The 57,671-nt window shown below is 52.6% G+C and carries 45 protein-coding genes (2 of these 45 cut by a window edge); 22 read left to right on the forward strand and 23 right to left on the reverse strand.

Going from position 1 to position 57,671, the window contains the following annotated elements; all coding sequences use genetic code 11:
- The 5 genes from rpsA to RDY34_RS01095 all read right to left on the reverse strand — a co-directional run.
- Window positions 1-1,454 carry the 5' portion of a 30S ribosomal protein S1 gene (rpsA, locus tag RDY34_RS01075; protein ID WP_003752638.1) on the reverse strand. 232 nt of this gene lie to the left of the window's left edge, so only the first 1,454 of its 1,686 coding nucleotides appear in the window; its start codon is at window positions 1,452-1,454; its stop codon lies off the left edge, out of view.
- Window positions 1,455-1,609: 155 nt separating this feature from the next.
- Complete coding sequence (gene cmk, locus RDY34_RS01080; protein WP_003752639.1) at window positions 1,610-2,266, reverse strand: (d)CMP kinase; 657 nt, start codon at window positions 2,264-2,266, stop codon at window positions 1,610-1,612.
- A 261-nt stretch (window positions 2,267-2,527) separates the two neighbouring features.
- Entirely contained in the window at window positions 2,528-3,898 is a 1,371-nt protein-coding gene (locus RDY34_RS01085) for a sodium-dependent transporter (protein ID WP_308074683.1), read from the reverse strand.
- A 540-nt stretch (window positions 3,899-4,438) separates the two neighbouring features.
- Window positions 4,439-5,131, reverse strand: a complete 693-nt coding sequence (locus RDY34_RS01090; protein ID WP_118780352.1) for a 16S rRNA pseudouridine(516) synthase — start codon at window positions 5,129-5,131, stop codon at window positions 4,439-4,441.
- 67 nt (window positions 5,132-5,198) lie between these two features.
- A complete protein-coding gene (locus tag RDY34_RS01095; protein ID WP_308074684.1) occupies window positions 5,199-7,160 on the reverse strand; it encodes a lytic transglycosylase in 1,962 nt (653 codons plus the stop codon).
- Between the two features lie 176 nt (window positions 7,161-7,336).
- Here RDY34_RS01095 and RDY34_RS01100 point away from each other — a divergent pair, with 176 nt between their 5' ends.
- The 3 genes from RDY34_RS01100 to RDY34_RS01110 all read left to right on the forward strand — a co-directional run bounded on the left by RDY34_RS01100 (window position 7,337) and on the right by RDY34_RS01110 (window position 9,735).
- Window positions 7,337-8,002: a methyltransferase domain-containing protein gene (locus RDY34_RS01100; RefSeq protein WP_308074685.1), complete on the forward strand. Its 666-nt coding sequence runs from the start codon at window positions 7,337-7,339 to the stop codon at window positions 8,000-8,002.
- A gap of 50 nt (window positions 8,003-8,052) precedes the next feature.
- The gene (gene mutM, locus RDY34_RS01105) at window positions 8,053-8,880 is read left to right on the forward strand and encodes a DNA-formamidopyrimidine glycosylase (protein ID WP_118815279.1); all 828 of its coding nucleotides are present in this window, start codon (window positions 8,053-8,055) and stop codon (window positions 8,878-8,880) included.
- Between the two features lie 87 nt (window positions 8,881-8,967).
- A complete protein-coding gene (locus tag RDY34_RS01110; protein ID WP_003713119.1) occupies window positions 8,968-9,735 on the forward strand; it encodes a 1-acyl-sn-glycerol-3-phosphate acyltransferase in 768 nt (255 codons plus the stop codon).
- A 157-nt stretch (window positions 9,736-9,892) separates the two neighbouring features.
- Here the strand turns inward: RDY34_RS01110 and RDY34_RS01115 are convergent, their stop codons facing one another.
- Window positions 9,893-10,204: a stress response protein gene (locus RDY34_RS01115; RefSeq protein ID WP_192869174.1), complete on the reverse strand. Its 312-nt coding sequence runs from the start codon at window positions 10,202-10,204 to the stop codon at window positions 9,893-9,895.
- A 529-nt stretch (window positions 10,205-10,733) separates the two neighbouring features.
- On the opposite strand from RDY34_RS01115, the gene nrdA reads away from it, so the two are divergent.
- The 3 genes from nrdA to yfaE all read left to right on the forward strand — a co-directional run bounded on the left by nrdA (window position 10,734) and on the right by yfaE (window position 14,872).
- A complete protein-coding gene (gene nrdA / locus RDY34_RS01120) occupies window positions 10,734-13,013 on the forward strand; it encodes a class 1a ribonucleoside-diphosphate reductase subunit alpha (RefSeq protein ID WP_308074686.1) in 2,280 nt (759 codons plus the stop codon).
- A gap of 312 nt (window positions 13,014-13,325) precedes the next feature.
- Window positions 13,326-14,459: a class Ia ribonucleoside-diphosphate reductase subunit beta gene (gene nrdB / locus RDY34_RS01125; protein WP_003752662.1), complete on the forward strand. Its 1,134-nt coding sequence runs from the start codon at window positions 13,326-13,328 to the stop codon at window positions 14,457-14,459.
- 122 nt (window positions 14,460-14,581) lie between these two features.
- Window positions 14,582-14,872, forward strand: a complete 291-nt coding sequence (gene yfaE, locus RDY34_RS01130; RefSeq protein WP_003752664.1) for a class I ribonucleotide reductase maintenance protein YfaE — start codon at window positions 14,582-14,584, stop codon at window positions 14,870-14,872.
- A 40-nt stretch (window positions 14,873-14,912) separates the two neighbouring features.
- On the opposite strand, the gene ftsB is transcribed toward yfaE, so the two are convergent.
- From ftsB to mfd, 7 genes are all read right to left on the reverse strand, one after another.
- Window positions 14,913-15,191, reverse strand: a complete 279-nt coding sequence (ftsB, locus tag RDY34_RS01135; protein WP_003752666.1) for a cell division protein FtsB — start codon at window positions 15,189-15,191, stop codon at window positions 14,913-14,915.
- Window positions 15,192-15,205: 14 nt separating this feature from the next.
- Window positions 15,206-16,492 (reverse strand): phosphopyruvate hydratase, encoded by a 1,287-nt coding sequence (eno, locus tag RDY34_RS01140; RefSeq protein WP_003752667.1) that lies wholly within the window; start codon window positions 16,490-16,492, stop codon window positions 15,206-15,208.
- 46 nt (window positions 16,493-16,538) lie between these two features.
- Window positions 16,539-16,979 carry a DUF4149 domain-containing protein gene (locus RDY34_RS01145; RefSeq protein ID WP_003752671.1) on the reverse strand — a complete coding sequence of 147 codons (441 nt, stop codon included), beginning with the start codon at window positions 16,977-16,979 and terminating at the stop codon, window positions 16,539-16,541.
- Window positions 16,980-16,993: 14 nt separating this feature from the next.
- Complete coding sequence (gene kdsA, locus RDY34_RS01150; protein WP_308074687.1) at window positions 16,994-17,836, reverse strand: 3-deoxy-8-phosphooctulonate synthase; 843 nt, start codon at window positions 17,834-17,836, stop codon at window positions 16,994-16,996.
- Window positions 17,837-17,857: 21 nt separating this feature from the next.
- Window positions 17,858-18,241: an aspartate 1-decarboxylase gene (panD, locus tag RDY34_RS01155; protein ID WP_002234942.1), complete on the reverse strand. Its 384-nt coding sequence runs from the start codon at window positions 18,239-18,241 to the stop codon at window positions 17,858-17,860.
- 161 nt (window positions 18,242-18,402) lie between these two features.
- Window positions 18,403-18,858, reverse strand: coding sequence for a DUF2004 domain-containing protein (locus RDY34_RS01160; RefSeq protein WP_042508409.1), 456 nt, complete (start codon window positions 18,856-18,858; stop codon window positions 18,403-18,405).
- 72 nt (window positions 18,859-18,930) lie between these two features.
- Window positions 18,931-22,425, reverse strand: coding sequence for a transcription-repair coupling factor (gene mfd, locus RDY34_RS01165; protein WP_308074688.1), 3,495 nt, complete (start codon window positions 22,423-22,425; stop codon window positions 18,931-18,933).
- A 208-nt stretch (window positions 22,426-22,633) separates the two neighbouring features.
- Here mfd and RDY34_RS01170 point away from each other — a divergent pair, with 208 nt between their 5' ends.
- The 3 genes from RDY34_RS01170 to mltB are packed head-to-tail and all read left to right on the forward strand — an operon-like array spanning window position 22,634 to window position 25,353.
- Window positions 22,634-24,061 carry an acyl-CoA dehydrogenase family protein gene (locus RDY34_RS01170; protein WP_308074703.1) on the forward strand — a complete coding sequence of 476 codons (1,428 nt, stop codon included), beginning with the start codon at window positions 22,634-22,636 and terminating at the stop codon, window positions 24,059-24,061.
- A gap of 22 nt (window positions 24,062-24,083) precedes the next feature.
- Window positions 24,084-24,353, forward strand: coding sequence for a hypothetical protein (locus RDY34_RS01175; protein WP_234403189.1), 270 nt, complete (start codon window positions 24,084-24,086; stop codon window positions 24,351-24,353).
- A complete protein-coding gene (gene mltB, locus RDY34_RS01180) occupies window positions 24,262-25,353 on the forward strand; it encodes a lytic murein transglycosylase B (protein WP_025456778.1) in 1,092 nt (363 codons plus the stop codon). Before RDY34_RS01175 ends, mltB begins: the two co-directional genes overlap by 92 nt.
- A gap of 122 nt (window positions 25,354-25,475) precedes the next feature.
- On the opposite strand, the gene RDY34_RS01185 is transcribed toward mltB, so the two are convergent.
- Window positions 25,476-27,473 (reverse strand): site-specific recombinase, encoded by a 1,998-nt coding sequence (locus tag RDY34_RS01185; protein ID WP_504928539.1) that lies wholly within the window; start codon window positions 27,471-27,473, stop codon window positions 25,476-25,478.
- Window positions 27,474-27,770: 297 nt separating this feature from the next.
- On the opposite strand from RDY34_RS01185, the gene RDY34_RS01190 reads away from it, so the two are divergent.
- Window positions 27,771-29,798, forward strand: coding sequence for a BCCT family transporter (locus tag RDY34_RS01190; RefSeq protein WP_308184444.1), 2,028 nt, complete (start codon window positions 27,771-27,773; stop codon window positions 29,796-29,798).
- A 92-nt stretch (window positions 29,799-29,890) separates the two neighbouring features.
- Here the strand turns inward: RDY34_RS01190 and RDY34_RS01195 are convergent, their stop codons facing one another.
- From RDY34_RS01195 to RDY34_RS01215, 5 genes are all read right to left on the reverse strand, one after another.
- Window positions 29,891-31,444 carry a fatty acid--CoA ligase gene (locus RDY34_RS01195; RefSeq protein WP_025456780.1) on the reverse strand — a complete coding sequence of 518 codons (1,554 nt, stop codon included), beginning with the start codon at window positions 31,442-31,444 and terminating at the stop codon, window positions 29,891-29,893.
- 204 nt (window positions 31,445-31,648) lie between these two features.
- The gene (locus RDY34_RS01200) at window positions 31,649-32,839 is read right to left on the reverse strand and encodes an SGNH/GDSL hydrolase family protein (protein WP_308074689.1); all 1,191 of its coding nucleotides are present in this window, start codon (window positions 32,837-32,839) and stop codon (window positions 31,649-31,651) included.
- Window positions 32,836-33,819 carry a peptidoglycan O-acetyltransferase PatB gene (gene patB, locus RDY34_RS01205; protein ID WP_107862834.1) on the reverse strand — a complete coding sequence of 328 codons (984 nt, stop codon included), beginning with the start codon at window positions 33,817-33,819 and terminating at the stop codon, window positions 32,836-32,838. Before patB ends, RDY34_RS01200 begins: the two co-directional genes overlap by 4 nt.
- Before the next feature lie 10 nt (window positions 33,820-33,829).
- Window positions 33,830-35,266: an MBOAT family O-acyltransferase gene (locus RDY34_RS01210; RefSeq protein WP_308074690.1), complete on the reverse strand. Its 1,437-nt coding sequence runs from the start codon at window positions 35,264-35,266 to the stop codon at window positions 33,830-33,832.
- 129 nt (window positions 35,267-35,395) lie between these two features.
- Entirely contained in the window at window positions 35,396-36,553 is a 1,158-nt protein-coding gene (locus RDY34_RS01215) for a sugar transporter (protein WP_308074691.1), read from the reverse strand.
- 145 nt (window positions 36,554-36,698) lie between these two features.
- Between RDY34_RS01215 and RDY34_RS01220 the strand changes: the two genes are divergently transcribed.
- Complete coding sequence (locus tag RDY34_RS01220; RefSeq protein WP_118787032.1) at window positions 36,699-36,917, forward strand: heavy-metal-associated domain-containing protein; 219 nt, start codon at window positions 36,699-36,701, stop codon at window positions 36,915-36,917.
- Between the two features lie 72 nt (window positions 36,918-36,989).
- Here the strand turns inward: RDY34_RS01220 and RDY34_RS01225 are convergent, their stop codons facing one another.
- Window positions 36,990-42,218, reverse strand: coding sequence for a RecQ family ATP-dependent DNA helicase (locus tag RDY34_RS01225; RefSeq protein WP_308074692.1), 5,229 nt, complete (start codon window positions 42,216-42,218; stop codon window positions 36,990-36,992).
- Between the two features lie 302 nt (window positions 42,219-42,520).
- Here RDY34_RS01225 and RDY34_RS01230 point away from each other — a divergent pair, with 302 nt between their 5' ends.
- From RDY34_RS01230 to RDY34_RS01265, 8 genes are all read left to right on the forward strand, one after another.
- Entirely contained in the window at window positions 42,521-44,059 is a 1,539-nt protein-coding gene (locus tag RDY34_RS01230) for a methyltransferase regulatory domain-containing protein (RefSeq protein ID WP_372340202.1), read from the forward strand.
- 81 nt (window positions 44,060-44,140) lie between these two features.
- Window positions 44,141-45,247 (forward strand): conjugal transfer protein, encoded by a 1,107-nt coding sequence (locus RDY34_RS01235; RefSeq protein WP_308073112.1) that lies wholly within the window; start codon window positions 44,141-44,143, stop codon window positions 45,245-45,247.
- 64 nt (window positions 45,248-45,311) lie between these two features.
- Window positions 45,312-45,767, forward strand: a complete 456-nt coding sequence (locus RDY34_RS01240; protein ID WP_308073139.1) for a low molecular weight protein-tyrosine-phosphatase — start codon at window positions 45,312-45,314, stop codon at window positions 45,765-45,767.
- Between the two features lie 229 nt (window positions 45,768-45,996).
- Entirely contained in the window at window positions 45,997-46,473 is a 477-nt protein-coding gene (locus RDY34_RS01245) for a Fur family transcriptional regulator (RefSeq protein WP_003713075.1), read from the forward strand.
- On the forward strand, window positions 46,461-47,387 hold the full coding sequence (locus RDY34_RS01250; protein ID WP_308075261.1) for a CobW family GTP-binding protein: 927 nt from the start codon (window positions 46,461-46,463) through the stop codon (window positions 47,385-47,387). Before RDY34_RS01245 ends, RDY34_RS01250 begins: the two co-directional genes overlap by 13 nt.
- 64 nt (window positions 47,388-47,451) lie before the next feature.
- Window positions 47,452-48,009 carry a peptidylprolyl isomerase gene (locus tag RDY34_RS01255; protein ID WP_308073114.1) on the forward strand — a complete coding sequence of 186 codons (558 nt, stop codon included), beginning with the start codon at window positions 47,452-47,454 and terminating at the stop codon, window positions 48,007-48,009.
- A 107-nt stretch (window positions 48,010-48,116) separates the two neighbouring features.
- Window positions 48,117-50,072 (forward strand): site-specific DNA-methyltransferase, encoded by a 1,956-nt coding sequence (locus tag RDY34_RS01260; protein ID WP_372340203.1) that lies wholly within the window; start codon window positions 48,117-48,119, stop codon window positions 50,070-50,072.
- A 90-nt stretch (window positions 50,073-50,162) separates the two neighbouring features.
- Entirely contained in the window at window positions 50,163-53,102 is a 2,940-nt protein-coding gene (locus tag RDY34_RS01265) for a type III restriction-modification system endonuclease (RefSeq protein WP_003751436.1), read from the forward strand.
- 93 nt (window positions 53,103-53,195) lie between these two features.
- On the opposite strand, the gene ttcA is transcribed toward RDY34_RS01265, so the two are convergent.
- The 3 genes from ttcA to RDY34_RS01280 form a co-directional block, all read right to left on the reverse strand.
- Window positions 53,196-54,155, reverse strand: coding sequence for a tRNA 2-thiocytidine(32) synthetase TtcA (gene ttcA, locus RDY34_RS01270; protein WP_308075260.1), 960 nt, complete (start codon window positions 54,153-54,155; stop codon window positions 53,196-53,198).
- A gap of 97 nt (window positions 54,156-54,252) precedes the next feature.
- Complete coding sequence (gene ygfZ, locus RDY34_RS01275; protein ID WP_025456739.1) at window positions 54,253-55,116, reverse strand: CAF17-like 4Fe-4S cluster assembly/insertion protein YgfZ; 864 nt, start codon at window positions 55,114-55,116, stop codon at window positions 54,253-54,255.
- A 34-nt stretch (window positions 55,117-55,150) separates the two neighbouring features.
- Window positions 55,151-55,513 (reverse strand): RidA family protein, encoded by a 363-nt coding sequence (locus RDY34_RS01280; protein WP_308075259.1) that lies wholly within the window; start codon window positions 55,511-55,513, stop codon window positions 55,151-55,153.
- 74 nt (window positions 55,514-55,587) lie between these two features.
- Between RDY34_RS01280 and ybaK the strand changes: the two genes are divergently transcribed.
- From ybaK to RDY34_RS01295, 3 genes are all read left to right on the forward strand, one after another.
- A complete protein-coding gene (gene ybaK / locus RDY34_RS01285; RefSeq protein ID WP_308075258.1) occupies window positions 55,588-56,067 on the forward strand; it encodes a Cys-tRNA(Pro) deacylase in 480 nt (159 codons plus the stop codon).
- Window positions 56,068-56,241: 174 nt separating this feature from the next.
- Window positions 56,242-56,964, forward strand: coding sequence for a DnaJ domain-containing protein (locus RDY34_RS01290; protein WP_308075257.1), 723 nt, complete (start codon window positions 56,242-56,244; stop codon window positions 56,962-56,964).
- A gap of 1 nt (window position 56,965) precedes the next feature.
- A protein-coding gene (locus RDY34_RS01295; RefSeq protein WP_308073122.1) for a DMT family transporter crosses the window boundary here: on the forward strand, window positions 56,966-57,671 show its 5' portion. 170 nt of this gene lie beyond the right edge of the window; the window shows 706 of its 876 coding nt (coding positions 1-706); it begins with the start codon at window positions 56,966-56,968; its stop codon lies beyond the right edge, outside the window.

A 57,671-nucleotide genomic window follows, 5' to 3' on the forward strand; every position in this document is an offset into this window, starting at 1 on the left:
GCAAATTCGGAAGCAGGCAGGTAGCCTTCTACTTCGTCAGACAGGGCAACAACAGCACCTTTGGCGTCAACAGATTTCACAGAACCTTTAACCAAAGAACCTTTGTCGTTCACGCTGATGAAGTTGCCGAACGGATCGCCTTCCAGTTGTTTGATACCCAAGGAGATGCGTTCTTTTTCCACGTCGATTGCCAATACGACGGCTTCGACTTCTTCGCCTTTTTTGTATTTGCGTACGGCTTCTTCGCCGGATTCGGTCCAAGACAGGTCGGACAGGTGAACCAGGCCGTCGATGCCGCCGGGCAGGCCGACGAATACGCCGAAATCGGTAATGGATTTAACCGCACCGGAGATTTTGTCTCCTTTGTTGTGGTTGGCGGCAAATTCTTCCCAAGGATTGGCTTGGCATTGTTTCATACCCAAAGAGATACGGCGGCGGCCTTCGTCGATTTCCAAAATCATGACTTCGACTTCGTCGCCCAGTTGTACGACTTTGCTAGGGTGTACGTTTTTGTTGGTCCAGTCCATTTCGGAGACGTGTACCAAACCTTCGATGCCTTGTTCGATTCCGACGAATGCGCCGTAGTCGGTCAGGTTGGATACTTTGCCGAACAGGCGGGTGCCTTGAGGATAACGGCGGGTCAGACCGCTCCAAGGATCTTCGCCCAGTTGTTTCATACCCAAGGAAACGCGTTGTTTTTCTTGGTCGAATTTCAATACTTTGGCTTCAACTTCCTGACCGACTTCCAAGACTTCGCTCGGGTGTTTCACGCGACGCCATGCCAAATCGGTGATGTGCAGCAGACCGTCGATACCGCCCAGGTCAACGAATGCGCCGTAGTCGGTGATGTTTTTGACGATGCCTTTGATGACGGAGCCTTCTTGCAGGTTTTCCAGCAGGGCTTTGCGTTCTTCACCCAAAGTGGCTTCCAGAACGGCGCGGCGGGAAACAACGACGTTGTTGCGTTTTTTGTCCAGTTTGATCACTTTGAATTCGATCTCTTTGCCTTCAAAGTGGGAAGTGTCTTTAACGGGACGTACGTCGACCAAAGAACCCGGCAGGAATGCGCGGATGCTGTTGATCATAACGGTCAGACCGCCTTTGACTTTTCCGTTGATGATGCCGGACAGGATGTCGCCGTTTTCCATGGCTTCTTCCAGGGCAATCCAATCGGCTGCGCGTTTGGCTTTTTCGCGGGACAGTTTGGTTTCGCCGAAGCCGTTTTCGACGGATTCGATGGTAACGGTAACGAAGTCGCCGACTTTAACTTCAATTTCGCCTTGAGCGTTTTTGAATTCAGCTACATCAATCAGGGATTCTGATTTCAGACCTGCGTTTACGGTAACGAAGTTTTGGTCGATTGCCACTACTTCAGCGGTAATCACCTCACCCGGGTTCATTTCTTGCAGGGTAAAGCTTTCTTCCAACAGCTGAGCAAAATTTTCCATAGACATATATAACTCTTTTCGGTACACCGCCAAGGGGTGCAGGGTGGGTTGGTGGATGTCTGCCGTCCTTGGCAGGGCAGACGGGTAAATAAGGTTTCAGACGGCATATGGGGGATTTTTATGCCGTCTGAAACGTAATGTGGGCAATTATACCTGAAAATTTAAACTTTACGATACCAATCAAGCACTTTTTTTACAGTTTCTTCTATAGTCAGGCGGCTCGTATCCAAAAGCAGGGCATCGGGCTGTTGTTTCAGGGGGGCGAGCGTGCGGTTTCGGTCTGCCTCGTCTCTGGCTTCGATGTCGGACAGGATGCGCTCGAATGCCAAACCTTCGCAGGGGATGCCGATTTGTTTGGCACGGCGTTCGGCCCTGATTTTGGATTCTGCCGTCAGGAAGATTTTGAGTTCGGCTTCGGGGAATACGACTGATCCGATGTCCCGTCCGTCGGCAACCAGCCCTTTGGCGGTTAGGAAGTCGCGTTGTCGTTGCAGCAGGGCGGCACGGACTTTCGGCAATTGCGCGACAGCGGATGCCCCCATGCCTATGGCTTCTGTACGTATGCCGTCTGAAACGTCTTCTCCGCCGAGCAGGATGCGGCTGCCTGCAAATACGGCAGGCAGTTTTTCGGCAAGTTCGGAAATGCGGTGCTCGTCATGCCATTGGACACCTTGTTTTTGTGCATACAGTGCGGTCAGACGGTAAAGTGCTCCGGAGTCGAGATAGTCGTATCCCAATGCGGCTGCGACTCGGGAGGCTACCGTTCCCTTGCCTGATGCTCCCGGACCGTCGATAGCGATTACTTTTTGTCTGTTCATAAGAGAATTCCTGATAACTTGGCATGTGGGATTTTTAATTTTACATGTCGCCCTAAGGGTGTTTCCCGTTAAGGGCTGATTCTACCTGTTTCAAAGGATTATCGTCTAAGCGTGCGAATTACCGGTTACTCAGGAAATTTTAATCGGACTTCAGAACCTGATAAATCTGTTCGGATTTTAGCATTTCGGATATTGTAGTGGAAATAAAAGCAATGCCGTCTGAAATGAGTATGGCTTTCAGACGGCATTAATCGGTGTGAATCAGAAAAGGTTGCTGACAAAAATCAGCAGGATTACGAGCGGTACGAGGTATTTCACATAGGCAAACCAGATATTGACCGTCGTATGATTGCCTTTATAAAGTAATTCGTCCTTCGCTTCGTCCTTCATCACGAAACCGACAAACAATGCCGAGCCGAGCGCGGTCAGCATAAACAAGATGTTGCCGCTGATGTAGTCAAAAGCATCAAAAATATTTTTGCCAAATATGGAAACATCTTTCCACGGGCCGTAGCTCAAAATAGACGGGATGTTGCCGAAAACGAAGATGGCGGCCAACACAATCGTAATCGCGGCGGTACGGCGGATTTTGGTTTTTTCCTGAATGGTCGTAATCAACACTTCATAAATCGTCAGCGAAGTCGTCAGCGCGGCAATCAAAAGTAGCGAGAAGAAAATCACGGCAAACACAGGTCCTGCCCACATATGCGAAAACACAATCGGCAGGCTTTGGAATACCAAAGTCGGGCCGGAATCGGGGGCAACGCCGAAGCTGAAGAGTGACGGGAAAATCATAAAGCCCGCCAGTACGGCGATGATGGTATTGGTAATTGCCGTGATAACTGCCGTCTGAACCAAATTTTCGTTTTTATCCAGATAGCTGGACAAGGTAATCATCACGCCGAAACCCAAACTCAGAGCGAAAAATACTTGTCCCAAAACGAAGACGAAAAGTTCGGTGGTAATCTTGCTGAAATCGGGCTTCAGATAGAAAGTAATCCCTTCCATTGCGCCCGGCAGGGTAACGTTGCGGACGACCATCGCGATTAGGAACAAAAACAGCAGCGGCATCAGGTATTTCGCTGCTTTTTCAATGCCGCCGATAACGCCTTTGACCAAAATCCATTGGTTCACAACGACAAACAAGAAAGTGTAGAACGCAATTTCCCAGGGGCTGCTTTCAATGTGTTCGGTAAAGAAGCCTTTTGTAACCACACCGTCGACGGGGCTGGAAATATTCAGATTTCCGCCAATAATATTAACGATATAGCTGATGACCCAACCACCGAGTACCATGTAATAAGCCATAATGCCGAACGCGCCGAGCAGCCCCATCCAGCCGACCAGTTTCCAAATTTTGGCAACGGGTTTGCCGTTCATAGAGCCGCCGAACGCATCCAGCGCGTTCACGCCTTTGCGCCGCCCGATGACGTTTTCCACCAAAATCATCGGTATACCGATAACGAGCATGGCGATACAGAATAAAAATACATACGCGCCGCCGCCGTTTTCACCGACTAGGTAGGGAAAACGCCAAGTTGCGCCAAAGCCGACGGTTGCCCCGGCAACAGTCAGGATATAGGTTAATCGGCTGGACCAGGTTTGACGATTGGTATTTGAAGGGGAAGACATATTGAAACAGTGCCATATTGAGATAAAGCGAAAATTTTACACATTTTTCTTAATGGGAACTGACTGAATGCTTTTTAACCGTCCGGTGTTTTTAACTGAAATATATATATTTTTTAGAGAATATCCCCGATATGCAAGAATAAGGGTTTGCCGCAATCAAGCGGGTATTCAAACCACGGTCATTCCTGATTATGGATGGTGCTGCCGACAGTGCTTACGCGTGGCGTGTGTTGAATTTTGATTTTCAGGTAGCGGCAGTGTCGGCAATTCTGTTTTTGCGTGTGCGGCAACAGGTATTTTATTTGCCGGGCAATGTCCGGTAGCTTGGGCGGAAAATTTGAAATAAAAAAAACCATCTATACCGGAAAGTATAGATGGTCAAACACATTACGGGGAAAACGTCTTACTCATAAGCCTGCTTGCACAGGCATTGCTCAGACAGGCGGATTATATCGCAAACCGGCTGTTTTTGAGTTAATTTCGGTTAAATTATTCATTTTATAAGTATGTATTTGAATATAGGTAAATAATGGCATTTTTTCAGAATTTGGGGCATTCGATAAATTTCCATTCTCCGAGTTTGAGGTTTTCTGTTTCCAGATGTGCGAATCGCCGGCGGTGAAGATGCTGCACGCGGTTGCCTGCGGCGGCGACCATACGTTTGACTTGGTGGTATTTTCCCTCGGTAATGGTCAGGAGCAATGCGGACGGGCTTTCCAATACGGCATCGGCGGCGTAAACCGTTTCGTTTTCGTCGTGGAGCAGGACACCGTTTTTCAGGGTTTCGCAAAGCGTTTCGCCGGCAGGGTGCTTGAGTGTAACTTCGTACAGTTTGGGGATTTTATGGTTGGGGGAAGTCAGCTTGTGGTTCAGGTGTCCGTCGTTGGTAATCAGCAATACGCCGGTCGTATCCGCATCCAGCCTGCCGACCGCCTGCATATCGATGTTCCGCATATTGTCGGGGAACAGGCTGAATATGCTGCGGTAGTGCTTCGGTTTGTGTGAAGTTTCGTAATCTGTGGGTTTGTTGAGCAGGATATAGAAATAAGGTTCGGGAATAACGGTTACTGCTTTGCCGTCAATATCCAACGTTTCGACGGATGAGGAATCGATGTCTGCATCGGTGTCGTCCATGCAGATTCCGTTGATGGAGACGTAACCGCCCCTAATCAGCCATTGGCACTGCTTGCGGCTTCCTATGCCTTGATATTGCAGGTATTTGATGAGTTTCATGATGGTATGGGAAATGTGGGATGAAAAAGACAGGACTGAGAAAGTCCTGTCATGTGCCGTATCCGAATCAGCTTCCAATCAGTTTGACCCTCTGTCCCGGATTGATGGTGTTCAGGGTGGGGTTGAGCCTGCGGATGTCGTCGATGTGTATATTGAAACGGGCGGCAATGCTTTTGAAAGTATCGCCTTTGCGCGCGGTGTAGGATACTTTTTCGATACGGTTTTGGGCAGGGACTGCCTGGGTCAGGCGGAGCACCTGTCCTTTTTGGATGGTGTTGCCTTTGATGTTGTTGGCGACAATCAGGTCGGCTACGCTGACGTTGTAGCGTTTGGCGATGTTGAACAGGGTATCGCCTTCCACGACGCGGTGGATTCCGGTGCGGGTGGCGGAGTCTGTTCCGTTGCCGGCGGCTTTGGCTACGCGTGTTTCCAAACGGGCGGGGCGTTTGCCGTCGGCGGCGGTATGCTGCGGAGGCAGGTGGGGGCTGTGTCCGGCAGATGCGTCGGATGTGTTGATGATGTCGGCAACGCTTTCTTCCGCCTGCAGGCGCAGGCTGCTTTGGGCGACAAGCCTCATCAGTTCGTCCGTTGCCTGTATGTCGTTTGAGAAAACGCTTTGCGCGGATGCCGCAGTTTGGGTTTCAGGCGGCATTGCGGTTTGAGCCTGAGTGTCCGGCGTTGCCGATGCAGGCTCGGAAATCAGGGCGGCAAGGGCGGAAGGCTTGCTGCCGGCGGTTTTTTGCGGCAGGGGTTCGACGGGGATGCCGGCGGGTTGCGCGTCGGCAGGCAGGGCTTGGGCAAGGCTGATATTCATTATCCCTGCCGGCATATTGGACCGGTAGGTGTCCGGCGTGTCGTCGATGTCGATGGCGGCAACGGACTCCGATGCCGTTTGAAAGGTTGTGCCGGTTTTGGCAATCAGGATGCTGTGTCCCGCCTTGACAAGGTTGCCGCTCAGGCTGTTGAGGCGTTTGATGTCGGCAACGCTCATACCGGTTGCGGAGGAAATATCGGATACGGCGGTTTGTACGGGGGGCGTATAGATTTCCCAAGAGAACAGGCTGTCGGGGTTGGCGGCGCGGTAGTTGCGTTGGAAGGTTTGGGCGTTTGCGGCGGGAAGCAGCAGTTTGCGTTTGTTTTTGGGGATGAAGGCGGGGACGTTGAATGCCGGGTTTAGGGCGAGCAGCTCGCTTTGCGTGATGCCGGCAAGCCGGGCGATGGCTTCGTTATCGATGGGGCGGTCCGGTTCGACTGCCTGAAAATAGGGTTTGTTGTCTATATCGCCGATGCTGATGCCGAAGGATTGGGGATTGGCGATAATGTTGCGGACGGCAAGGAGCTTGGGGACGTAGTTGCGCGTTTCATCGGGCATACGCAGGTTTTCGTAGGTCGGTTCGAGACCTTGCGCCCGTGCGCGGTTGACGGCGCGTCCGACATTGCCCTCGCCCCAATTGTAGGCGGCGAAGGCGAGCGGCCAGTCGCCGAACAGCCCGTATAGGTATTGCAGGTAGTTGAGTGCGGCATCTGTGGCGGCGTAAACGTCGTGCCTGCCGTCGTAAACCGGTGTTTTTTCCAGGCCGTAATGCCTGCCGGTGGCGGGCATAAACTGCCATAATCCCGATGCGCCGACGTGTGATTTGGCTTTGGTGACGAACGCGCTTTCGATAAAGGGGAGGAGGGCGGCTTCGGCAGGCATATTGCGTTTTTTGACTTCGTTGGCAATATGGTACATATAGGGCCGGCTCCGGTTGACGACCCTGCCGAAATAGCTGCGGCTTGCGATGAATTTGCTTTCGTGGCGGCGCACCAGTTCGGGATTGACTTCGCCCATCCGGAAGCCTTGGCGCAGCTCGCCCCACAGGCTGCCGGATTGGAAATATTGTTTTGTCGGTGGCAGGTCGAGTATTGAAGAGTTTAAGCGCATAATCGCCAAACCGATTTGGTGTGATGAGGTGTTTTGGGCGTATAGGAAACCCGGACAAACGGACAGACCCGAAGCGGTCAGTACGATGGTTTTGAGTTTGGACATAATCTATATCGGGAGGATAAACATATTTTATCGTCCGATGGTACTGTTTGACTGAAAAAGCGTCAAGTTTTACAGGAACTTTATGCGGATTCGGAAATGGCGGCCGATGTGTTTTTTGACAGAAATTCTGTTTGGAATAGAATATCGGCAGGCAATCTGTTTGAAACGGACGCAATATGGATGCATGGTTTGAAGATACGGCGATGGGGCGGTATGTTGCAAAATTGGAACAGGACTTCTTCGGGCGGTATCTGGATTCATACCGTTTTTCGGGAATGTGTGCGGTTCAGGTGGGTGGCAGGTGGCTGATGCCGTCTGAAGATGTTGTCTGTGTGCCGCGAGATATGTTGATGTCGGCGGAGAATATGGCTTTGGCGGATGTTTCTGCGGATATGCTGCTTTTTCCGCATACGCTTGAAGGCGGTGTTCCTTCGCAAATCCTGTCGGAAGCGCACCGGATATTGAAACCGTCCGGGCGTGTGATGCTGACCGGTTTTAATCCGCATTCGCTTTGGGGGCCGGGTTCGTGGTTTGACGGCGAACGCCTGCCGGAAAAACGCTTCTGCCTGACGCTTCGCGGGCTGAAAAGACAGATTGCCGGTGCCGGTTTTGATATTGAACTTGGGAAATTTATGGTGTATCTGCCGCCGGTTTCGTCGCCCGGGCAAATACATTTTTGGCAGTTTATGGAAAAGGCGGGCGACCGCTGGTGGCCGCACTGTGCCGCAGTGTACGGCTTGGTTTTGGTCAAAAGGGCGGCGGGGGTAACGCCCCTGCCCGCGTGGGACGGGTATTTGGGCGGAAAAGCCCTTGCGGCGGGTGCGGCAAGGGTTGCGGATTAGGCGGGTTTTGTTTCAGACGGCATTTGCCGAAGAAAGTGTCGGGAGGGATTATGCCGGAATTGCCGGAAGTGGAAACGACGTTGCGCGGCATCGCGCCGCATATTGAAGGAAAAACGGTAGAAGCCGTGGTATTGCGCCAACTGAAGCTGCGCTGGCAGATTAATCCCGATTTGGGGGAGATTTTGTCCTGCCGGCAGGTTTTGTCCTGCGGCAGGCGTGCCAAATATCTGATTGTCCGTTTCCAAACGGGGATTTTGCTGATTCACTTGGGGATGTCGGGCAGCTTGCGGATTTTTACGCCGTCGGACGGACGTATCGGCAGGCCGGACAGACACGATCACGTCGATATTGTGTTTTCAGACGGCACGGTCATGCGTTACCGCGATCCGCGAAAGTTCGGTGCGATACTTTGGTATGAGGGGATCGAAGAACATCATCCGCTGCTGGAAAAGCTGGGGCCGGAGCCTTTGTCGGAGGCATTTTGTGCGGATTATCTGTATGCGAGGCTGAAGGCGCAGAAACGCGCGGTCAAACTTGCCCTGATGGACAATGCGGTTGTGGTCGGCGTGGGCAATATTTATGCCAACGAGAGCCTGTTCAGAGCGGGCATTTCGCCCCACCGTCCTGCCAACCGTCTGAAAAAGAAAGAGTGCGCGCTTTTGGTTGAAACCGTCAAAGCGGTGTTGCAGCGCGCCATTGAAACGGGCGGCAGCACCTTGAGGGATTTTGTGGACAGCGACGGCAAAAGCGGCTACTTCCAACAGGAATATACGGTGTACGGGCGGCACAATCAACCGTGCCCCCGGTGCGGCGGTTTGATTGTGAAAGAAACTTTGGGGCAGCGCGGCACGTTTTACTGCCCGAACTGTCAGAAATAGGGCGGAACACGGTTTCAGACGGCATTTTATCGGTATGCCGTCCGAACGTTTCAACAACAAACACCGATTATCGGGAAAGAATTGCTCATGTCTTCAAATAAAGCTTCAATTTTTACACGCCTGCATCGGTTGTGCCGTTTGGCGGTCTGGCTGTTTAAAACAGGGAAAAACCTGCGCGGTATTGACGGCGGCTGCCCCGAGTCGCGCAATCGTGCGGTAATCGAGTTGGGCCGGGGGGCTTTGGCGGCTTTGGATATCGGATTGGAGGTGGGCGGGCACGCACCCGAACATCCGAACGGTGTCTTGGTAGCTGCCAACCACGTGTCCTGGCTGGATATTTTCGCGATGAGCGCGGTTTATCCGAGCAGCTTTATCGCCAAGCAGGAAATCAAAAGCTGGCCGGTACTGGGCAAGATGGGGCAGAACGCGGGAACGGTGTTCATCAACCGCAATTCGCGGCGCGACATCGAGCCGATTAACCGCGCCGTCTGCGAAACCTTGCAACGCGGTCAAAACGTCAGTTTTTTTCCTGAAGCGCGGACTTCTTCCGGCTTGGAGCTTTTGCCTTTTAAAGCCGCACTGTTCCAATCCGCTATCGATGCGGGGGCAAAGGTTTTGGCGGTCGCGCTGCGTTATTATGACGAAACGGGAAAAAGGACGGCTCGTCCCTCATATGCCGATGTCGGTTTGCCGACCTGTCTGTGGCGCATTGTGTCTATGAAAAAATTGACGATAAAAGTCGATTTCGTTTGCGTGGCGGACGCGGCGGAAAGCGAAGACCGTTATGCTTTAAAAGATAAAATCGAAGAAAGCATCCGTGCCGTTGTCGCCGGCGATGCGGACGTTGCCGTCTGAAACTGGTTGTCGGAATGTGGCAGTATGATTCGCTTTTGCGGATGCGTTAAGGCTGCAGCAACGGGAGTACTTCAAACGAAATGGTGTAAGGATAGTTTGTTGTATCTATGGGAAATGCCGTCTGAACCTGTGTTCAGACGGCATATTTTATATGGGGTTAACGGCGAAACCTGCCGCCGTCGAAATCATCGAAAGCCTCATAAGCCGCCCTGCATTGGATTTTCTGTTCCGCATAAGGCAGGGTGCGGAATGCTTTACGCGCCTTTTTGTTTTCGCGCAATTCCTGCACGTTGCCTTGCGATCGGTACCACGCGGCACGGCGTTCCAAATATTTCCTGCATTCGGGGTGCAGCATCTGCTTGTTTGCCTTGCGGATATGTTTGGTATGGCGGTGGGCGGATTCTGACGTGCCGGCAGCGGCAGTTGTCGATACCAGTCCCAATATTGCAGACAACAGTATGGCAAGCATCTTTTTGACAGACATGACGATCCTTTCAGTTTGTCATTCCTTCCAGTATAGGATGGAAGGATGGAACGGGCAAATTGTCGGCAGTTTCAGACCCATTTAGCCGGCAAAACTTGCCGTTTGATATGCAGATTCAAATAACACATTAATCTCAATAATAAATTTCAATCGGTAAGAAAATGGAATTTGTCGGCGGCGGCGTGGCAAAAATCATACTTTGCAAAATTTAACAATTTACAGGGGCAGAAAACCGGAAGCTTTCCTTTTTCGTCGGAAAATCCTTATTTCATCGCCTTGTAGCAGGAGCCGGTCAAAAGGCAAAAAATTTACCCGTTTTTTATCGGTAAAGAATTATCAGATAAAACAAATATTATAGGAAAAATACGACAGGCGGGTTTTATCGCGTATTGCCTGAAACTGAAAAATGCAACCGTTGTCAAGACTGGAGGAAATACAAAAAATCCACTATATTGTCTGCCTTGATTGATTTGGAAAGAGTGTCCCTTGGGTATCGGGGGCGGAAGGGGAAACGATGAATACGACGGCTGATTTGAAAGTAACCAAACGTGACGGCAGATTAGAACCCATTGATTTGGATAAGATTCACCGTGTCGTCACTTGGGCGGCGAAAGGGTTGGAAAATGTTTCCGTGTCGCAGGTCGAGTTGAAATCGCACATCCAGTTCTACAACGGCATCCGCACCGACGACATCCACGAAACCATCATCAAAGCCGCTGCCGATTTAATTTCGGAAGATACCCCGGACTACCAATACCTTGCCGCGCGTTTGGCCATTTTCCATCTTCGTAAAATAGCCTACGGCGAGTACGAGCCGCCGCACCTTTACGACCACGTTAAAAAGCTCACCTATGCCGGAAAATACGACAGGCATATCCTTGAGGATTACAGCCGCGAAGAATTTGACGAACTGAACGCCTATATCGACCACGAACGCGATATGTCCTTTTCCTATGCCGCCGTCAAACAGCTCGAAGGCAAATATCTGGTGCAGAACCGCGTTACCCGCCAGATTTACGAAACGCCGCAGTTTTTATATGTTTTGGTGGCGATGTGCCTTTTCAGCAAATACCCGAAAGAGGCGCGCTTGGGTTACGTCAAACGGTTTTACGATGCCGTTTCTACATTTAAAGTATCGCTTCCGACTCCGATTATGAGCGGCGTGCGTACGCCTACGCGCCAATTTTCAAGCTGTGTGCTGATTGAATGCGACGATAGTTTGGATTCCATCAATGCCACTACCAGTGCGATTGTGAAATACGTTTCCCAGCGTGCGGGCATCGGTATCAATGCCGGACGTATCCGCGGTTTGGACAGCGAAATCCGGGGCGGCGAAGCGCGGCATACCGGCTGCATCCCGTTTTTCAAAATGTTTCAGGCGGCGGTCAAATCCTGTTCGCAAGGCGGCGTGCGCGGCGGCGCGGCAACCTTGTTCTATCCCTTGTGGCACATCGAAGCCGAAAGCCTGTTGGTGTTGAAAAACAACCGGGGCGTGGAAGACAACCGCATCCGTCAATTGGACTACGGCGTGCAAATCAACCGCCTGCTCTATACCCGCCTGATTAAGGGCGGCAATATTACGCTGTTTTCGCCCAACGAGGTTCCCGGGTTGTACGAAGCGTTTTTTGCCGACCAAGACGAATTTGAGCGGCTCTATACGAAATACGAGCAAGACCCGAACATCCGCAAGCGCATCATTCCGGCTGCCGACCTGTTTTCCACGCTGATGCAGGAGCGTGCCGGAACCGGGCGCATCTACATCCAAAACGTCGACCACTGCAATACGCACAGCCCGTTCGATCCGCGCGTCGCCCCCGTGCACCAGTCCAACCTGTGTATGGAAATCGCGCTGCCGACCAAACCGCTGGACAACATCAACGACCCTGACGGCGAAATCGCCCTGTGTACCCTGTCCGCCTTCAACTTGGGCGCATTAAACAGCCTGGACGAATTGGAAGGGCTTGCCGATTTGACTGTGCGCGCACTCGATGCACTTTTAGATTATCAGGGATATCCGGTAGAAGCCGCGCGTACCTCCACTATGGGCCGCCGTTCGCTCGGTATCGGCGTGATCAACTATGCGTATTATTTGGCGAAAAACGGTGTCCGCTACAGCGACGGCTCCGCGCTCGGTCTGACCCACCGTACCTTTGAAGCCATACAGTATTACCTGCTCAAAGCATCGGCAAACCTTGCCAAAGAATACGGAGCGTGCACGCTCTTTAACCAAACCGTTTATTCGCAAGGCAAACTGCCCATCGACACTTACAAAAAAGATTTGGATGCCGTTTGCGGCGAGCCTTTGCATTACGACTGGGAAAGCCTGCGTGCCGACATCGTCAAATACGGCCTGCGTAACTCCACCCTGACCGCGCTTATGCCGTCTGAAACCAGTTCGCAAATCGCCAACGCCACCAACGGCATCGAGCCGCCGCGCGGCTTGGTAACAGTCAAAGCATCGAAAGACGGGATCCTGAAGCAAGTCGTGCCGGAGTTTGAAACCCTGAAAAATGCCTATGAAACCCTGTGGCAGCTTCCCGGCAACGAAGGCTATCTGAAACTTGTCGGCGTGATGCAAAAATTCGTCGATCAGGCGATTTCCGCCAATACCGCCTACGACCCGGGCAAATTCGAAGGCGGCAAAGTTTCTATGAAACAAATGCTCAAAGACCTGCTGACCGCCTATAAATACGGCGTCAAAACCCTGTACTACCACAACACCCGCGACGGCGCGGACGATACGCAGGCCGATATTCAGGATGACGGCTGCGCGGGCGGGGCTTGTAAGATTTAAAACAGGTTAATTTTTGAAATATATCCAAGGCTTCTAGATAGTAGGAGGCTTCAAGGATTTTCTTAAATTAGTGCCTACTACTATATGAGGCTAAGTTGTTATTTTCCAGAAAAGGAAAAGTATGGATGTCATTCGGTCATTCTTAGCTGAATATAAATTTTATATATTTATTAGTGTTCTTTTAGTCTTTGCTATTTTAGGATGGCACTTTATTGATAGAATTCAACATGTTTCATATGGTGAATTAAAAATTAATAGAAAAGTCGACTAATTTTTAAAAAGAGAGACGTTATGTCCTGCGAACACCTAGTCATGTCATACAGCACCTTTCCCAAAACCAAAAACGACGCGCTGAAAGAGCCGATGTTTTTCGGTCAGCCGGTAAATGTCGCCCGTTATGACCAGCAGAAATACGAGGTATTTGAAAAACTGATTGAAAAACAACTGTCGTTTTTTTGGCGGCCGGAAGAAATCGACGTGTCGCGCGACCGTATCGACTACGCCAACCTGCCGGAACACGAAAAACATATTTTCATCAGCAATCTGAAATACCAAACCCTGCTCGATTCGATTCAAGGCCGCAGTCCGAATGTTGCCTTGCTGCCTTTGGTGTCGATTCCCGAGCTGGAAACGTGGATTGAAACGTGGAGCTTCAGCGAAACCATCCACTCGCGCAGCTACACCCACATCATCCGCAATATTGTGAATGATCCGTCGGTCGTGTTTGATGATATCGTCGAAAACGAATACATTACCGCCCGCGCCGAAGACATTGCCTGCTATTACGACGACTTAATCGAATACACCCAGTATTACAATCTGTTGGGCGAAGGGGTGCACAATGTCGGCGGAAAACCCGTTACCGTATCTTTGCGCGGGTTGAAGAAAAAACTCTATCTCTGCCTGATGTGTGTCAACGTGTTGGAAGCCATCCGTTTCTACGTTTCATTCGCCTGCTCGTTTGCTTTTGCCGAGCGCGAGTTGATGGAAGGCAACGCCAAAATCATCAAACTGATTGCCCGCGACGAAGCCCTGCACCTGACCGGCACGCAGCATATGCTTAATCTGATGCGTTCTGGTGTCGATGATTCTGAAATGGCGGAGATTGCCGCCGAGTTGCAGGACGAATGTTTCCAACTCTTCAAAAAGGCGGCGGAACAGGAAAAAGAATGGGCGGCATATTTGTTTAAAGACGGTTCGATGATCGGTTTGAACAAAGAAATCTTATCCCAATACGTCGAATATATTACCAATCTGCGTATGCAGGCGGTGGGTTTGCCGGCCGGATTTGAAGGCGCAAATCAAAACCCGATTCCGTGGATTAATGCGTGGTTGTCGTCCGACAACGTACAGGTCGCGCCGCAGGAGGTGGAAATATCTTCTTATTTGATCGGTCAGATCGATTCTGAAGTGAATACGGATGATTTGGGCGATTTTGAGTTGTAAACGTTTTTTTTGAAAAAATGCCGTCTGAAGCCGGATGTTTCAGACGGCATTTGTATGTTGTATGATGGGAAAAACAGCGGGTAGGATCGGTTATTGTTCCTTTTATTTTTGATTGGTCGGAAATGGCGCGCATTGGTACGAATAAGGGTTTTTTTGAACTCTTGGAGGGCGAGACTCTGTTGGAAGGCTTGGAACGGACGGGGCATATGGTGGAATATCAGTGCCGAAGCGGATATTGCGGATCGTGCCGGGTGAAGATTTTGGAGGGAAGCGTTACTTATCGGGAGCCGCCTTTGGCTTTTTTGGGGCGGGACGAGATACTGCCGTGCTGCTGTTGCGTCGAGGGGGATGTCAGGCTGGATTGCGGTTTGGTGGGGGAGGATGAGGGGCTGTCTGACAGTTTGTTGAAATAAAAGCCGTCCGAACATTGGTTCGGACGGCTTTTTGACGGTATTACCGGTTATGCCTGATGAGTCGGTAAAAGGTTTCGCCGTCTTGGATATAACCCAGTTCTACCCGGGCGATTTCCGAAATGGCCTCTTGACCGTTTTCCAAATCATAGACTTCGGCGGCAAGGGAATGATTGCGTAGGGCGAGTGTCTGGTTTTTTTCTTCTTGAACGGCAATCTGTTCTTTCAGACTGCTGTTGCGTCCGATGCTGCCTTTGCCGAACCACAGGCTGTATTGGCAACAGACAAGTGCGAAGGATAAAACGACAGTTACCCACTTCATACCTTAACCTTTTCTTATTTGCCCAGTTGGTAGAATGCGGCTTTGCCGGGGTAGTAGGCGGCTTCTGCCAATTCTTCCTCAATGCGCAGCAGTTGGTTGTATTTCGCCATACGGTCGGAACGGCTCAAAGAACCGGTTTTGATCTGCATACAGTTGGTGGCGACTGCCAAGTCGGCAATGGTGCTGTCTTCGGTTTCGCCGGAGCGGTGGCTCATCACGCTGGCGTAGCGGTTGCGTTTTGCCAGATCGACGGCTTTCAGGGTTTCACTCAAAGTACCGATTTGGTTGACTTTGACCAATAGTGCGTTTGCCACGCCTTTTTCAATGCCTTCGGCAAGGATTTTCGGGTTGGTAACGAAGAGGTCGTCGCCAACGAGTTGGACTTTGCCGCCCAATTTTTCGGTCAGCAGTTTCCAGCCTTCCCAGTCGTTTTCATCCATGCCGTCTTCGATGGAGATGATGGGGAACTCGTTGACCAGACCTTCCAGATATTCGGCAAATTCCGCACTGGTGTAAAAGCGGCCTTCAGCTTCCAAGTGGTATTTGCCGTCTTTGTAGAATTCGCTGGACGCGCAGTCCAATGCGAATAATACGTCTTTGCCCGCTTTGTAGCCGGCGGCTTCGGTGGCTTCAACCATCAGTTGCAGGGCTTCTTTGTGGCTGTTCAGGTTGGGGGCGAAACCGCCTTCGTCGCCGACTGTGGTTGGGAAGCCTTTGCTGTCGCACAGTTTTTTCAAGGCGTGGAAAATTTCCGCACCGCAGCGCAATGCTTCGCGGAAAGATTTTGCGCCAACAGGCATAATCATAAACTCTTGGATGTTCAGGCTGTTGTTGGCGTGTTCGCCGCCGTTGATGACGTTCATCATCGGTACGGGCAGGGACATCGGGCCTGCGCCGCCCAAGTAGCGGTAAAGCGGCAGGCCTGAGTCTTCGGCAGCGGCGCGTGCAACCGCCATAGAAACCGCCAAAGTCGCATTCGCACCCAAATTGCCTTTGTTTTCAGTACCGTCCAATTCGATCATGATTTGGTCGATATAAGATTGCTCGTTGGCATCGATACCAATGAGGGCTTGGGCGATTTGGTTGTTGACGTGTTCGACCGCCTTCAATACGCCCTTGCCCGAATAACGGGATTTGTCGCCGTCGCGAAGTTCCAAAGCCTCTTTTTGACCGGTGGACGCGCCGCTCGGTACGGCTGCGCGTCCCATTACGCCGGATTCGAGCAATACATCACACTCGACTGTGGGGTTGCCGCGTGAGTCCAAAATTTCGCGGGCGAAAATATCAACGATTGCGCTCATGAATGTTCTCCAAGTGAAGTGAAGGGAGGTGAAAAATGGGAGGGCTTCAGACGGCCTCTTTGCCGGAAAGCCGCCAACTTAAAACTGCTGAAAGTAGGGCGGTTGCCATGAAAATCATGCTGGAAATGCCGTGCCACATTCCGAAGGATCCGCCTGCAACCGACAACAGCCAATTTTCATGCCCGTATTTCAGTGCCTCGATAACGGGGGTAACCAAAAATTGGTTGGCGGCAAGGGCGGACAATAAAAAAAGCAGTAGGGCGGTTTGCCGCCGGGTTAGGGCGGCAAAGGCGGCAGCCAGTACCGCGCCCCAAACGGCAAGCCCGCTCCAAGAGAGGATGTCGAACAATATGCCGGCAATTTCGCCCGCCTGCATTTTGGGCAGCATTTTGAACAGCACCGGTGCGGCGATATAACCCGCCATAATCTGCATACCGAGCCACAAGGTTGCGGCATACCGGCTGATTTTTCGGAAAGTCTGCATCATAAGGCGAAACCGTGTTATTCGATTGTTAAAATCGGTTGTGATTTGATTAAATCGTCCAATGCTTTGATGCGGATTAAAAAATCTTCTAAAAGGTGTAGCGGCAGCGCGCTGGGGCCGTCGCATTTTGCCAGTTTCGGATCGGGGTGCGATTCGAGGAACAGGCCGGCAATCCGGGCAGCCATGCCGGAAAGTGCCAAATCCAGTGCTTGTGTCCGTCTTCCTCCGGAAGCGGCAGAGCCCGATTCCCTTGTTTGCAGGGAGTGGGTAACGTCAAAGATGACCGGCAGATTATCGCAGGTTTGTTTCATCACGCCGAAACCGAGCATATCGACAACGAGGTTGTCGTAGCCGAAGCTGCTGCCGCGTTCGCATAAAATCAGTTTCCCGTTGCCGGCTTCGCGGAATTTTTCCACAATGTTTTTCATTTGAGAGGGGCTGAGGAATTGTGGTTTTTTGATGTTGATGACATTGCCCGTTTCCGCCATTGCGGCCACCAAATCGGTCTGCCGCGCAAGAAAGGCGGGAAGCTGGATGACATCGCACACTTCGGCAACGGGTTGGCACTGATAGGGTTCGTGTACGTCGGTAATGACGGGGATGCCGAACTCTGCTTTGACTTTTTCAAAAATCTTTAAGCCTTCTTCCAAGCCTACGCCGCGATAGGAATGGATGGACGAGCGGTTTGCCTTGTCGAAAGAGGCTTTAAAGATATAGGGAATACTGAGTTTTCGGGTAACTTCGACGTAATGCGCGCAGGTCTGGAGGGTGGAATCCAAATCTTCTAAAACGTTGATGCCGCCGAATAGGACGAAGGGCGAGTTGTTGCCGATGGTGATGTCGTTGATTTTAATATCCATAATCAATGTCCGTTTTCAGGGTTACAGTACGGTGTGCGGCGGCTCGTAGGAGATGATGTCGCGGATTTTGTTGTTTCCGTCTACCAAGACGACTTTGGGCTCGTGTGCGGCGATTTCGGGTTCGGAGAGTTGGACGTAAGACATGATGATGACGATATCGCCTTTCTGCACCAGCCTTGCCGCAGCACCGTTCAGACAAATCACGCCGCTGCCGCGTTTGCCTGAAATGGTATAGGTTTCAAAACGTTCGCCGTTGTTGTTGTTGACGATGGCGACTTTTTCGTTGGGATAGATACCTGCCGCGTCCAACAGGTCTTGATCGACGGTAATGCTGCCGACGTAGTTCAAATCGGCTTCGGTTACGGTGGCGCGGTGGATTTTTCCGCCAAGCATAGTACGGAACATGTATTTCCTTTTGGTTTGTGTGCGGTCTGACGGGCGCGATGCCGTCTGAAAATCTGAATGCCGTATTATAGTGGAGTTTCCTTCAAATTCATAATGGCAAGGCTTCGGGTAGGGAAGCTGTTTTCAGACGGCATTTCATTTTTGTCGATTGGCAATCCGGCTCAACTCTCCCAATCGATTGAGAAAATGCTGCCGTCCAAATGCAGTTTGACGGCAAGGATTTCGTCGCTTTCCATATTGGCGGGCATATAATCCATAACGGCAAAAGCCGGACTTTCTGCCCATAAGCTGATATAGATCAACTGCATAGTGCGGACAAACTTTGCCGCATCACGGCTTGTTTGGGTATCTTCGGTGTGAAAGTCGATATAGCGGCTGTCCCGTTTCAAATATTCCGTCAGTGCGGCGCGTGCGGCATCATCGGCTTTTTCCAATTCGGACAGGAAGGCGGCAAATGCATCCAATGTTTTGGTTGGCAGGCTGTTTTCATTTTCTGCCCACAGGGATACCTCGACAAGATTGCCTTTGACGGTCAGCTCGTCTTCCCAGAGGACATCTTCTTCTCCGTCAAAACCTTCGGTGGACAGTTGTTGGAAATAGGGGTGAAAAATCGACATGATTGTTCCTTTTGGTGAGGATTGGGGGATTGTATGCCGTCTGAACGGTGTTCTTCAGACGGCATCGTTACATCAATTTCCTTTGGGCAGGCGTTTGCTTTGCAGGGTTTTTAGCACGGTTTTGACGGTGTTGATCCGTACTTCGATGTTTTCCATTTCCGCTGAAAACCTCAATTTGTCTGCCCCTGCCGGCCGGTATTTTTTGTCGTTCTGAATCAGCAGGATGATTTCGGTTGGATCGACATTATTGTTTTTACCAAAGGTTACTGTTACCGCCTCACCGGTCGCATCAATGGCATCTATACCCAATTCTTTTGCCGCAAGTCGTAAGTGGTGGCTTTCGATGAGGGTTTTGACGGCTTGTTCGGGCAGACCGAAGCGGTCGACCAGTTCTTCGTGTATGGCGTTGATTTGCTGCACGGTTTCGCAGACGGCGAGGCGTTTGTAGAGGACGAGGCGCTCGTGAATGTCGGGGCAGTAGTCTTCAGGCAATAATGCCGGGCTGTGCAGTTTGATTTCTGTAGTGATGCCCAATGGTGCGTCGAGGTCGGGCTGGCGGCCTTTTTTGAGGTCTCGCACGGCTTGTTTGAGCATTTCGGTGTAGAGCGTGAAGCCGACCTGTATCATTTCGCCGGACTGCCCTTCGCCGAGGATTTCGCCTGCGCCGCGGATTTCCAAATCCTGCATGGCGAGGGTGAAACCTGCACCGAGTTCGTCTGCCGCCGCGATGGCGTCGAGGCGTTTTTCTGCGTCTTTGGTGATGTATTCGGGCGTGAGCAGGTAGGCGTAGGCTTGATGGTGGCTGCGGCCGACGCGCCCGCGAAGCTGGTGCAGTTGCGCCAGCCCGAATTTGTCGGCGCGGTTGATGATGATGGTGTTGGCGTTGGGGATGTCGATGCCGGTTTCGATGATGGTGGAGCAGAGCAACACGTTAAATCTTTGCTGCAAAAAGTCGCGCATCACTTGTTCCAGCTCGCGCTCGCGCAGTTGTCCGTGCGCCACGCCGATGCGTGCTTCGGGCAGCAGGGTTTCCAGCCGCTCGCGCATATTCTCAATCGTATCCACTTCATTGTGCAGGAAAAACACTTGTCCGCCGCGTTTGAGTTCGCGCAATACGGCTTCGCGCACACTGCCTTCGCTGAAGGGTTTGACAAAGGTTTTGACGGCGAGGCGGCGGCTCGGCGCGGTAGTAATCAGCGAGAAGTCGCGCAGACCTTCGAGCGCCATGCTGAGGGTGCGCGGAATCGGCGTGGCGGTCATGGTGAGGATATCGACATTGGCGCGCAGGCGTTTGAGCTGCTCTTTCTGACGCACGCCGAAGCGGTGTTCTTCATCGATAATGACTAAACCTAAGTTTTTGAATCTGATGTCGTCCTGCACCAATTTGTGCGTGCCGATAACGATATCGACCGTGCCGTCCGCCAAGCCTTCCAGTGCGGCTTTGGTGGCTTTGCTGTTATTGAAACGCGAAAGACTGGCGACTTTCACGGGGAAATCGGCGAAGCGGTCGGCGAAGTTTTGCGCGTGCTGCTCGACCAAAAGCGTAGTCGGGGCGAGTACGGCGACCTGTTTGCCTCCCATCACCGCTACAAACGCGGCGCGCAGGGCGACTTCGGTTTTACCGAAGCCAACATCGCCGCACACAAGGCGGTCCATCGGCTTCGCCTGAGTCAAATCTTTAATCACGGCGGCGATGGCGGCGGCCTGGTCTTCGGTTTCCTCGTAGCCGAAGCCGTCGGCAAACGCTTGATAGTCCAACTCGTTGATTTCAAACTTGTGTCCCGATTGGGCAGCGCGTTGGGCGTAGAGGTTGAGCAACTCGGCGGCGGTATCGCGCGCCTTTTCGGCGGCTTTACGCTTCGCCTTGTTCCACGCGCCGCTGCCGAGCTTGTGCAGGGCGACGTTTTCATGCGCCTGACCGGAGTAGCGGCTGATTAAATGCAGTTGCGAAACAGGCACATAAAGCTGCGCTTCGCCCGTGTATTCGAGCAACATCATTTCGTTGGTTTCGCCGCCCAAGTCCATTGTTACCAAGCCCATATACCGCCCGATGCCGTATTCTTCGTGCACGACGGGATCGCCGATGTTGATTTCGGCAAGGTCGCGCAACAGGCCGTCTGAAACGGCGGCGTGTTTCTTGCGGCGGTTGTGGATGCGCGAACGGGCAACGTATTGGTAGAGCTCGGATTCGGTGATGACGGCGATGGCACTTTGGTCGGCAACCGCTTTGCTTTCTCCCCAATTTTCTCTCTCGGAGGCGGGAGCAGCTTGCTGTTGGCTCGGAGATTGCAGTCCGCCCAGTTTGAACCCGTATGCCAACGGCGCAACCGTTATCATCAGCGGCTCGTGTGCCGATAAAAAGCCCTGCCAGTCGGACACAGGTTTGGCTTTCAAGCCGTTTTGCTGCAAGAAGCCGATCATGGTTTCGCGCCGTCCCAAACTTTCGGCGCACAGCAGAATCCGTCCTTCAAACGCCGTCTGAAAGTCCTTCAATGCCTGCAAAGGCTCGTCGGATTGGCGGTTGACGGCAAGGTCGGGCAGGGTGTGTTCCTTGCCGGAAACATCGGGCAGCACCTGTCCGTAGTTTTTCAGACGGCCTGCGAATACATCGGCAGAGAGATACAAATGCTGTGGAAGCAAAGGCGGATAGGTTTCGTCGCCCTGCGCCATGGCGTAACGTGATTTAACGTCGCTCCAAAAACGGTTTGCCTCGGCGTGAACATCGCCCAAAGAGACAAACAGCGCGTCTTCGCCGATATAGTCAAACAGCGTTTCCAGCTCGTTTTCAAAAAACAGCGGCAGGTAATATTCCACGCCCGCACCGAAGTGGCCGTTGCTTACTGCTTTGTACACAGCCGCATCGTTCGGATTACCATCGACTTCCTCGCGGAAGCGGCTGCGGAAGATTTTTTGCGCTTCGCTGTCGGTGGGGAACTCGTGCGCCGGCAGCAGGCGGATTTCGGAAACAGGAGAAATGGTGCGTTGTGTTTCGGTATCGAAGGTTTTGATGCTGTCGATTTCATCGTCGAACAAATCAATGCGGTACGGCATTTCGCTGCCCATCGGGAACAAATCGACAATGCCACCGCGCACGGCAAACTCGCCTGCCGCGACAACATGGGAAACATGGTTATAACCTGCATCCACCAAATCACTTTTCAGACGGCCTATATCCAAAGTCTGCCCCGTTTTCAGCCAAAACGTGCGCCCCGCCAAAAACGGCACGGGCGGCAGCTTCTGCATCGCCGTGGCAACCGGCACAAACAACACGTCCGCCGCGCCGCTCTTAATCTGCCACAACGCCGAGAGCCGCTCCGACACCAAATCCTGATGCGGCGAAAAACGCTCGTAAGGCAGCGTTTCCCAGTCCGGCAGGAACACCGCCGTATCGTGCGGACGGAAAAACCGCCATGCCGTCTGAAGGCGCAACGCCTGTTCCGCATCTTGGGTCAGCACGACCTTGAGCCGCTTATGCGGCAGATAACGCGCCAAAGCCAGCGGCAGCGAGCCTTGAGACAGATTAAGCCAACGGGATTTTTCACGGGGTTTGGGGATGGGGTAGGTCATGGCGCGGAAATATTTCAGATACGAAGGCAAACGGCGATTTTAACACGATGGCGATAATCTGATGCCGTCTGAAAGATTGATTAGCATGAAAACAGTGAAGCGGATTGTTAGCTGTCATACTTTGTGGTAAATTTTAGAAACTAAACTCTAAATTATGGGCGGCGGTTTGATAAAACTGCCCGTTAATAGAAATTAACCGGAAAATATGATGACACACACTGAATCAAGCGCGCAGCCGTCAACCATGGACACGGCTGCTTTTTTAAAGCACATCGAATCCGCATTCCGCGGCATTTTTTCAGACGGCATCAACCTCATGCAATACCTGCCCGAAGACAAATGGCTTGCCTTGAAGCAGGCGGGTTTGCTGTTGCCCTTTCTCGACAAAAAACACGGCGGCCGCAGGGGCAGCCAGTTTGAAATTCAGGAAGTATTGCGAATTGCGGGGCATTACGGCGTGCCCGTTACCCTGCGTACCGGCATCGAGGGCGCGCTGGTGTTGCAGCCCCTGCAAGAATTCGGCGACGAAGCGCAAGTCGCGCAAGGTCTGGACATGGTTTTCAAAGGCGAGGGCGGCGGTTTGGGCATTACCGAACCTGAAACCTCCGGTGCGGCGATTGCACGCGAAATGCAGTCCTACTACGAATATACCGACGAACAAACCATTTATGTCAATGCCGCGAAATACTGGCAGGGCAACTCGCAAAGTGACTTCCTCCTAGTCGCCGCCAAAGAACGCAAAAACGGCAAACTCTCCAAAGTCATCAACCTGCTGCTCGTTCCTAAACAATACATCCGCTACGAAGCCCTCACATCCGAAGGCTTGCGCGCCGTCCGTTACGCCGTCAACCACATTGATGCCCAAATGCCTGCCGCTGCCGTCATGAAACTCTCTCAGAGCGACGCCGCCGGTTTGCGCGCGTTCCAAAACATCTTTATCCGCAGCCGCCTGCAACTGATCGGCATGACGCACGGCATCATGGAATACATCCTTGAAAACCTGAACCGATACGTCCGCAACGACATCAAATTCGTCGATTACGAACGCCGCGAAATCCAGCGCCGCCATCAGGTTTCCGAGATTCTTTACCGCTACGTCTGCTATTCTGTTTCGCCTATTGCCCCCGTAGCCCATCAACTGATGGAGGCAAACATCATCAAAACCCTCGCCACGGAATACACTTACGCCGCCGCGCAAATGTTGCAAAAACTCTTGGGCGCGAAGGGTTTTGAACGCGGACACACCGCCAGCAATATCGCTATCGACATCCGTCCCTTCACGATTTTTGAAGGTCCGAACGATATGCTTTATGCCGAAATTTACGACCAGTTCGTCCGCGCCACCGCCGAAGAAAAAGAAGCAGGCATTAAGTTGGACAAAAACCAAACCCTGCTCGACCGCCTGCAAACCGATGCCCGCTTTGCCGCTGTTGCCCGCGACTACACTTTGCCCGAAGACATCCGCAGCTTCCTGCAGGAACACACCCTGACCGACGCCTGCGCCCTGCAAAAAGTCTTCATCGGCAAAATCATCGCCCGACTCTTTGTCTTCGTACAGGCGGAACACGAAGACACCGCAGCCTTCCTGCTGAACGACATCCGCAAAGACATATTGGACTGCCGATATTGCGGATAGCGGGCAAATACGGCGGCAGGCAATGCCGTCTGAAAGGGGAAGTGCCTTCAGACGGCATTTTCGGCGGCGGCATACGGATTTCGGGCGGTGCAAGAGGCAACGTGCGGCATTCCGCAAAGCCGCCGATTGCGGCGGATGCCGCATTTCGCGCGCCCCCTTGTGCCGCTTTCCCACTTACCCTATTTGTTCGGAACATATTTATGAAAAAGAGAAAAATACTGCCGCTGGCAATTTGTTTGGCGGCTTTGTCTGCCTGTACGGCGATGGAGGCACGCCCGCCCCGGTCAGATGAAGCCCAAGCCCCCCGCGCGGATGAAATGAAAAAAGAAAGCCGCCCCGCGTTTGACGCGGCAGCCGTACCGGTATCAGACAGCGGGTTTGCTGCCAATGCAAATGTCCGCCGTTTTGTGGACGATGAAGTCGGGAAAGGGGATTTTTCCCGGGCGGAATGGCAGGATTTTTTTGACAAAGCGGCTTACAAGGCGGACATCGTCAAGATTATGCACCGACCCTCCACATCGCGTCCGTGGTATGTGTTCCGCACGGGAAATTCGGGCGAGGCGAAATTTCGCGGCGCGCGCCGGTTTTATGCGGAAAACCGCGCGGTTATCGATGATGTGGCGCAAAAATACGGCGTGCCTGCCGAGCTTATCGTGGCGGTTATAGGGATTGAAACGAATTACGGCAAAAATACGGGCAGTTTCCGTGTGGCGGACGCATTGGCGACTTTAGGCTTCGATTACCCCCGCCGCGCCGGGTTCTTCCAAAAAGAATTGGTCGAGCTTTTAAAGCTGGCAAAAGAAGAGGGCGGCGATGTTTTCGCCTTTAAAGGCAGCTATGCGGGCGCAATGGGGATGCCGCAATTTATGCCTTCGAGCTACCGGAAATGGGCGGTAGATTATGACGGGGACGGACATCGGGACATATGGGGCAACATCGGCGATGTCGCGGCATCGGTTGCCAATTATATGAAACAGCACGGTTGGCGCACGGGCGGGAAAATACTGGTGTCTGCAACATTGGCGCCGGGTGCGGATGTTCAGGCAATCATTGGCGAAAAAACCGCCCTGACGCGGACGGTGGCGGATTTGAAGGCGTACGGCATCATCCCCGGCGAAGAGCTTGCAGATGATGAAAAGGCGGTTTTGTTCCAGCTGGAAACCGCACCCGGCGTGTTTGAATATTATTTGGGCTTGAACAATTTTTATACGGTATGGCAGTACAACCACAGCCGGATGTATGTAACGGCGGTCAGGGACATTGCCAATTCGCTTGGCGGTTCGGGATTGTAATGTTTTTTAAAATGCCGTCTGAACCACGTTTCGGTTCAGACGGCATTTTTGCATCCTTTTATGGGGATTTTCCGCATCAGGGCGGTATTCGGGGCGAAGCCCGCTTCAGACGGCATTGCCGGTTAAGGCTTGTCCGAAGGAGGGTGTCCCTGTCCTTTGGCGGGCGGGAGGAAAAGTATGCAGGGATTGCTTTTAATCTGATTCCAAAAACTTTTGATCAGGTTGCGGATGCTGCCGATTTTCGTGCCGCGCGAGCGCAGAGCGACGAAGAGGGCGAGGCTGAAGCTGACGCATAGGTTGACCAGGCCGATGGCGAGGACGCTGAAAATGCCGAGTACGAACGTGCCCAAGCCGACGTTGCCGCTGACGGCGGCATAGCCGAGGTTGGCGGAGGAAAAGGCGACGTGGCGGATGTCCAGCGGCAGCCCGAGGAGGTGTCCGAAATAGCCGGTCATACCCAAGAGCATCCCGAAAATGAAGTTGCCGACCAGCGAGCCGTAGTGTTTGTGGATGTAGGCGGCGAGGACGCGGCGGGACCCGGGGCGCATGATTTTACGCAGCAAGGGGTTGAAGGGCAGGCGTTGGCGCAGGTTGAGGTAGTCGGCGCGGTTGTCGAAAAAACCTGCGATGATGCCGGAGCAGAACAGCCACAGACCTGCAATGGCGGCATACCACAGCGTCGGGTAAGCGATGATGTCTATGGATTTGAACTGGTAGGCGGCGGTGTGGGCATCGAGTATGGGCAGCCGGTACAGATGGGCATAGCCGAACGATATGGCGCACGCCAAAAGGATGGCGATGGAAACGTTGCCGAAAACGGCGACGCTTTGGGAACGGCATACGTCGATGAGGAGCTTGGCGAGTTTGTTGTCCACCGCTTTGCCGCCTTCGTTGAGATCGACCTGTTCGGCAAAGCTGGCGGCAGTCATCGCGGGCTGCTTGGTGGCGACGGTGCAGTGCAGCATATGGATGATCATAAAGCCGATGCCGTAGTTGAACCCAGCCGACAAGGAAGTGAGGAAGGGGCTGAGGCCGAGTGAGCCGATGCGGATTTTGAGCAGCGCCATTAGGGCGATGATGATGCCGCCGCCTGCCGCCGAGTAGAACATTTTGAAATATTCTTTGCGGTTGCGGGTGATGTAGTGTTCGCCGTGGTGGCTTTTGTTTTCGGTAATGCTGCGGGCGAGCATACGGATGCTGCTGCGGCGCAGGTGGCGGGTGCTGTATTGTTCGACCGCCGCGTAGATGAGGGAGTTCATCAGCGCGATGGTCAGGCGGTTGCTGTTGCCGGCACCGGTTTGGATGTCGGTGAGCAGCTTCAGACGGCCTACGGTCTGCCGGAGCCGTTCGAGCAGGTGGGCGACTTTGACCGACGAACCGGAGCCGGCGCCCGTCCCTTTGCGGCGCAAATAGTCAATCTGGCTGAAACATTGGTCGAACATCACTTCGAGGTGGGCGGTGTCGTAAGGCGTGGTGCCGTTGCGGTAGTGTTCGACCAGTTTGGCGGTTTCGCGTTGGAGGGCGACGAAGGAAGAATCGGCTTCCAGCAGGCGCGGGGCGATGCGGATGAGGTCGGGTTCGATGGCTTCGGATGCCGTCCAGACAGACAGCATTTCGATGGCGCGCAAACGCGCATCGGCAAGGCGGATGCCCGCCGTCTGCAATTTGGACGGTTCGGCGTGGCTCCGGATGAGTTCGTATAAAACCAGCCATTGGCGGATATTGAGCGTTTGCAGCCATTTGTCGTCGTTTTCGGAATGGAAAAGATAAAGGAAGACTTCGCCCAAGTTGGCAAAATCTTTATATGACGGGCTGAAGCGTTCGTAGATGCGTATGCCCATTTCCCGGGCAAAGCTGTGGCGCGAGAAGATGCCGAGTTTGATAAGTGCCGGATAAATGTGTATTTGCGCGAGCCAGATGTAAAAACACCGGCTGAAGCGGGACAGCAATTCCCTATCTTGTTTGAATGTGTCGATAATCAGGTCGAAACGCTCCCCCGCACATTTTTTGCCGCCACGGCGCAAAAATTTAATCAGTGCGTTGAGGACGTTGACAAAATCGGTATGTCCCAAGCTTTCCGAAAGCAGGGGGCGCAGGTTTTGAGGGGTAATTTTCTTCATATCAGCCATTGTACCGCATCGGCAATCCGGCGTTAAACGCCCCGATGGCGGGGAGGGCGCGCCTGCGGAAGGCGGCGCATTTTCCGCCGGTTTGAAATCAAACTATATTAATGATATAATAAATATCGATAAATCAATCTGATAGAATAATCCGTATTGATTTTTAATTTTTTCGATTATAACAATTTCGGCCGGTTTGTGCATTTCGTCATCCGGAAGCCGGTATTTTACCGGCAGGTTTTGACCGCTTTGCCCGATGACCGGGTTTGTCTGTTTTTAACAAAGGAGTGAGAAGGTTTGTCCCTGTCTGAATTTATAGAACGCCGAACGTCATTTAATCCGATGGTTATTTTGACGACTTTGTTTTTTGTGTGTGTTTTGGTGGTATTGGTTTTAACCGTGCCGGATCAGGCGCAGATGTGGCTCGATCGGGCAAAAGAAGTCATTTTTACCGAGTTCAGCTGGTTTTATGTTTTAACGTTTTCCATTTTTCTGGGTTTCCTGCTGATACTCTCGGTCAGCAGTTTGGGAAACATCAGGCTCGGACGGGATGAAGATGTGCCGGAATTCGGCTTCCTGTCGTGGCTGGCGATGCTGTTTGCGGCCGGGATGGGCGTGGGTCTGATGTTTTTCGGCGTGACAGAGCCGTTGATGCATTATTTTTCGGACATTACGGCCGGCACGCCGGAACACAGGCAGCAGCAGGCATTGCTGCACACGGTGTTCCATTGGGGCGTTCACGCTTGGTCGGTGTACGGTACGATTGCATTGGCTTTGGCTTATTTCGGTTTCCGCTACAAGCTGCCGCTTGCCCTGCGTTCTTGTTTTTACCCCCTGTTGAAAGAAAAAATTTCCGGAAGGTTCGGCGATGCCATTGATATTATGGCGTTGCTTGCTACTTTTTTCGGCATCATCACCACATTGGGGTTCGGGGCTTCGCAACTGGGCGCCGGATTGCAGGAAATGGGCTGGATTGCCGAAAACAGCTTCAGCGTGCAGGTTTTGATTATCGCCGCCGTCATGTCCCTCGCCGTCGTTTCGGCAATATCCGGCGTGGGGAAGGGCGTGAAGGTGTTGAGCGAGTTGAACCTGAGCCTTGCGTTTTTGCTGCTGTTTTTTGTTTTGGCGGCGGGTCCCACTGTTTACCTGTTGTCGGCATTCGGCGACAACATAGGGAACTACCTCGGAAATCTGGTGCGCCTCAGTTTTAAAACTTATGCGTACGAACGGGAACACAAGCCGTGGTTTGAATCTTGGACGGTGCTTTATTGGGCGTGGTGGTGTTCTTGGGCGCCGTTTGTGGGTTTGTTTATCGCGCGCATTTCAAAGGGGCGCACCATCCGCGAGTTTGTCTTCGGGGTTTTGCTCATCCCCGGCCTGTTCGGCGTTTTGTGGTTTACCGTCTTCGGCAATACGGCGATTTGGCTGAATGACGGGGTTGCGGGGGGAATGCTCGAAAAGATGACCTCCTCTCCGGAAACGCTGCTTTTTAAATTCTTTAATTACCTCCCCCTGCCCGAATTGACGAGCATCGTCAGCCTGCTGGTCATTTCCCTGTTTTTTGTAACTTCTGCCGATTCCGGGATTTATGTCCTGAACAATATTACCTCTCGGGACAAAGGCTTGAGCGCGCCACGGTGGCAGGCGGTTATGTGGGGCGTGCTGATGTCTGCCGTTGCCGTTTTGCTGATGCGCTCGGGCGGACTCGGCAACCTGCAGTCTATGACCCTGATTGTTTCCCTGCCGTTTGCCCTGCTGATGCTGATAATGTGTTTCAGCCTGTGGAAAGGCTTGAGTGCGGATAAGAAATATTTTGAGACCCGGGTTAACCCTACCAGTGTATTTTGGACGGGCGGCAAGTGGAAAGAACGGCTGGTGCAGATAATGAGCCAGACGCAGGAGCAGGATATTTTAAAATTCCTCAAACATACCGCATCGCCCGCTATGCACGAGTTGCAACGGGAGCTTTCGGAAGAATACGGCTTGAGCGTCCGGGTCGATAAGATGTTTCATCAGGACGAGCCCGCAATCGAGTTCGTCATTCGGAAAGAGACGATGCGCGATTTTATGTACGGGATTAAGTCTGTCGGGCAGGATGTATCCGAACAGTTGATTAACGACGACAACCTGCCGCATATCCGGCACCAGACAACTTACAAACCCTACGCTTATTTTTTCGACGGGCGCGTCGGGTATGATGTGCAGTATATGAACAAGGACGAGCTGATTGCCGACATTTTGAAAAACTACGAACGTTATTTGATGTTGTTGGATGATGTCGGTCAGGAACTGATGGCGCACGAGCAGGTGGAATTGGCAGAGTAAGTGCATTCCCTCCGGCGTTTGCCAAAAAAAATGCGGTGAATCAGATTCACCGCATTTTTTTTTGCCGGACGGGGCTTCAGACGGCACGGCGTTCATTTGTTTCCTTCAAACTGCTCCTTCAACACCCGTTTCAATACCTTGCCCGTAGCGTTGCGCGGCAGCCCGTCTTTAAAGTGGATTTGTTTGGGGATTTTGAAATTTGCCAGCACGGTACGCAGGTGGCGGCGGATTTCGTCCTCGCCCAAATCCATACCTTCCTTTAATTGGACGAAGGCGACGATTTCCTCGTCGGCATAACAGTCTTTCACGCCGATGACGGCGGCGGCTTCGACGGCATCGAGTTTGTAGATTTCTTCTTCAATCTCGCGCGGATAGACATTTTGACCTTTGGAAATAATCAAATCTTTTTTGCGGTCGACGATAAAGATAAAGCCGTCCTCGTCTATGGTAACGAAATCGCCCGTTTTCAACCAGCCGTTGACGATGGTTTCATCGGTGGCGGCAGGCATATTGAGGTAGCCCTGCATCACCGAACCGCCCCTGACGATCAGTTCGCCCACTTCGCCGCGCGGCACTTCGACCAATTCTTCATCGACGGCTTTGACTTCCAAACCGGGCAGGGGGATGCCGACGCTGCGGGCTTTTTGCCGTTCGGGCGTATTGACGGCGACAACGGGCGAGGCTTCGCTTAGTCCGTAGCCTTCCAGCAATTTGGCGCGGGGGAACTTGGCTTTGAAATCGAGGATGGTTTGTTCCGCCAAAGGCGCACCGCCGCTGATAAACAGGCGGATGCGGTTGAACCATCTGAAATACCAAGGGATTTTTGCCTTGCTCATCGCGGTGTAAATCGCGGGTACGCCCAAAAACACGGTCGCGCGTTTGAGCAGGGCCTGTTTCAAAACGTTGGAAAACGGAAAAACGGATTTGACCAAAATAATCGAACACGCCATATAAATCGGCAGCAGCACCATAGCCGTCAGCGTGAAGCTGTGGAACATCGGCAGGAAAACGATAAAGCGGTCGCGTTTGGAAATTTTAAAGATGCGTTCGATGCCGTTCAGGTTGGCGAACAGGTTGGCGTAACTGATTAGCGCGCCTTTGGGATGCCCCGTCGTGCCGGAGGTGTAGATGATGTGTGCCAAATCATTTATCCGGGGTTGGCGGCCCAAGTCGGGTTTTTCGGGGAAGCGGCGCACGTCTTCAAAAAAGGCATCGCCTTCCGCCGTTTCGCCGGCCGGCAGGCTTTGGCCCGTCCAAATGATTTTTTCGACGGGCGTTTGCGCCTTCAAGCCCGCCAATTCTTTTGACAGGCCGGCCGAGGCGAACATAAACCGCGCCTTGCAATCGTTCAAAATATATGCGTATTCGCTGTTTTTCAAAAATGTGTTCATCGGTACGGCAACCGCGCCGATGGCGGAGACGGCGAAATAGGCAGTAATAAATTCCGTGGAATTGGAAACCGCCAGCGCGACCGTGTCGCCGAACTTCACGCCGATATTTTGCAGATACGCCGCAACGGCTTCGGCTTCCTGCTTGAGCGCGCGGTAGGCGGTTTTTTCCTTGCCGTCGAACACTGCCGTGCCGTTGCCGTTTTTGCGGCAGGCGGCGGTCAGCATTTCGTAGAAATTGGCATAAGTCCGGTTCATGAAACTTCCTTTATGGTTGCGGACGGCGAACGCCCTCATTTGAAAACAATATGCCGTCTGAAAACGGAAGGCGGCAGTTTATCATCTTTGCCTTCAGACGGCATATCGAACGCCGCCTTTGCGCCGTATGCCGGTTGCGGACGAATCCGCCTTGCCCGGGCAAACCGTGCGCGGGGCGGCTATGCCGTCTGAAAGCCTTTTTGTTTACCGTTTCGGGGCGGAGCGGACGAGTTCTTCGAGGCTGTCGGCGAGCATTTCCGCCGCTCGCCGGTAGCCTTTGGCGGAGAAGTGTACGCCGTCTTTGGCGGCCCATCCTTGGTTGAGCCAGTTTTTCATACTGCAAACGCCGCCCATCGCGTTTTGCCAAGACCAGAACATCGTCTGCCCCTGACGGGCGACGCGCCGCTGCATCTGTTGGACTTCGGTCAGGCGGACGGGGCGCGTGCCGCATACGCCGAGCGTGTTTTTCAGGGATTCGGGCGCGCCGATGATGAGGATGCCGGCGGCAGGCAGGCTGTCGCGGATTTGGCGGACGGTATCCAGCCATTTTTGTTCGGTATCGGCAATGTCGATGTTGTTGCCGAAGGCTTCGTTGGTGCCGTAGGAAAGGATAACCAAATCGGCGCCGGTTTGGGCAAGGTCGTTCATACGGTCGGCACGCCATTTCGACCACTGGGTTAATTGTGCGCCGTTGATGCCCATCGCGGAAACGGTAATGCCGCCGGCGGGGTTTTCGATATTGATAAATCCGATGTCCCACGGCATTTCGGTGTGTATGGTCAGGGGCAGTGCCGCGCGGGTATCCAGTACCTGCCAGCCGCCGCCGTTGGCGGAGACGGTGTTGCCGTTGACGGTCAGGGTTTGTTCGGCGAGCAGGGGTTTGGCAAACAGGGAAACGCGCTGTTTGCCGGTCTTGCCGTCCGATGCGGTCAGGGTCATGCTGCCGCCGCTGCCGGTGTGGGCGAGGATGCCGCCGAGCGGGAAGTCTCCGCTATTGTTCCTGCTGGTGAGGCTTTGCCAGTTGCCGTTGTGCCGGACGGCCGCCATGCGCTGCCCTTTGACGTTGGCGGGGTAAACCCAGCCTATGCCGCCGTCGCCCCATGTTTTTTGCAGGCGTTTGCGCAGGGTGTCGGTAAAGAAGTCGCCGGCGGTGTGCGAGTCGCCGATTTGCAGGATGCGGAAGGTCTCGCCGCTGCCTTGTGCGACGGATTGGAGTTTTTTCATCCAAGGCGAGGCGGCGGCGTTGCCGTAGTCGGTCAGCAGCCCGTTTGTATCGGTGTAGGGGGCGGACGGGGAAACGGTAACGGTGTCGAGGCTGACGGAGGCGACGGGCAGGGCTTCTGCCTGCGTGGCGGCGAACAGGGCGGAAAATGCGATGAGGTGTTTGGGGTTCATGGCTGTGTACTTGATGGTTGCGGACTTGGTTCAAAAACGATTTTTTCCATTATTTTTGCCGCCAGCAGTTTTTGTCCTTCGGCGGTAAAGTGTATGCCGTCCTTGCTGCGGTAGCGGACGGGTTTGCCGTTGACGTTGACGGAATCGGTGTAGCGGTCTTCCCCGCCGCTCAGGGTGTGCGCGGTGGGAATCAGGATGATTTTGCCTTTCAAATGTTCCGAAAGCAGTTTGTCGAGGTAGCGCATCTGTCCGTCGAGCTTGGCTTTTTTCATGTAGGGGATGCCGAGCCAGACGACTTGGACGTGGTGCGCGCGGGCGGCTTCAAGGATGCGGTCGACGCGTTTCAGGTATTCTTGCGCCCATTCGTCGGAAGCGAATTTGAGGTATTGCTTGCCTACGGGGAAATCCCACGGGTCGTTCGGGCCGAGGAATACGGCCAATACGCTGATTTCGGGATGTTTTTGCAGGGTTTCTTCAATCGTTTTCGGCCAGTCGAAGAATGAGGGGTAGGACAGCCCCGTGCTTTGTTTGCTGAGGTTGACGGATTCGATGCCGTATTGTTGTTTCAGGCTTTTTTGCACGAAGGGTGCAACGCCCTGCATCAGTGAATCGCCGGCGAAAAAGACTTTGTCGCCGCTGCGGACGGCGGCGGCTTCGGTGTCTTGTTTCCATTCTGTTTCACCGGTTTGAGGGGCGGCTTCGGATGCGGCGGCTTCAGACGGCGTATCTGCCGAACCGCCGTCTTGGGCCGTCGCTGGTGTTTCGCCCGACAGGAAGGCTTTGATGCCGTCTGAAAGGGCGTAGGCGTTTTCTTGCAACGCCGCACCGCTCCGCCACCATCCGTAGGCGGCAAGCGGTTCGAGCGGGCTGTTGCGGTGGTAGGTCTGCTGCCAGTAGGCGTTAATCGGGTTTTGGGCAAACCACACGGCAATCAGGGCAGACATCAATATGGAGGCGAAAAGGGAAAGAAAGTTTTTCATGTCCAAACCCTTAAAAATTGGCATAAATAAAACCGGGTATCCCCGAGGGGGCGAGGACGATAATCAGCAGCAGGATGATGGAAATCGGGATAAACCATAGCCACATCGGGATTTTTTCCAAACCTTTGACCGCGCCGTCGAAAGCGCGTTGCAGGTAAGGGTAGAGCAGCATCACGGATGCAAACGAGGCAAGCAGCAGCATATCCGCCCGTTGCGGCGCATTCCAGCCGTTGGCATTGGCAAAGAGGGCACTGAAAACCGCGCCTGCATCGTCGGGGTTTGCGGTATTGAAGACGACGAAGGTTAGGCAGACAAAATGGAAGGTGATGAGCCATGAGAGCGGCGCGAGGTATTTCAGACGGCATAGCGCGTTGCGTCCGAAATAGCGGTCGCCCGTGTTGAGCAGCACCAGTGCCGTGCCGTGCAGCGCGCCCCAAATGAGGAAATTCCAGCCGTAGCCGTGCCAGATGCCGGAGAGTACCATTGCCGCCATCAGGTTGAGCTGTGTCCGCAAAAAGCCTTTTTTGCTGCCGCCCAACGGGATGTAGATGTAGTCGCGTATCCAGGTGGAAAGGCTGATGTGCCATTTGTCCCAAAATGCGCGGATGTTTAAAGCACGAAGCGGTGCGGAGAAGTTTTTGGGCAGCCTAAAGCCCAGCAGCATTGCCATGCCGATAACCAAATCGGAATATCCGGAAAAGTCTAAAAAGAGTTGGAAGGTATAGCCGTACACGCCCGCCAACACGCCCCAGCCGTCGAATTGGGCGGGGTTTTCAAATACGGGCGATACCCAGTTTTCCGCCAGCATCCCCGCCAGCCACCATTTTTTGGCAATACCTAGAAGAATCAGGGAAACGGCGAGTGCGGGGCGGACGGGCGAACGCGGTTGGCGGGTACGGATTTGCGCCAGTGCGCCTGCCTGCTCGCCGTCCGCGCTTTTGAATGTGGCGGCGCGGATAATCGGGCCGGAGGTAACGGTGGGGAAAAAACTCAGGTGCAGCAGCAGCTCGTGCCAGCTGAAACGCGCGGCGTGCGGTGCGCGGAAGCAGTAAACCAGATAAGCGATCGACTGGAAGGTGTAATACGAAAGCCCCAGCGGCATCAGGATGTCGATTGCGCCGCCTTGTCCGGCATATTGGGCAATCAGCGGACGGAAAAAGTCGAAATATTTGAAAAAGCCCAAGACGGTCAGCGAGGCGGCAATGCCGCACCCCAGCCAGAAACGGCGCGTATTTTCGCGATCGGAACGGAGCAGTTCGCCCAAAAGGTACACGCAGGAGGAATAGAGGACGACGATTGCCGCAAATACGGGGCCGATATGGTAGAGCCAGCCCATACCGGCAGCCAAAAGCAGCAGGTTTTGGATGGACGGGTATTTCGCCATACACCAGTAAAGCGGCAGGAAGGCGAGAAAGAACAGTGCGAATTCGACAGACAGCAGCGGCATAAACCATCCTTGGAATAAGAAAATAGGCGTTAAAACACGGCAAAGCCCGTTATTTTAAGCAGGGGCGGATATTTCTTCAATCAAAATGCCGTCTGAAGGGCGGGAGGGGCTTCAGACGGCATCGCGCGGTCAGGTTCGGATATGGCGGTTCAAATTCAGGCAGACCCACAAACCTGCCGCCGCCGCAAGCATACCGGCGATGCCGATACGGGAAATGCCGGCATATTGCGTTACCCAATGCCCCAGCAGCGCGCCGCCGCCGATACCGACGTTGTAAAGTCCCGAATAAATCGAGTTGGCAAGGTCTGCGGCATCGGAGGCGAAATCCAAAACTTTGGAAACCATCCCCAAGCTGACGACCACAATCGCCGTCCCCCATACGAACACCAGCGCGTAAATGGCGGCAGGCAAATGCGCCAAAGGCAGCAAAAGCCCTGAGGACAAAGCGATGACTGATACCGCTCCTGCCAAAAATGCGCGCGGATGTTGGGCAAACCATTTGCCGAACAGGTAAGACGCGGCAAAGCCCGCCAGACCGTACAGCCCCAGAACCACCGTAACCTGCCGCGCGGAGAAACCGCCGATTTGGATGACGAAGGGCTCGATGTAGCTGTATGCGGTAAAGTGCGCTGTGATGACCAGTACCGTCATCGCATACAGCAGCATCAGTTTTTTCCGTTTTAAAAGCAGGGGCAGGCTGCTTAAAGAACCGGCATTCACGCTCGGCAGGCGCGGCAGGCTTTTGGCAAGCACAGCCATCACCGCCGCCGCACACAAACCAATCAGCAGAAAACTCGCCTGCCAGCCCAAATATTGTCCGACCATACGTCCGAGCGGAATCCCCGCCACCATCGCCATCACCGTCCCCGTGCTGAGCAGCCCCAATGCCTGATTTCCTTTTCCGATAGGGGCGATGCGTACTGCCAGCGAAGCCGTAATGGACCAGAATACCGCATGGGTCAGCGCAATCCCCACGCGGCTTGCGAGCAGGATTTCAAAACGCCACGAGGCAAACGACAGGATGTGGCTGACGGTAAACAGCGCAAACAGAACCAGCAGCAGGCCGCGCCGTTCCATATGGCGCGTCAGCAGCATGAGCGGCAGCGAAGTCAGCGCGACAATCCACGCATAAACCGTAATCATCACACCCGTTTCGGTCGCCGCCATGCCGAAGCTTCGTCCGATGTCGCTCAAAAGCGCGATGGGGATGTATTCGGTCGTGTTGAAAATAAATGCGCCGATTGCCAAGGCAATGATGCTCAACCAGGGTTTTTGCGAAGCGTTCATTGTTGTTGTCCTGATGGAAATTGCCGCCATTATGCGCAAGCGTCCGTATTTTTTCAAACCGCCGCACCGTTTCCGTATTTGCCCAAGTTCACGCCCCGACTTACAATAACGCTCGTCAGATTGCAGTTCCAACGAAAGGAAAATCATGGAAACCCTTATCCTCGACATCGGCGGCATGAGCTGCGGCGGCTGCGTCAAAAGCGTTACCCGGATATTGGAAGGCGTAAAAGGCGTGGCTAGCGTCGAAGTCAGCCTTGAAAACAAAAGTGCGACCGTCGGATACGACCCCGCGCAAACCGATGCAGGGGCGTTGATTGAAGCCGTTGAAGACGGCGGCTATGATGCGGCGGTGAAGCAAGGTTGAAACCATATGGCAAGGCAATGTCGTCTGAAGCCTCGGATTCGGGGTTTCAGACGGCATTTTTCTTTGTGCCGCCTACGGTTTGGGCGGAATGACCAGCATGGGGATGATGATTGACCACATATCGGCTTCTTCAGGAAACTCGTGGATATACTCCTCATCGTTATTTTTTCTATAGCCGACAGTAATGGCAGCCACCACTGCTTTGGCATGATGGGGAATCTTCTCTCGGAAGTCTTTAGCTGTGAGAGCGACAGGAATATCTCCTGAGCAGAACAGATAACCTCCGTAATAGAAAGGTTTGATGGTCAAACTGTCTCCAACTTCCAGTTGTTCGGCAGCTTCAATGCGTTGGCGGACGTTTTCATAGCTTGGATTCTCGCTTTCTTTATCCCTCGCTATGAACCCGATATCAAGTTCGCCATAGTTGGAAAGCATCCTATATTCGACATTCAATTCAGGCAGTTCGGCAAAGGTGCGGTCTATGCGCTCTACGTCTTCAGGCAATGTGTTTATCCATGCGTGGTGTGGCGTGTGGTGGATCAGTGTCAGCGTCTTTTTGGCACGGGTCATTGCGACATAATAGAGGCGGCGGTTTTCGTCGCTGCGCTCTTCCCAGCCGTCGTCCAGGATAAAGACGTGGTCGAATTCCAAACCTTTGGACGAATGCGCCGTTCCCAAGAATATGCCGTCTGAACGGCTGATTTTTTCGTTGCCGACATATTCGTACAGCCAGTTTTTCAGAAATGCCGCAGGATGTTGTTGCGCGTCGGTGTTTTCAGACGGCCGGGCAATGGGGAATTCGTTGAGGAAGTCGGTTTTAAGCTGTGCGAACCAGTTTTCCCATTTCTTGCCGCTGCGCCCGATTTCCTTCTCTATCAACCGACAGAAATCCGCCGAAGAAAGCATACCGTCCCCCGCCGTTTCGATGCCGTGCACCAGACGGACAAATTCGCGTGTTTTGCATAGAGACAGGCTTTGTTCGTTTTTCAGGAAGTAGGGAATGCCGTTTTGTTCGCACCATGCCTGCATGGGGTTGAGTGAGGCGTTGTTGCGGGCAAGGACGGCGATGCTGTTCCAAGAGATGTCCGCCAAATTCCGCAAACGCTGTATTTCCGCAATGACGGCTTGGGATTGGATGTTGAAGCGTTTTCTCCGGTGGAACTCGGGGTGCAGGCGGATGACGAGGACGCGGCCTTGGCGTTCGGGGTCGGTTTGCGTCCAAATGCCGCCGTCGGGGTCTTCCCGCCTTTCGGGGTTGACGGCGATAGGGTGCCGGGTTTTCAGGCGGTCGGGCATTCCGCTTATCACGCGGTTGGCAGCGGTGATGATGTTTTGCGTGCTGCGGTAGTTGAAAGTCAGGAAATCGGGCGAATCCACGCCGTATTCTTCCTGAAAACGGCGGATGTATTCGTTGCTGCTGCCGTTGTAGGCAAAGATATTTTGGTCGTCGTCGCCGACTGCAAGAATGGTCAGCTTGTCTTCATCGTCGCGTTTCCTGCCTGCCAGTGCGGAAACCAGACTGTAATGCCGTTCGCTGATGTCTTGGTATTCGTCTACGAGGATATAGCGGAATCCCGACATGATGCGCTCGCGCGCTTCGTCCCCGTTGCCGCCGCCGATGCCGTCTGAAAGCATGGCGGCGGCTTCTTCGCACCATTTTTCAAACTGTTCTTTGGTTTTCCGTTCCTCCTGTTCTCTGCTTTTGCCGTCGAAGCCTTTGCTGTCGAAACGTACGCCTAAAAGCCGCATTGCCATACCGTCGTAAGTCAGGACGGTAACGGCCCGGGCAAGGTTGCCGACCAGTCCGTGCAGGCGGCGTTTGACTTCCAGCGCGGCAAGCCGGGTAAAGGTCAGGACGATGATGGAGGATGCCGGAACGTGTTGGACGCGCAGAAGATAGGCGACACGATGGACGATGATGCGCGTTTTGCCGGAACCGGGACCGGCAAGCACCAGGCGGTTCCTGCCGCTCTGATCGGTAACGACGGCTTTTTGCACGCTGTTCAGACCGTCTGTGACGGCATGGAGGGTATCCGGGGAGACGGGTTCTTCCAATTCTTTCAGCCTTCCTGAAAACCATTTGTCCTTAAATGATTTTTCATCCGTTTTAAAATAGTCGGCGACCAGGTTTAAGGCTTCGGTGATGTTTTTGAGCGCGCGTTCCGCATATTCGCGCATGACGTGGATTTGGAAACGTTTTTCCCCGTAAAACGTTTCCAAGGGACGGTAGTCCGATTTGAGGTATTGCCGTTTGGATTCCAGCGCGTTCCGGTTGGGGACGATGGTCATCGCGTGGCGCAGGATGGTAATGCCGTGGTTCAGTTTGATGACGCCCAGTTTGTGCATGAACAGCAGTGCCTGCTTGAGCAGGGTTTCGCGGCGGTTTGCCGGAATCTGTACCGATAATTGCATATCGTCGGCAAGCTGCTGCACCATTTCGCCGATTCCGGTTTCTACGACAACATCTTTCCGCCGGACACCCTCTGTCTTGCCGGCGAGAAAGGACAGGATGCAGGCGCAGATGTTGCGGCGCAAAAGGGCGGTTTCCTGAATATTTTCCCAGCTGTCATTGTTTTTGAAACGGATTTTCAGGCAGCCGTTGCCTAAGTCGCGGATTTCAAAGCTGCCGTTTTTATTGGATTCGAGTGCGGATTTGTCGTCCGCAAAAGACAGGATGAGTTGCTTGATTTCGGCGGGCGTGCTTTCCAGTCCCGAATCGTGCATTTCGTAGCAGACGGCATTGACGGCGAGATTTTGCCATATTCCTTGGTCGGCATCGGGAATTTCCGTTTTCAATATCTGCCAGAGTTTTTCTTCCCATCGGCTTATTTTTTCCAAAAGCCCCGATGACGGTTTGATGTTGTCGGTACGCAGGATGACGGTCATACGCGTATCGTTTGTCAATATGCCCATTTCTTCGAGGCTGTGCAGGTGTCCGCGCAATTCTTCCAAGCTGCATGCGGTCGCCTGTATCAGGTCGTCGGTACTGAGCGGCTTGTCATCCGGTGCGTTGAATACGATTTCGGCAATGGTCAGGTAGATTTCTTTGAGCCGTCGGGCGAACCGGCCTTTTTGAATCAGCTCCGAAGCCTGTTCCAGAGTCAGTTTGCCCGAGCGTGAGGGGAAGATTCTGGTGCGGTTTTCTTTGCGGTCGAGCAGTTCGGCACGTTCCAGCCAGGAAATGGCGGTTTTGATTTTGGTGTCCGACTGGCGGTCGTCCCTGTCGAAGCTCATATACTCTTCGCTGTCTTTCAGAATCTCGCCGCCGGTGGCGATGACTTCGCCGCAACCGTCCTTGCCGTGTGCCGCCGCGTTGAGCATGCCGATTTTGCGCCATACCGTTTTGAGGTCGCGCAATTCTATTTGCGACATTTTGCTGATGCCGAATTGGGTATCCACATCGCTTTTTTCATAAAGAAGGATGCATTTTGCCTCTTCGCGATCCCGTCCGGCGCGCCCGGCTTCTTGAAGGTAGTTTTCCAGCGAACCGGTGATTTCGGCATGAATGACCAGCCGTACATCAGGTTTATCCACGCCCATGCCGAAGGCGTTGGTGGCGACGATGACGCGCAACCCGCCCTCGATAAAGCGGTTCTGTATGTCTGCTTTGGCATTGGTTTCCAGGCCTGCGTGGAAGTATTCGCACGCCCAGCCTTGTTTTTGGAGGTATTCGTTATAGCCTTCCGCACTTTTGCGCCTGCCGACGAAAACGACTGCGCCGCCCCTTTGATGGTCGAGTTCCCGGTGGAGCAGCTCGTCGATTTTTTGTTTTTTGATGCCGTCTGAAGCTTCGAAAACTTCGTACGACAGGTTGTCGCGCGCGTTGTCGCCGATAAATTGCCTGAATTCTATGCCGGCCTGCTCGCGGAAATTATCGGTAATGTCGGCAAGTACGTCGGGTTTGGCGGTGGCGGTAAAGCAGCTTACCGGTGCGGTGCCGCCGTTTTTCCTGCCGTGTTCGGCGATGAATTTGACCGCATACAGGTAATCGGGTCGGAAATCGTGCCCCCATTTGGACAGGCAGTGCGCCTCATCGAATACCCAGCCGTTGATTTGACGTTGGGAAATGGCGGAAATGAAACTGTCGTTGCGGAATTGTTCGGGGGCAACCAGCAGGATGCCGATGTCGCCCAATGCGGTTTTGTCCAATATTTCGGCGCGTTCGACCACTTCGACCAGACCGTTGAGCATGGCGGCGCAGGTAATGTTTTTTCTGAGCATTCCGTCCAGCTGGTCTTTCATCAGCGACTGCAGGGGCGAAATGACGACGGTCAGCCCGCCGTTACGGTAATAGCGGTTGAGTGCGGGAACTTGATAACACAGGGATTTTCCGCCTCCTGTGGGCAGGACCGCCAGCGTGTGCAGACCTTTCATTCCCGACTGCACAATGGCGCGCTGCCCGCCTTCGAAACCTTTGAAATCGCGGAATGCGGACAGTTTGAAATAACGCTGCAACTGGGCTTCGGGATTGAGCATATCGGCGCAGTAGTTGCAGTTGCTGTCGCCGCAGTCGTAATCGCGCAGTTCGGCAATCAGCCGCGCCGTTTCGGGAAAACGGTTCCGCACCCACGGGGCAAGCACGGAGTTGCCGCCGGAGACGTTCAGCCATGACAGGGCATAGGCAAGCGAAGGATAGATGTCGCGATTGTGGATGTCGGTTTTCATCAACTCTAAAAAACGCGTGCGGCAGACTTTCAAACGCCCTTTCCCTTCGTTGTCCTGCATCATCATCCAAATAATGCGTATCAATCGGTTGGTGTCCGGGTGTTCGGTACGTTCGGCGAAGGAGATGCCGTCTGAAGAACGATACGGCAGACGCATATCGGACAATGCCGCCCACAGGGTAAATTCATCGGGCCTTTCGGTTTTGATTTTGCCGAATGCGGCACACTGGTCTTGAAAAAGCTGCCAACAGGCGCGGCAGTCCGCTAACGGAGAGTTGAGTTCGGAAGAGATGATTTTGTAGTTTTTAATCAGGCGGTGGTACGGGTTTTGCGGAAAGGCGAGCGGCGACAGCTTCAGCGTATCGATAACGGGCAATGAAAGCCATGCCCGGCCGGGCGCGGCTTTTTTCAAATACGGCAGGTCGTGTTCGAGGAAGTTGTGCCCCATCAGCCATTCCGCACCTTCCGCAAGGGGTAGCATTTCCGCCAATGCCTTCCTGAATCCTTCTTCATCGCGGAAGCTTCGTTCAAACCCGAGGTCAAGGTCGGGCCGGTATGCACCGATTTTGAAGACGGTATCGGTTTTGGGGTTAATTTCCAAGTCGATGATTAAAACGGCAGGTACGGCAAAATCCATGGCGGTCGGGATACTGGCATAAAACGGTCAATATACCATAGTGTTGAGCCTTTATCCCTGATTTTGGCAAGACGGCGGAGGGATGCGTCCGGACGTATACGCATACCTTCAGACGGCATACTTGTTCGGAAGCCCGATAATTTCCGTGCGGTTGAAGTAGGCAGGCGAATTGGTTAAACTTGCGGGCATATTGTCTTTAGAGTGAACAAAATATGTCGAGCAAGAAGAAAAAAGCCGCTTCCGCGCGCCCTATTATGGCGAAGAAAGCGCGGCAGGCGGTTGTCGGCAGTCCCGCCTCCCATATGGCGGAACCTTCGGAAATATCCGACATCAAAAATTCATATGATGATTTGATGTACGAATCCGGCGCGTTCCCTCAAACTGCCATCAATAATTTGGAGGCACGCGCCCGTCTGATGGGTTTGCAGCCCGCGCCCGCCGCCAATGCCAAGGTCTTGGAGCTGGGCTGTTCGATGGGCGGCAACATCATCACGCAGGCGCTTTATTACCCGGATGCGGAATTTGTCGGCATCGACTTGTCCGGCAGGCAGGTTGCGCAGGGCAACGCCATCATTGAAAAAATGGGCTTGAAAAATGTGCGCCTGGAAGAAAAAGATATTTTGACCATCGATGAGTCATTCGGGAAATTCGACTATATCATCGTCCACGGCATTTGGTCGTGGGTGCCTGACGCAGTTAAAGACAAAATTTTTTCGATTTGCCGGAACAACCTGACCGAACACGGCATTGCCTATATTTCATACAATGTTTACCCGGGCTGGAAACGGCAGGAGCAGTTGCGCGAAATTATGTACTTTGCCGGCAGGGATGTGCTTGAAGAACCCTTGGAAGCGCGAACGCGGAAAGGCTTGGACGCGATCAAGGCGCTGGCGGAAATTTTGGAAAACGACAAGGGCTTGGGCGGCGGCGGCAAACTTCCGGCGATTCAAAAAATATTGAATCACAATACTTATTATGTCGCACACGAATATATGGAAATATTTAACGACCCGATTTACGTTAACGGTTTCATTGAATGGGCAAACCGCCACCGGCTGGCGTATATCGGGGATACCGATTTGCACGTGTCTTTTGTTTCTTGGATGGCGGAGCATACGCGGGAGCGGATTCTGGCATTGGCAGGGGATGATTATATTGCCAAAGAATTTTATAGTGATATTTTATCCGACCGCCAATTCCGCCGTTCGCTTTTATGCCGTGAGGAAGTCGGGGATACTATCAGGCGTGATGAGTCGGTTACTGTCGAAGTGATAGAAAGTTTGAATTTCCGCCCGGCAAGAGGGGAAACGATCAACTTTGATGAAAACGATACCCTGCTTTCGGGCATACGCGATGTGATGAAAACCGGAGAGCCGTTTAAAACGGAAGATGTTGCAGCAAATCTTGCCCGCCGATTCCCTGGTTTGACATTTGACCGTATGAAAATCAATTCCCAGCTTTTATTGCAAACCATTCTCGGGCGTTTTTCTGTTTCATCAGACAATACGGGCAAACAATTTTTTGAAGACCATAAAACCTATGTGCCGGCGCGCTTTACAGATTATGTCGCCGCCTTTGTGGAACACGGTGCGGGGGCGTTTGTCCGGCCTGCCAACCGTTACAACGAAAGCACACCCTCATTCGGATACGGGCATTTGTACATTATGCGCCAATTGTCGCGGCCGACGAGCAAACAGGCGGTGATAGATGCGGTTGCCGAAAACTTGAACATCGTCAGCACCACGCCCGACGGTTTGACATTCCATCCGCCTGCCGAAGTGTATGTGGAAGAAATATTGGCAGACTTGGCAGACAGGCATTTTCTCGTTTCGGCGGATTGACGGGCAAGTCCCGGCGGCAGTCCGTCCGATATATTTTCAGACAGGAAAGACACACACTGCGAAAAGCGGTACACGACATATATGAACCAGACATTTACCTTGCCTGATACGCGCCCGTATCCCCAAAATCCGATTAAAAACCACCTGCTGCTCAATGCCTACCAGTTGGCGCACAATTCTTCCCAGGCTTCGCGCAAACTCTCGTCCGGCCAACTTCAAACCGAAATCAGGGGGATGCTTGAGCAAAACCACTATATCAACCTTTCCCTCGCGCTGACGATGTCGCCCGATGCCGGAACTTATGCCGCGCTGCTTTCCAGTGTGAACGCGGTACTCGATTGCGAGAAAGAAGGCGAAGTGCAGTGGTTCGCCCTGCCGGTCGTGCTGGTGTCAGGCTGCAAAAAAGAACGGGCAATCGAGATGAAGCTGCCGACGGAGGCATTGTTTGCCTGCCTGCAAAACTATCCGCACCTGCGCGCGTTGACGCAAGAGACGCAATGGCTGCCTTATCTTGTGCATTCGTCCGATTTGAGTGCGGTCGCGCCGGATGAGTGGTGGCGTGCCAAACAAAATACCGAAGCGGCGGCGCAACACTTACGCCGTTTCGCCCCGCGCCCTTTGCTGTTGCCCGAAGGACAGTCCGTCCACGTCGTTTACGCGCTGGGTTTCGGCAGCGGCAAGGTTCAGACGGCATTGGGTCAGAACCTTCTTCAGGCAGGCCTGCCCTTAATGCAGGTATGGCAGGAAAAGCTCGCATCGGAAGGCGTTACACTGTTTGTCAACCCGCTTTCCCCGGATTCTCCGGTACGCGCGCTTTCCGACGGCAGCCATACGCGCCAGCGCATGGCGATGGATGTTTTTGCCGCAAACGCGATACGAGCCATCCGTATGCAGAGCCCGCGGGTCGGCGTGGTCGCTGCGGCAAAGGCGGGCGGACAGATTCTATTCGGATTTAATGCGACCGACAGCGCGTTCGAAGTCGTACCACAAGTATTTTCATGGCAGCTTTCCTTTACCGACAACATCGCCGTCATCCAGCAGAATTTCCTCGACCTGATGGCGGAGTGCCGCGTGGAACACGTTTACCTGTTGCACAATCCCTTGGGCGAACAGGAAAACATCCCGAGCTATGCGGAAGCGTTGAAACGGGAAGGGCACAATCCGTTTTTCAGTACACAATACGATTGACCTGCCGATGCCGTCTGAAAGGGTTTCCGCTTCAGACGGCATCGCATTGGAACAGGGCGCGGATATGAAAAAACCGAAAATCCTTTTTGTCTGCCTCGGCAACATCTGCCGTTCGCCGATGGCGGAATACATTTTGCGCCGCCGCGCCGCCGAAGCGGGGATTCCCCTTGAAGCGGACAGCGCGGGGACATCGGGCTGGCACGACGGCGAGGATATGCACCGCGAGACGGCGAAAATATTGAAAAAACACGGTATCGATGCTTCAGGCTTTACCAGCCGCAAAATCCGCCAAAGCGATGCGGCGGCGTTTGACTACATCATCGCGATGGACGGCAAGAATTTGTCCGAATTGGAAAAAACCTTCGGCAGGCAGCCGGAAAAAATATTCAAGCTGACCGACCTGATACCCGAAAGCGGTTACGACCATGTCCCCGATCCGTGGTACACGGGCGATTTTGAAGAAACCTTCAGGCTTGCGGATGCGGGCTGTCGGGCATTGTTGGAAAAGATTTCCAAATAAAGTAATTGAATACAAACACAAATATATAGTGGATTAACAAAAACCAATACGGCGTTGCCTCGCCTTAGCTCAAAGAGAACGGTTCTCTAAGGTGCTGAAGCACCAAGTGAATCGGTTCCGTACTATTTGTACTGTCTGCGGCTTCGTCGCCTTGTCCTGATTTTTGTTAATCCACTATAAAACCGCCTCCTGCCGTATCGGTTGTTCAGACGGCATAAACAGGGAATTTATGAAAACAAATTTCAAACAGAAAATTATCGAACAGGCACGCAGAGAGGGCTTGCAGGTAACCGCTTTGCGCGAGCAGGTATTAGATATTGTCTTGCAGCAAAGCGGCGTGATTAAAGCCTACAACGTCTTGTCGCAGATGCAGCAGCAAAGCGAGGGCGCGGTTGCGCCGCCTACCGCCTACCGCGCCCTTGATTTTTGGGCGGAGCAGGGCGTTTTGCACAAAGTGGCGGCGGTCAACGGCTATATTTTGTGCAGCCACGCGCAGCACGAGTGCAACGACCATTGCCACGACCACGAAGAAGCCGAAGCGCACCACAGCGCGTTTATTTTGGTCTGCACCGAATGCGGCACGGCGGACGAGCAAACCCTCAGCCACGAATGGGCGGCACTGCGCGCAGGCGTTGCCGAGAGCGGCTTCGCGCTGAAAGAAGAACACGTCGTTTTAACCGGGATTTGTAAAAAATGTCAGAAGTGAAAAAAACCAAAGTCCACCTGATTTCAGGTTTTCTAGGAACAGGCAAAACCACCGCGCTCAAAAGCCTGATGGCGCAAAAAAACCCCAACGAAAAATGGGTCATCATTGTCAACGAGTTCGGCGAAATCGGTATTGACGGCGCGGTATTGAGCGACAACGGCATCCCCGTGGCAGAAATCGCCGGCGGCTGTTTGTGTTGCACCGCCGGCCCGCAAATGGGCGTAACCGTACAGAAAATGCTGCGCGATGCCAAACCCGACCGCCTGATGATTGAGGCAAGCGGACTGGCGCACGCAGCCAGCGTCATCGACGAATTGAAAACCAAACCGCTGGACAGCCTTTTGGAAATCGGCGCCGTCTTTACCGTCGTTGATCCGCGCCAGTTCATCAACCCCGATTACGCGCAGCAGGCGTTGTATAAAGACCAAATCGGCATCTGCGACGTATTGGTCGCCAGTAAAACCGATTTATGCACCCCCGAACAGCTTGCCGAATTTCATGACAAAGCGGCAAAACTGTTCCCGCCCAAAGCCAAAGTGGTCGAAGTCCAAAACGCACAGCTCGACATCCAATGGCTCGACATCCCCGTTATCGAAAAATCACGCTACCGCCTCAAAGCCCTGCCGGACAACACCATGGGCTTCCAGTCGCAAGGTTTCACATTCCCCGCCGGACGCGATTTCGACGGGGAAAAACTGACCAACTTCTTCAACGACCTGCCCAAATTCACAGACGGCCTCGTCCGCGCCAAAGGCGTGTTCCAAGTGCTCGGCACATGGGTGTGGCTCAACTGGGTGGACGGGCAATGGGGCGCCAACCAAGTCTCATGGCGGCGTGACTCGCGCTTCGAGCTGATTGCCAAATCGTTTGACGCGGATTTAATCGAACAAAAACTTAAAGACGCATTGGAATAGTGTTCACGCGCTTTCAGACGGCATATTAAATGAAAATGCCGTCTGAAGGTCTGAGGAGGACGGGATGAAACCCAAATTCAAAACCGTTTTAACCGCACTGCTTTTGGCGGCTTCCCTACCGGCTATGGCGGCAACCCGCGTCCTGATGGAAACCGACATGGGCAATATCCGTTTGGTTTTGGACGAGTCCAAAGCCCCCAAAACCGTTGCCAATTTCGTGCGCTATGCCCGAAAAGGCTTTTACGACAACACGATTTTCCACCGCGTTATCGACGGTTTTGTTATCCAAGGCGGCGGATTTACCGAGGACTTGGTACAAAAGGCAAGCGATAAGGCCGTTGCCAACGAATCCGGCAACGGTTTGAAAAACACTGTCGGCATCATCGCCATGGCGCGGATGGCCGATCCGGATTCCGCCACCAGCCAATTCTTTATCAATCTGGCGGACAATGATTCACTCAACTACAAAAACGGACAATACGGCTACACCGTTTTCGGCAGGGTCGAAAGCGGCATGGACACTGTTTCCAAAATCGCCCGCGTCAAAACCGCCACGCGCGGCTTTTATCAAAACGTACCTGTGCAGCCCGTCAAAATCCGCCGCGTTGTTGTCGGGCAGTAACACGCAGACAGACGTTCAGACGGTGTCGCACGTTTCCCCAAAAACGCCGTCTGAAGTGAAAAAATATTTTAAAACAGACAGTTGATGTTGACAAATTCAAACCGAGGATTTTAAAATGCTGCCAATCCAATCCAATCCAATCCAATCCAATCCAATCCAATCCAAGCCCTGATCTAAGCGACACAGCCGAGGCGAACACCGAAGCAATCTACACTTCAGACGGCATTACCGCCAACTCTACCCAACTCGAACAGCTCAAAAAACTGTTTCCCGCCTGTTTTGACGCAGACGGAAATTTCCTTATCGACAGATTACAAGCCGAAATCGCGCCGCAGACCGACATCGGACGCGAATTTTACGAAATGAACTGGCTGGGCAAATCATATGCCCGCCTGCTTCGCAACCTGCCGCCCGAAACCCTGATAAGTGAAGACAAGACGCACAACGCCAAGCCCGAAAATGCAGGCAGCCAAAACCTGCTGATTCGCGGCGACAATCTGGAAGTGTTGAAACACTTAAAAAACGCCTACGCAAACAGCGTGAAGATGATTTACATCGACCCGCCCTACAACACCGGATCAGACGGCTTTGTCTATCAGGACGACCGCAAATTCACACCCGCCGAACTTGCCCGCCTGGCCAATATTGATGAAGACGAAGCCGCGCGGATTTTAGACTTCACCGACAAAGGCTCAAACTCGCACAGCGCGTGGCTGACCTTTATGTATCCGCGCCTGTATGTCGCCCGCGAACTATTGCGCGAAGATGGCGTGATTTTTATCTCGATTGACGATAACGAAGCGGCGCAGTTGAAGTTGTTGTGTGATGAAGTGTTTGGGGAAGGGAATTTTTATGGTACTGCAACTTGGACGGCAACAACAAAAGCGATGAATGCAGGAACAGCAAAATACAAGTTACAAAAATCAGATGAATATATTTTGATTTATGGAATGGTTTCGATGCAGGAACATCCGCCATTTAATTTGGAAATCAAGGAAGAAAAATCTTATCCTTTTAAATCTAGCAATGGAGATGAATATCGTGAAGAAGAAATCCAGCAAAGAAAAAATACAGGAATTAAAAAATCAGAAAAGATGGTGTTTCCAATATTAGGTCGTTACCCAAGAGAAGGAAATAGATGGACTATTGGTATAAATACAGCAGAAGAACTGGAAAAGTCAGGAGATGTTTTTTTAAAAAATGATACGGTATTCCGAAAGATTTATAAGAAAGATGAAAATAATGAAAGCTATTATCCACTATGGATTGATATGTCTGATACAGTGGGAACAAGTGAAAATGGTAAATCTATTGTCTTAAACTTATTACAAAAAGAACATGGGTTTGAAACAATAAAACCGTTAGATTTAATAGAAAAACTAATTTTTCACTGTACAGGCAAAAATGACCTAGTCTTAGACTTTTTTGCTGGTAGCGGAACAACTGCTCACGCTTTAATGAATTTAAACCTGATAGATGATGGGAATAGAAAATTTATAACTGTCCAGCTTCCTGAGCTAACAAAACCTGATTCTGATGCGTTTTTAGCAGGCTACAATAATATTTTTGAAATTACAAAAGACAGAATAGAGCTAGCCGCCGCCAAAATCCGCGCCGAGCATCCCGATTACACGGGCGATTTGGGCTTCAAAATCTTTCAAACGGCAGACAATTTCAGGCAGCATCCGGATAACGATTTTTCGCCCGAACAACCGGATTTGCCGCTTAACGATGAATTAAGCGAAGAACAGCTGCAAACGCTTCTGACCACCTGGACGCTGTATGACGGGGCGGCACTAACTACGCCGGTTGAGCCTGTGGGGTTAGGGGATTACACGGCATATCTGTGCGAAAAGCGGCTATATTTGATGAATGCGGGTTTTACTTCCGCCGATTTGCTGGCGTTTATCAAGAAGCTGGACGACGATGCAGCTTTCAATCCCAACCGCGTGATTGTATTCGGCAGCAATATGGCAAGCGCCATGCAGCACGAACTTGACCAGGCGGTTCGCGGTTATACCAATAAAAAAGAGATTGAGTTGAATGTGATTATCAGGGTGTAGTCGGGAATCTGAAAGTGCAGGCTGCTTTTCGGCTTGGATTCCCCTTGCGGTGGAAGGATGATACAACAATGACTTCATGGAGAAACATTCATGAGCGGTTTTAATTACGAGAAAAACCAGCCGCACCAAATGCGGGCGGTTTCGGCGGTTTTGGGCGTGTTTGACGGGGCAACGCCCAAATATCGGGCGGCAGACGAAAATCCCGAACTTTTGTTTGCTGCAAAACAATACGCAGACAATATCCTGAAAGTGCAAAGCCAAAACGGCATAGACGGCCGATTCCCCGACCGTTCGGACGACCAAAATATCCTTGATATTTCCATGGAAACGGGCACGGGCAAAACCTATACCTACACACAAACCATGTTCGAGCTGCACCGTTGGCTGGGCGTGTTCAAATTTATCGTGGTCGTGCCGACTTTGTCCATTAAGGCGGGAACACGGCAGTTTTTGCAAAGCAAGGCTTTGGCAGAGCATTTTGAACAGGACTTCGGCGGCGATTATGAAGGCGTACGCCTGAAAACCTATGTGGTGGAAAGCGCGAAAAAGAATAAGGGCAAAAAGTCCAATGCGCCCATAACGATTGAGCAATTTGTCAAAGCGGAAAACAAAAAGGAAATCCATGTGCTGCTGATTAACGCGGGCATGGTTAATTCGCCGTCTATGACCGATACGGGCGACAAGGTATTGAAAGATTTGTTTGACAATCCCGTTGATGCATTGGCCGCCGTGCGCCCGTTTGTGATTGTGGACGAACCGCATAAATTCCCGACCCGGGAGAGCGCGAAAACGTGGGGCAATATCAAACGCTTAAAACCGCAATATATTTTACGCTACGGTGCGACATTTAACGATGAATATTACAACCTGCTTTACCGTCTGACGGCGGTGGACGCGTTTAACGACGGGCTGGTCAAAGGCGTGCGCGTGTTTCAGGAAGAAATGCAGGGCGGCATGGATGCGGCGGTAAAACTGGTGTCGTCGGACGGCAAAGAAGCGAAATTTGAATTAAACGAAAAGGACAAAAAGCAGACGTTCAAACTGGCAAAAGGCGAAGATTTGTCGAAAATCCATCCCGCTGTTTCGGATTTGAAAATCGACAAAATGAATAAAACCGTGGTGGTGTTAAGCAACGGCTTGGAGTTGAAAACGGGTGCCGTCATCAACCCTTATTCCTATTCGCAAACGGTGCAGGACGCGATGATGCAGAGGGCGGTTGCCGAACATTTCAAGCTGGAACGCGCGCTTTTGGCAGAACGCGCGCCACAGCCCAAAATCAAGCCGCTGACGCTGTTTTTTATTGACGATATCGCGGGCTACCGCAGCGGCAACGAGCTTTCAGGCAGCCTGAAAGATAAATTTGAAAGCTGGATCCGTGCGGAAGCGGCACGCCGCCTGAAAACGGAAAGCGACCCGTTTTATCGTGATTACCTGCAAAAGACGTTGGACGATGTATCCGCCTGCCACGGCGGTTATTTTTCCAAAGACAATACAGACAGCGACGATAGAATCGAGCAGGAAATCAATGAAATCCTGCACGATAAGGAAAAGCTGCTGTCTTTGGACAACCCGCGCCGCTTTATTTTTTCCAAATGGACGCTGCGCGAAGGCTGGGACAATCCCAACGTTTTCCAGATTTGCAAACTGCGTTCCAGCGGCAGCACGACTTCCAAGCTGCAAGAAGTCGGACGCGGTCTGCGCCTGCCGGTAAACGAGCTGATGGCGCGGGTGCGCGATGTATCGTACAAACTGAATTATTTTGTCGATAGCAGCGAAAAAGACTTTGTGAAGCAGCTTGTCGGCGAAATCAACGATAATTCTTTTCAGGAAGAAATCTCCAAAAAGTTTACCGAGGACTTGAAACAAAAAATATTGCAAAAATACCCCGATATCAAACCGCTGGTATTGTTAAACAAACTATTTTCAGACGGCATCATTGACGACAATGAAAACTTTACCGAAGACGGCTATGACAAATTAAAAGCCGCCTATCCCGAAGCCTTCCCCAAAGGTTTGGACAAAGGCAAAGTCAGCAACGCCAAAGACGAAGGCAAAGACACCATCATCATGCGCGAAGGCAAATATGAAGAACTCAAAGCTTTGTGGGAGCTGATTCACCATAAAGCCGTTTTGCAGTATAAAATTAAGGATGAAGCCGAATTTGTCGATTTATTTACCGCCTATTTGCGTGAAAACGCCGCCAAATTCCCGCAGGCAGGCATACGCACGGCGGTAAACGAAACTTATATCAACAACGGGCTCATGCTTTCCCGCCGCATAGACAGTATTGAAGATGAAGATTTTATCCGTTTCAACACAATGACTTACCGTGAGTTTCTGGAAAAACTGGCACAAACGGCAAAAATCCGCATGCAGACTTTGCATCAGGCGTTTTACCGCATCCGCAACGAACTGAACATTGGCGATTTTTTGAATATGCAAACCATCGCCCAAATCAAAAACGGCTTCAACCGGTTTTTGCTTCATCATTCCTTCCATAAATTCGAACTGGATTACCAGCTTGTCGGCAGCAAAATCCATCCGACCAAATTTACCAATAAAGACGGCAAACCGCGTGCGGTGAAAAAAGCAGATTTGGGAAGATTTGAAGATACGGAGCACCGGCCTGCCGCCAGCTATCTCTTCGGCGAGATTTTCTACGATTCGGATATAGAACATGAAAATGTCGCCAACAACCAAATTGAAGGCGTAACCGTATTCACTAAAATACCGAGAAACTCCATCAAAATCCCTGTTGCCGGCGGCGGCACGTATTCGCCCGATTTTGCCTATATCGTGAAAACCAAAAGCGGCGAGATTCTGAACTTTGTGATTGAAGCCAAAGGGACTGATGGGGCGGAAGATTTGCGAAAAAGCGAAGAGCGGAAAATCAAACATGCCGAAAAGCTGTTTGCCGAGATTTCCAAAGAAATCAAGGTGGTGTTCAAAACGCAGTTTGACGGCGAGAAGATAGCCGAACTGATCGGGCAAAATATGCCCGCAGGAGGACATTCTGAAAACGGACACTGAGAAACAAATGTTTGGGAGCCGCCTGCTTCGGGATTTTAAAATGCCGTCTGAAACGCCAAACGGGTTTCAGACGGCATTTTTGACGGCGGAGGCCTATGCTCCGCAGGTTTTCGGCTTGTTCGCCAGAATGTTGATGACTTTGCGTTCGGCTTTTTGCGGCTCGATTTTGATTTCGCTCTCATCTTCTTCGCTGCCGTCTGAAAAACGTTCGGGCATTTTTTCGCTGTCAAAAGCCAAATCGCCGCCGTGTTTTAGGCTTTGACCGCGTTCCAATCCGACAAAGTCAAAGAGTTCGGTATCGGCAAGGTGGGAAGGGACGACGTTTTGCAGGGCGGAGAACATCGATTCGATACGGCCGGGGAAGCGTTTGTCCCAATCGCGCAGCATATCGCCGATGACTTGGCGTTGCAGGTTGGGCTGCGAGCCGCAAAGGTTGCACGGGATGATGGGGAATTGTTTCAATTCGGCGTATTTGATTAAGTCCTTCTCTTTGACATACGCCAGCGGGCGGATGACGATGTGTTCGCCGTTGTCGCTCACCAGCTTGGGCGGCATGGCTTTGAGTTTGCCGCCGTAAAACATATTTAAAAACATGGTGGCAAGGATGTCGTCACGGTGGTGTCCTAAGGCGATTTTGGTGCAGCCCAATTCTTTTGCGGTGCGGTAGAGGATGCCGCGGCGTAGGCGGCTGCACAGCGAACAAGTCGTTTTGCCTTCGTCCAACACGCGTTTGACGGTGGAGTAGGTGTCTTCTTCGACGATTTTGTACGGCACGCCTATGCTTTCGAGATAGGTCGGCAATACTTTTTCGGGGAAACCCGGCTGCTTTTGGTCGAGATTGACGGCAACCAGTTCGAAATCAATCGGCGCACTGGCTTGAAGCTGGCGCAGGATATCTAAAAGGGCGTAGCTGTCTTTGCCGCCGGAGAGACAGACCATGATTTTGTCGCCCGGCTCGATCATGTTGAAATCGTTAATCGCATCGCCGACGGCGTGGCGCAGGCGTTTGCTGAGTTTGTTGTTTTCCAGTTCTTGTTTGGTTTTTTTGGACATGGCGGTGGTTTGAAAAATTAGGGATGCGGCATTGTAACCGAAAACAGGGGCGGTTTTAAAATGCCGTCTGAAAAAGGTTCAGACGGCATTAGAGGGCTTATTCTGCATTTTCGGTTTTAAAGAAGAGATGAACCGCTTTGAAGATACCGCCGTTTGGGGCGGTCAGTTCTTTTTGTGCGGCGGAGAATTTAATCACGGCAAGGGCGGTAAAGTTTTCCGAATCTTTAACGCTGTCGAGCACGATGCCGGCCTCTTCGCCGTCTGCCGTCAGCAGGATGCCCGCTTCGGCTGCCGAATTTCCCGACAACACCGCCAAGCCGCGTTTGACCTGACCGCGATATTGGGCGCGCGCGATGATTTCCTGTCCCGGATAGCAGCCTTTTTTGAAGTGTACGCCGCCGATGATGTGCTGGTTGAGCATTTGGGCAACGGCAGTTTCTTTGGTAGCCGCGCATATCCACGGATAACCGCTGCGGATTTCGTGCAGCCGCCACGCGCTTTCGGCGGCGGCATCATAAGGGGGCAGGGCGGTTTCGGGTGCGATGCGAAGGATGCCGCCATGAGGCAGAACGATAGAGCAGATGCCGTCTGAATCTTGTTGTGCGGCAAAGGCAAGGTTGGGTTCTTGTGCGGCAAGCGGTTCGGCGGATTCTGCCAACTCTGCGCCGACGGCGTAATCTTCAAGGATTTCAAAAACGACTTTGGCACGCAGGACAAACATCCGCAGGCGTTTGATCGTTGCTTCAAGCAGGTCTTGCGCCATAATCAGCAGCAAATCGCCGCCTCGGTTGACGACAATCATATTGGCGATGACGCGGCCTTTGGGCGTGTTGTAAGTCGCATAACACGCCTGCCCGGTCTGAAGGTGGTTGATGTCGTTGGAAAGCTGTCCGTGCAGGAAGGTTTGGCGGTCTTCGCCACTGACGCGCACCACGCCGAAAAAGGGCAGTAAGGTTTTCATCATTTGCGTACTCTGAAATATAAAGGAAATCTGTTTATTCGGTTGCCGCGTCTTTCTTCACGGCGGTTATTTTGATTTCGACACGCCACTCCGGACGGGCGAGCCGCGCTTCCACGCAGGCGCGGGCGGGCGTTCTGCCGGCGGCAACCCAAGCATCCCAAACTTCGTTCATCGCGGTATAGTCGCCCATATCGCGCAGATAGATGACCGCATCCAAAACGTGTGCCTTGTCCGAGCCGCATTCCGCCAGCCAGCGGTCGATTTGGGCAAGCACGTCGGCAGTCTGTTCGGCAGCCGTTTCACCGTTTTCGGGAACCATGCCGGAGAGGAAAATCAAGCCGTTTGCGCCGACGGCTTCGGAATAGCGGGGCGTTGTGCCGAAATATCGGATATCCATATCGGTTTCCTTCGATAAAGGGGATATATGGTAACATTGCGCTTGACCGATTTCCATGTTTTGCATGACGAAAAATGAGTAAACACACTTATCCGATAACACCTGCCGTACGCGTTTTGCGTGAAAACGGCATCGAATTTGAACCTTTTACCTATGCCTATGAGGAACACGGCGGCACGGCGCAGTTTGCCCGACTGTTCGGCAAAGACGAACACTTGGTCATTAAAACCATTGTTTTGCAAGATGAAAACGGTAAGGGGCTGATTGTCTTGATGCACGGCGACAAACAGATTTCAACCCGCAATCTGGCGCGGTATTTGGGTGCGAAACACATCGAACCCGCCACGCCCGCACAGGCAAACAAGTGGACGGGCTATCTGGTCGGCGGCACAACGCCGTTCGGCATCCGGACAAAATTGGATATTTATGTCGAACAGTCGGTGATGGATTTGGAAACCATCTATATCAACGGCGGAAAACGCGGGTTCATTATCGGCATCCGTCCCGGAGATTTAAATATTTTGAACCCGAAAACAATACAGGCAGCGGTTTGACGGGGAAGTATAGTGGATTAACAAAAACCAGTACGGCGTTGCCTCGCCTTAGCTCAAAGAGAACGATTCTCTAAGGTGCTGAAGCACCAAGTGAATCGGTTCCGTACTATTTGTACTGTCTGCGGCTTCGTCGCCTAGTCCTGATTTTTGTTAATCCACTATATAAGGAGCAATATGGACAAAGATTTGTATGCCGTATTGGGCGTGTCGCCGCAGGCGGGGGCGGACGAAATCAAACGCGCCTACCGCAAGCTGGCAATGAAATACCATCCCGACCGCAATCCGGGCAATCCGCAGGCGGAAGAAAAGTTCAAAGAAATCCAACGGGCTTACGATACGCTTTCCGACCTGTCGAAACGGATGCAATACGACGCGTCCTTCAGACGGCATGAGGAACGCAGGCGGCAGGAAGAGGCATTCCGCCGCGAACAGGCGCGCAGGGAGCAGTTTTACCGCGAACAGATGCGCCGCGAACAGGCGTTCAGACAGGCGTTTGAACGGCAGGCTTCACGTTCGCGCCATGCTTACGAACCGTCCGGCGGCGGAAGCGGGCGCAACTATGTCCTCGCCGCCTACATCCTGTTCGGTTTGGGTGCAATCATGCTGTTCATGCCCATAGTCGGCGTGATTTTCGCCTATATGCCCATAGTCGGCGTGATTCTCGCCTATATGAAACGGAACAGTTTGGACAGCATTGTCTATGCCGCACATACCGAATACCTGATTAAAACCTTTTGGCGCACATTTTGGCTTTATATTTTGGGTGCGCTGACTGCCCTTTTGGGTATCGGCGTGCTGATTATTATTGCAACGAACGTCTGGTATTTCTACCGCATCATCGCCGGCTTTATCCGCTTCAACGGCGGCAGGGCGGTTGCACCCGAGAAATGGATATAGTATGGCTTACCTGTTAATCAGCATCGTGTTCAGCGTGTCGGTTTCCATTTTGCTGAAAATGGCAAGGAAGAAAAAAATCGACATCGCGCAGGCGGTCGCCGTCAATTATGTGGTCGCGGTCATACTGACCCTGCTGGTATTGAAGCCGGATGTCGGCAATATCGGCGCATTTTTGCCGACATGGTGGCTGTTTGCCGCATTGGGCGTGCTGCTGCCGTCTGTATTCGTGATAATGGGCAAATCCGTAGAAGCCGCCGGTATCGTCAAATCCGACGCGGCGCAGCGTTTGTCGCTGTTTTTGCCGATTGTTGCCGCTTTAACGCTGTTTGGCGAAAAACTCAGCGAAGGCAAACTAATCGGGCTGTGCCTCGCCTTTGCCGCACTGTTCTGCCTGCTTTGGAAACACAGCGGTGGCAAAAAATCAGGAAGCGCGTGGCGGCAGGCGGCATTGCTGCTGGGCGTGTGGGCAGGTTACGGCATTATCGATATCTTGTTTAAGCAGCTTGCCAAAAGCGGAACGGCATTTTCAGGCAACCTTCTGATTGCATTTGCTTTGTCCGGTATTTTGATATTTGCCTACCTATTGTCCAAATCAGTCAAATGGCGCATTGAGAGTGTGGTCGGCGGCATACTCTTGGGCGGTTTGAACTTTATGAACATCGTAACCTACATCACCGCGCACCAAATGATGAAAGATAATCCCACGC

The sequence above is a fragment of the Neisseria polysaccharea genome, from assembly GCF_963392925.1.
GTDB classification, from domain to species: Bacteria; Pseudomonadota; Gammaproteobacteria; order Burkholderiales; family Neisseriaceae; genus Neisseria; species Neisseria polysaccharea.

Excerpts from the sequence above, each read along its gene's own strand:
- panD (WP_002234942.1), bottom strand. The coding sequence starts at position 18,241 with ATGTTCCGTACTATGCTTGGCGGAAAAATCCACCGCGCCACCGTAACC.
- RDY34_RS01110 (WP_003713119.1), top strand. The coding sequence starts at position 8,968 with ATGTCTTCAAATAAAGCTTCAATTTTTACACGCCTGCATCGGTTGTGC.
- RDY34_RS01145 (WP_003752671.1), bottom strand. The coding sequence starts at position 16,979 with ATGATGCAGACTTTCCGAAAAATCAGCCGGTATGCCGCAACCTTGTGG.
- RDY34_RS01185 (WP_504928539.1), bottom strand. The coding sequence starts at position 27,473 with ATGAAGAAAATTACCCCTCAAAACCTGCGCCCCCTGCTTTCGGAAAGC.
- RDY34_RS01215 (WP_308074691.1), bottom strand. The coding sequence starts at position 36,553 with ATGAACGCTTCGCAAAAACCCTGGTTGAGCATCATTGCCTTGGCAATC.
- RDY34_RS01265 (WP_003751436.1), top strand. The coding sequence starts at position 50,163 with ATGAGCGGTTTTAATTACGAGAAAAACCAGCCGCACCAAATGCGGGCG.
- RDY34_RS01225 (WP_308074692.1), bottom strand. The coding sequence starts at position 42,218 with ATGGATTTTGCCGTACCTGCCGTTTTAATCATCGACTTGGAAATTAAC.
- RDY34_RS01175 (WP_234403189.1), top strand. The coding sequence starts at position 24,084 with ATGCCGTCTGAAAGGGGAAGTGCCTTCAGACGGCATTTTCGGCGGCGG.
- RDY34_RS01280 (WP_308075259.1), bottom strand. The coding sequence starts at position 55,513 with ATGGATATCCGATATTTCGGCACAACGCCCCGCTATTCCGAAGCCGTC.
- RDY34_RS01250 (WP_308075261.1), top strand. The coding sequence starts at position 46,461 with ATGTCAGAAGTGAAAAAAACCAAAGTCCACCTGATTTCAGGTTTTCTA.
- RDY34_RS01115 (WP_192869174.1), bottom strand. The coding sequence starts at position 10,204 with ATGCTTGCCATACTGTTGTCTGCAATATTGGGACTGGTATCGACAACT.
- RDY34_RS01090 (WP_118780352.1), bottom strand. The coding sequence starts at position 5,131 with ATGAAACTCATCAAATACCTGCAATATCAAGGCATAGGAAGCCGCAAG.
- RDY34_RS01170 (WP_308074703.1), top strand. The coding sequence starts at position 22,634 with ATGACACACACTGAATCAAGCGCGCAGCCGTCAACCATGGACACGGCT.
- kdsA (WP_308074687.1), bottom strand. The coding sequence starts at position 17,836 with ATGGATATTAAAATCAACGACATCACCATCGGCAACAACTCGCCCTTC.
- RDY34_RS01220 (WP_118787032.1), top strand. The coding sequence starts at position 36,699 with ATGGAAACCCTTATCCTCGACATCGGCGGCATGAGCTGCGGCGGCTGC.
- ftsB (WP_003752666.1), bottom strand. The coding sequence starts at position 15,191 with ATGAAGTGGGTAACTGTCGTTTTATCCTTCGCACTTGTCTGTTGCCAA.
- nrdB (WP_003752662.1), top strand. The coding sequence starts at position 13,326 with ATGTCATACAGCACCTTTCCCAAAACCAAAAACGACGCGCTGAAAGAG.
- RDY34_RS01095 (WP_308074684.1), bottom strand. The coding sequence starts at position 7,160 with ATGTCCAAACTCAAAACCATCGTACTGACCGCTTCGGGTCTGTCCGTT.
- RDY34_RS01235 (WP_308073112.1), top strand. The coding sequence starts at position 44,141 with ATGAACCAGACATTTACCTTGCCTGATACGCGCCCGTATCCCCAAAAT.
- mfd (WP_308074688.1), bottom strand. The coding sequence starts at position 22,425 with ATGACCTACCCCATCCCCAAACCCCGTGAAAAATCCCGTTGGCTTAAT.
- ttcA (WP_308075260.1), bottom strand. The coding sequence starts at position 54,155 with ATGTCCAAAAAAACCAAACAAGAACTGGAAAACAACAAACTCAGCAAA.
- RDY34_RS01100 (WP_308074685.1), top strand. The coding sequence starts at position 7,337 with ATGGATGCATGGTTTGAAGATACGGCGATGGGGCGGTATGTTGCAAAA.
- RDY34_RS01245 (WP_003713075.1), top strand. The coding sequence starts at position 45,997 with ATGAAAACAAATTTCAAACAGAAAATTATCGAACAGGCACGCAGAGAG.
- RDY34_RS01230 (WP_372340202.1), top strand. The coding sequence starts at position 42,521 with ATGGCGGAACCTTCGGAAATATCCGACATCAAAAATTCATATGATGAT.
- RDY34_RS01085 (WP_308074683.1), bottom strand. The coding sequence starts at position 3,898 with ATGTCTTCCCCTTCAAATACCAATCGTCAAACCTGGTCCAGCCGATTA.
- RDY34_RS01160 (WP_042508409.1), bottom strand. The coding sequence starts at position 18,858 with ATGTCGATTTTTCACCCCTATTTCCAACAACTGTCCACCGAAGGTTTT.
- ybaK (WP_308075258.1), top strand. The coding sequence starts at position 55,588 with ATGAGTAAACACACTTATCCGATAACACCTGCCGTACGCGTTTTGCGT.
- nrdA (WP_308074686.1), top strand. The coding sequence starts at position 10,734 with ATGAATACGACGGCTGATTTGAAAGTAACCAAACGTGACGGCAGATTA.
- eno (WP_003752667.1), bottom strand. The coding sequence starts at position 16,492 with ATGAGCGCAATCGTTGATATTTTCGCCCGCGAAATTTTGGACTCACGC.
- ygfZ (WP_025456739.1), bottom strand. The coding sequence starts at position 55,116 with ATGAAAACCTTACTGCCCTTTTTCGGCGTGGTGCGCGTCAGTGGCGAA.
- cmk (WP_003752639.1), bottom strand. The coding sequence starts at position 2,266 with ATGAACAGACAAAAAGTAATCGCTATCGACGGTCCGGGAGCATCAGGC.
- mltB (WP_025456778.1), top strand. The coding sequence starts at position 24,262 with ATGAAAAAGAGAAAAATACTGCCGCTGGCAATTTGTTTGGCGGCTTTG.
- RDY34_RS01290 (WP_308075257.1), top strand. The coding sequence starts at position 56,242 with ATGGACAAAGATTTGTATGCCGTATTGGGCGTGTCGCCGCAGGCGGGG.
- yfaE (WP_003752664.1), top strand. The coding sequence starts at position 14,582 with ATGGCGCGCATTGGTACGAATAAGGGTTTTTTTGAACTCTTGGAGGGC.
- RDY34_RS01200 (WP_308074689.1), bottom strand. The coding sequence starts at position 32,839 with ATGAACCCCAAACACCTCATCGCATTTTCCGCCCTGTTCGCCGCCACG.
- patB (WP_107862834.1), bottom strand. The coding sequence starts at position 33,819 with ATGAAAAACTTTCTTTCCCTTTTCGCCTCCATATTGATGTCTGCCCTG.
- RDY34_RS01240 (WP_308073139.1), top strand. The coding sequence starts at position 45,312 with ATGAAAAAACCGAAAATCCTTTTTGTCTGCCTCGGCAACATCTGCCGT.
- mutM (WP_118815279.1), top strand. The coding sequence starts at position 8,053 with ATGCCGGAATTGCCGGAAGTGGAAACGACGTTGCGCGGCATCGCGCCG.
- RDY34_RS01195 (WP_025456780.1), bottom strand. The coding sequence starts at position 31,444 with ATGAACCGGACTTATGCCAATTTCTACGAAATGCTGACCGCCGCCTGC.
- RDY34_RS01255 (WP_308073114.1), top strand. The coding sequence starts at position 47,452 with ATGAAACCCAAATTCAAAACCGTTTTAACCGCACTGCTTTTGGCGGCT.
- RDY34_RS01210 (WP_308074690.1), bottom strand. The coding sequence starts at position 35,266 with ATGCCGCTGCTGTCTGTCGAATTCGCACTGTTCTTTCTCGCCTTCCTG.